The 57,671-nt window shown below is 53.1% G+C and carries 53 protein-coding genes and 1 tRNA gene (2 of these 54 running past the window's edge); 20 read left to right on the forward strand and 34 right to left on the reverse strand.

Annotated features, from left to right (window positions below):
• The 3 genes in view from fruA to fruB are tightly spaced (at most 16 nt apart) and all read right to left on the reverse strand, a layout consistent with a single transcriptional unit that may run on beyond the window.
• A protein-coding gene (gene fruA / locus OGX86_RS11135) for a PTS fructose transporter subunit IIBC (protein ID WP_048215908.1) crosses the window boundary here: on the reverse strand, positions 1-1,480 show its 5' portion. Its footprint begins 209 nt before the window's first position; only the first 1,480 of its 1,689 coding nucleotides appear in the window; the start codon lies at positions 1,478-1,480; its stop codon lies off the left edge, out of view.
• 16 nt (positions 1,481-1,496) lie between these two features.
• Positions 1,497-2,435, reverse strand: a complete 939-nt coding sequence (gene fruK / locus OGX86_RS11140) for a 1-phosphofructokinase (protein ID WP_003834544.1) — start codon at positions 2,433-2,435, stop codon at positions 1,497-1,499.
• Positions 2,435-3,565: a fused PTS fructose transporter subunit IIA/HPr protein gene (fruB, locus tag OGX86_RS11145; protein WP_125112606.1), complete on the reverse strand. Its 1,131-nt coding sequence runs from the start codon at positions 3,563-3,565 to the stop codon at positions 2,435-2,437. The genes fruK and fruB overlap by 1 nt, the downstream gene beginning before the upstream one ends.
• Positions 3,566-3,933: 368 nt before the next feature.
• Here fruB and setB point away from each other — a divergent pair, with 368 nt between their 5' ends.
• On the forward strand, positions 3,934-5,115 hold the full coding sequence (gene setB / locus OGX86_RS11150; RefSeq protein WP_003834548.1) for a sugar efflux transporter SetB: 1,182 nt from the start codon (positions 3,934-3,936) through the stop codon (positions 5,113-5,115).
• Here the strand turns inward: setB and OGX86_RS11155 are convergent.
• On the reverse strand, positions 5,112-5,366 hold the full coding sequence (locus tag OGX86_RS11155; RefSeq protein ID WP_008785278.1) for a YkgJ family cysteine cluster protein: 255 nt from the start codon (positions 5,364-5,366) through the stop codon (positions 5,112-5,114). The genes setB and OGX86_RS11155 overlap by 4 nt on opposite strands.
• Before the next feature lie 157 nt (positions 5,367-5,523).
• Here OGX86_RS11155 and yeiP point away from each other — a divergent pair, with 157 nt between their 5' ends.
• Positions 5,524-6,096: an elongation factor P-like protein YeiP gene (yeiP, locus tag OGX86_RS11160; protein WP_003027452.1), complete on the forward strand. Its 573-nt coding sequence runs from the start codon at positions 5,524-5,526 to the stop codon at positions 6,094-6,096.
• Positions 6,097-6,423: 327 nt separating this feature from the next.
• Here the strand turns inward: yeiP and torD are convergent, their stop codons facing one another.
• From torD to torC, 3 genes are read right to left on the reverse strand one after another with little or no spacing between them, the layout of a single operon-like run.
• Positions 6,424-7,056, reverse strand: a complete 633-nt coding sequence (gene torD / locus OGX86_RS11165) for a molecular chaperone TorD (protein WP_284878593.1) — start codon at positions 7,054-7,056, stop codon at positions 6,424-6,426.
• Entirely contained in the window at positions 7,046-9,544 is a 2,499-nt protein-coding gene (gene torA, locus OGX86_RS11170) for a trimethylamine-N-oxide reductase TorA (RefSeq protein ID WP_286640051.1), read from the reverse strand. The genes torD and torA overlap by 11 nt, the downstream gene beginning before the upstream one ends.
• A 9-nt stretch (positions 9,545-9,553) precedes the next feature.
• Positions 9,554-10,687 carry a pentaheme c-type cytochrome TorC gene (gene torC, locus OGX86_RS11175; protein ID WP_048224633.1) on the reverse strand — a complete coding sequence of 378 codons (1,134 nt, stop codon included), beginning with the start codon at positions 10,685-10,687 and terminating at the stop codon, positions 9,554-9,556.
• Positions 10,688-10,851: 164 nt separating this feature from the next.
• On the opposite strand from torC, the gene pdxR reads away from it, so the two are divergent.
• Positions 10,852-12,324, forward strand: coding sequence for a MocR-like pyridoxine biosynthesis transcription factor PdxR (pdxR, locus tag OGX86_RS11180; RefSeq protein WP_100272111.1), 1,473 nt, complete (start codon positions 10,852-10,854; stop codon positions 12,322-12,324).
• Positions 12,325-12,369: 45 nt separating this feature from the next.
• Here pdxR and uxuA read toward each other — a convergent pair whose 3' ends face one another.
• Positions 12,370-13,560 carry a mannonate dehydratase gene (uxuA, locus tag OGX86_RS11185; protein ID WP_048215901.1) on the reverse strand — a complete coding sequence of 397 codons (1,191 nt, stop codon included), beginning with the start codon at positions 13,558-13,560 and terminating at the stop codon, positions 12,370-12,372.
• Between the two features lie 202 nt (positions 13,561-13,762).
• On the opposite strand from uxuA, the gene OGX86_RS11190 reads away from it, so the two are divergent.
• From OGX86_RS11190 to yejF, 9 genes are all read left to right on the forward strand, one after another.
• A complete protein-coding gene (locus OGX86_RS11190; RefSeq protein ID WP_286640053.1) occupies positions 13,763-15,229 on the forward strand; it encodes a mannitol dehydrogenase family protein in 1,467 nt (488 codons plus the stop codon).
• Between the two features lie 119 nt (positions 15,230-15,348).
• Positions 15,349-16,335 carry a CobW family GTP-binding protein gene (locus OGX86_RS11195; protein ID WP_118262681.1) on the forward strand — a complete coding sequence of 329 codons (987 nt, stop codon included), beginning with the start codon at positions 15,349-15,351 and terminating at the stop codon, positions 16,333-16,335.
• A gap of 33 nt (positions 16,336-16,368) precedes the next feature.
• Positions 16,369-17,082, forward strand: coding sequence for a phosphatase PAP2 family protein (locus tag OGX86_RS11200; protein WP_286640055.1), 714 nt, complete (start codon positions 16,369-16,371; stop codon positions 17,080-17,082).
• 413 nt (positions 17,083-17,495) lie between these two features.
• Positions 17,496-18,065, forward strand: a complete 570-nt coding sequence (mepS, locus tag OGX86_RS11205; protein ID WP_003834567.1) for a bifunctional murein DD-endopeptidase/murein LD-carboxypeptidase — start codon at positions 17,496-17,498, stop codon at positions 18,063-18,065.
• A gap of 167 nt (positions 18,066-18,232) precedes the next feature.
• Positions 18,233-19,792: a cyclic di-GMP phosphodiesterase gene (locus tag OGX86_RS11210; RefSeq protein ID WP_136392149.1), complete on the forward strand. Its 1,560-nt coding sequence runs from the start codon at positions 18,233-18,235 to the stop codon at positions 19,790-19,792.
• A 100-nt stretch (positions 19,793-19,892) separates the two neighbouring features.
• The gene (locus OGX86_RS11215; RefSeq protein ID WP_286640058.1) at positions 19,893-21,707 is read left to right on the forward strand and encodes an extracellular solute-binding protein; all 1,815 of its coding nucleotides are present in this window, start codon (positions 19,893-19,895) and stop codon (positions 21,705-21,707) included.
• On the forward strand, positions 21,708-22,802 hold the full coding sequence (locus OGX86_RS11220; protein WP_048224647.1) for a microcin C ABC transporter permease YejB: 1,095 nt from the start codon (positions 21,708-21,710) through the stop codon (positions 22,800-22,802).
• On the forward strand, positions 22,802-23,827 hold the full coding sequence (locus tag OGX86_RS11225; RefSeq protein ID WP_003834577.1) for an ABC transporter permease: 1,026 nt from the start codon (positions 22,802-22,804) through the stop codon (positions 23,825-23,827). The genes OGX86_RS11220 and OGX86_RS11225 overlap by 1 nt, the downstream gene beginning before the upstream one ends.
• Before the next feature lies 1 nt (position 23,828).
• Positions 23,829-25,418: a microcin C ABC transporter ATP-binding protein YejF gene (gene yejF, locus OGX86_RS11230; protein ID WP_212025235.1), complete on the forward strand. Its 1,590-nt coding sequence runs from the start codon at positions 23,829-23,831 to the stop codon at positions 25,416-25,418.
• Between the two features lie 3 nt (positions 25,419-25,421).
• On the opposite strand, the gene OGX86_RS11235 is transcribed toward yejF, so the two are convergent.
• The 3 genes from OGX86_RS11235 to rsuA form a co-directional block, all read right to left on the reverse strand.
• Entirely contained in the window at positions 25,422-25,766 is a 345-nt protein-coding gene (locus OGX86_RS11235) for a YejG family protein (RefSeq protein ID WP_085951589.1), read from the reverse strand.
• Between the two features lie 333 nt (positions 25,767-26,099).
• A complete protein-coding gene (locus OGX86_RS11240) occupies positions 26,100-27,290 on the reverse strand; it encodes a Bcr/CflA family multidrug efflux MFS transporter (RefSeq protein ID WP_003834584.1) in 1,191 nt (396 codons plus the stop codon).
• Positions 27,291-27,305: 15 nt separating this feature from the next.
• Positions 27,306-28,013 carry a 16S rRNA pseudouridine(516) synthase RsuA gene (rsuA, locus tag OGX86_RS11245; protein ID WP_008785291.1) on the reverse strand — a complete coding sequence of 236 codons (708 nt, stop codon included), beginning with the start codon at positions 28,011-28,013 and terminating at the stop codon, positions 27,306-27,308.
• A gap of 151 nt (positions 28,014-28,164) precedes the next feature.
• Between rsuA and radD the strand changes: the two genes are divergently transcribed.
• Positions 28,165-29,925: a DNA repair helicase RadD gene (gene radD / locus OGX86_RS11250; RefSeq protein ID WP_008785292.1), complete on the forward strand. Its 1,761-nt coding sequence runs from the start codon at positions 28,165-28,167 to the stop codon at positions 29,923-29,925.
• Between the two features lie 124 nt (positions 29,926-30,049).
• Positions 30,050-30,334: a 50S ribosomal protein L25 gene (gene rplY / locus OGX86_RS11255; RefSeq protein WP_003027502.1), complete on the forward strand. Its 285-nt coding sequence runs from the start codon at positions 30,050-30,052 to the stop codon at positions 30,332-30,334.
• A 107-nt stretch (positions 30,335-30,441) separates the two neighbouring features.
• Here rplY and OGX86_RS11260 read toward each other — a convergent pair whose 3' ends face one another.
• The gene (locus OGX86_RS11260) at positions 30,442-31,062 is read right to left on the reverse strand and encodes a hypothetical protein (protein ID WP_048224653.1); all 621 of its coding nucleotides are present in this window, start codon (positions 31,060-31,062) and stop codon (positions 30,442-30,444) included.
• Between the two features lie 27 nt (positions 31,063-31,089).
• Positions 31,090-32,097: a nucleoid-associated protein YejK gene (gene yejK / locus OGX86_RS11265; protein ID WP_003027504.1), complete on the reverse strand. Its 1,008-nt coding sequence runs from the start codon at positions 32,095-32,097 to the stop codon at positions 31,090-31,092.
• A gap of 134 nt (positions 32,098-32,231) precedes the next feature.
• Between yejK and OGX86_RS11270 the strand changes: the two genes are divergently transcribed.
• The 4 genes from OGX86_RS11270 to narP all read left to right on the forward strand — a co-directional run bounded on the left by OGX86_RS11270 (position 32,232) and on the right by narP (position 35,258).
• Entirely contained in the window at positions 32,232-32,459 is a 228-nt protein-coding gene (locus OGX86_RS11270; protein ID WP_003027506.1) for a YejL family protein, read from the forward strand.
• Between the two features lie 31 nt (positions 32,460-32,490).
• Complete coding sequence (yejM, locus tag OGX86_RS11275) at positions 32,491-34,251, forward strand: LPS biosynthesis-modulating metalloenzyme YejM (RefSeq protein WP_286640062.1); 1,761 nt, start codon at positions 32,491-32,493, stop codon at positions 34,249-34,251.
• 74 nt (positions 34,252-34,325) lie between these two features.
• Positions 34,326-34,402: transfer RNA gene (locus OGX86_RS11280), tRNA-Pro, on the forward strand.
• Between the two features lie 208 nt (positions 34,403-34,610).
• A complete protein-coding gene (narP, locus tag OGX86_RS11285; RefSeq protein WP_003834605.1) occupies positions 34,611-35,258 on the forward strand; it encodes a nitrate/nitrite response regulator protein NarP in 648 nt (215 codons plus the stop codon).
• Positions 35,259-35,354: 96 nt separating this feature from the next.
• Here narP and OGX86_RS11290 read toward each other — a convergent pair whose 3' ends face one another.
• From OGX86_RS11290 to napF, 15 genes are all read right to left on the reverse strand, one after another.
• On the reverse strand, positions 35,355-36,404 hold the full coding sequence (locus OGX86_RS11290; protein ID WP_032944027.1) for a cytochrome c-type biogenesis protein CcmH: 1,050 nt from the start codon (positions 36,402-36,404) through the stop codon (positions 35,355-35,357).
• Complete coding sequence (gene dsbE / locus OGX86_RS11295) at positions 36,401-36,958, reverse strand: thiol:disulfide interchange protein DsbE (RefSeq protein ID WP_286640063.1); 558 nt, start codon at positions 36,956-36,958, stop codon at positions 36,401-36,403. Before dsbE ends, OGX86_RS11290 begins: the two co-directional genes overlap by 4 nt.
• Positions 36,955-38,910, reverse strand: coding sequence for a heme lyase CcmF/NrfE family subunit (locus tag OGX86_RS11300; RefSeq protein ID WP_048224655.1), 1,956 nt, complete (start codon positions 38,908-38,910; stop codon positions 36,955-36,957). Before OGX86_RS11300 ends, dsbE begins: the two co-directional genes overlap by 4 nt.
• Positions 38,907-39,386, reverse strand: coding sequence for a cytochrome c maturation protein CcmE (gene ccmE, locus OGX86_RS11305; protein WP_016150677.1), 480 nt, complete (start codon positions 39,384-39,386; stop codon positions 38,907-38,909). Before ccmE ends, OGX86_RS11300 begins: the two co-directional genes overlap by 4 nt.
• A complete protein-coding gene (gene ccmD, locus OGX86_RS11310; protein ID WP_048215892.1) occupies positions 39,383-39,595 on the reverse strand; it encodes a heme exporter protein CcmD in 213 nt (70 codons plus the stop codon). The genes ccmE and ccmD overlap by 4 nt, the downstream gene beginning before the upstream one ends.
• Positions 39,592-40,329 (reverse strand): heme ABC transporter permease, encoded by a 738-nt coding sequence (locus OGX86_RS11315; RefSeq protein WP_003027538.1) that lies wholly within the window; start codon positions 40,327-40,329, stop codon positions 39,592-39,594. Before OGX86_RS11315 ends, ccmD begins: the two co-directional genes overlap by 4 nt.
• 76 nt (positions 40,330-40,405) lie before the next feature.
• Positions 40,406-41,065, reverse strand: a complete 660-nt coding sequence (ccmB, locus tag OGX86_RS11320; RefSeq protein ID WP_048215891.1) for a heme exporter protein CcmB — start codon at positions 41,063-41,065, stop codon at positions 40,406-40,408.
• Complete coding sequence (gene ccmA / locus OGX86_RS11325) at positions 41,062-41,682, reverse strand: cytochrome c biogenesis heme-transporting ATPase CcmA (protein ID WP_048224658.1); 621 nt, start codon at positions 41,680-41,682, stop codon at positions 41,062-41,064. The genes ccmB and ccmA overlap by 4 nt, the downstream gene beginning before the upstream one ends.
• A gap of 20 nt (positions 41,683-41,702) precedes the next feature.
• Positions 41,703-42,305, reverse strand: a complete 603-nt coding sequence (gene napC, locus OGX86_RS11330; RefSeq protein WP_003027548.1) for a cytochrome c-type protein NapC — start codon at positions 42,303-42,305, stop codon at positions 41,703-41,705.
• Between the two features lie 9 nt (positions 42,306-42,314).
• On the reverse strand, positions 42,315-42,764 hold the full coding sequence (gene napB, locus OGX86_RS11335; RefSeq protein ID WP_048215889.1) for a nitrate reductase cytochrome c-type subunit: 450 nt from the start codon (positions 42,762-42,764) through the stop codon (positions 42,315-42,317).
• On the reverse strand, positions 42,761-43,624 hold the full coding sequence (gene napH / locus OGX86_RS11340; RefSeq protein ID WP_003027552.1) for a quinol dehydrogenase ferredoxin subunit NapH: 864 nt from the start codon (positions 43,622-43,624) through the stop codon (positions 42,761-42,763). Before napH ends, napB begins: the two co-directional genes overlap by 4 nt.
• Positions 43,611-44,306: a ferredoxin-type protein NapG gene (napG, locus tag OGX86_RS11345; protein ID WP_003834629.1), complete on the reverse strand. Its 696-nt coding sequence runs from the start codon at positions 44,304-44,306 to the stop codon at positions 43,611-43,613. Before napG ends, napH begins: the two co-directional genes overlap by 14 nt.
• 6 nt (positions 44,307-44,312) lie before the next feature.
• Positions 44,313-46,799 carry a nitrate reductase catalytic subunit NapA gene (gene napA / locus OGX86_RS11350; protein ID WP_008785300.1) on the reverse strand — a complete coding sequence of 829 codons (2,487 nt, stop codon included), beginning with the start codon at positions 46,797-46,799 and terminating at the stop codon, positions 44,313-44,315.
• The gene (gene napD, locus OGX86_RS11355; RefSeq protein WP_003027560.1) at positions 46,796-47,059 is read right to left on the reverse strand and encodes a chaperone NapD; all 264 of its coding nucleotides are present in this window, start codon (positions 47,057-47,059) and stop codon (positions 46,796-46,798) included. Before napD ends, napA begins: the two co-directional genes overlap by 4 nt.
• Positions 47,049-47,540 (reverse strand): ferredoxin-type protein NapF, encoded by a 492-nt coding sequence (napF, locus tag OGX86_RS11360; RefSeq protein ID WP_003027564.1) that lies wholly within the window; start codon positions 47,538-47,540, stop codon positions 47,049-47,051. The genes napD and napF overlap by 11 nt, the downstream gene beginning before the upstream one ends.
• A 413-nt stretch (positions 47,541-47,953) precedes the next feature.
• On the opposite strand from napF, the gene eco reads away from it, so the two are divergent.
• On the forward strand, positions 47,954-48,451 hold the full coding sequence (eco, locus tag OGX86_RS11365) for a serine protease inhibitor ecotin (RefSeq protein ID WP_048216405.1): 498 nt from the start codon (positions 47,954-47,956) through the stop codon (positions 48,449-48,451).
• A 96-nt stretch (positions 48,452-48,547) separates the two neighbouring features.
• On the opposite strand, the gene mqo is transcribed toward eco, so the two are convergent.
• Positions 48,548-50,209 (reverse strand): malate dehydrogenase (quinone), encoded by a 1,662-nt coding sequence (mqo, locus tag OGX86_RS11370; protein WP_003834639.1) that lies wholly within the window; start codon positions 50,207-50,209, stop codon positions 48,548-48,550.
• A 278-nt stretch (positions 50,210-50,487) separates the two neighbouring features.
• Between mqo and OGX86_RS11375 the strand changes: the two genes are divergently transcribed.
• Entirely contained in the window at positions 50,488-51,735 is a 1,248-nt protein-coding gene (locus tag OGX86_RS11375) for a SulP family inorganic anion transporter (protein WP_286640066.1), read from the forward strand.
• On the opposite strand, the gene mgtE is transcribed toward OGX86_RS11375, so the two are convergent.
• The 5 genes from mgtE to apbE form a co-directional block, all read right to left on the reverse strand.
• Positions 51,698-53,134: a magnesium transporter gene (gene mgtE, locus OGX86_RS11380; protein WP_008785304.1), complete on the reverse strand. Its 1,437-nt coding sequence runs from the start codon at positions 53,132-53,134 to the stop codon at positions 51,698-51,700. The two genes, OGX86_RS11375 and mgtE, sit on opposite strands and share 38 nt — an antisense overlap.
• 105 nt (positions 53,135-53,239) lie before the next feature.
• Entirely contained in the window at positions 53,240-54,883 is a 1,644-nt protein-coding gene (locus OGX86_RS11385; protein ID WP_286640068.1) for a multidrug ABC transporter permease/ATP-binding protein, read from the reverse strand.
• 75 nt (positions 54,884-54,958) lie between these two features.
• Positions 54,959-55,609: a DNA oxidative demethylase AlkB gene (gene alkB / locus OGX86_RS11390; RefSeq protein ID WP_410741936.1), complete on the reverse strand. Its 651-nt coding sequence runs from the start codon at positions 55,607-55,609 to the stop codon at positions 54,959-54,961.
• The gene (ada, locus tag OGX86_RS11395) at positions 55,609-56,673 is read right to left on the reverse strand and encodes a bifunctional DNA-binding transcriptional regulator/O6-methylguanine-DNA methyltransferase Ada (protein ID WP_286563424.1); all 1,065 of its coding nucleotides are present in this window, start codon (positions 56,671-56,673) and stop codon (positions 55,609-55,611) included. The genes alkB and ada overlap by 1 nt, the downstream gene beginning before the upstream one ends.
• Before the next feature lie 79 nt (positions 56,674-56,752).
• Positions 56,753-57,671, reverse strand: the 3' portion of a protein-coding gene (gene apbE / locus OGX86_RS11400) for an FAD:protein FMN transferase ApbE (RefSeq protein WP_048224669.1). The gene runs 134 nt beyond the window's last position; the window shows 919 of its 1,053 coding nt (coding positions 135-1,053); its start codon lies off the right edge, out of view; its stop codon occupies positions 56,753-56,755.

Below are 57,671 nucleotides of genomic sequence, written 5' to 3' on the forward strand. Positions count from 1 at the left end.
CGATACAGCAAGGCAGAACGCGCATTGGGTCACGGGCAGCGAACGGGATTGCCCCTTCGGTGATAAAGCACAGGCCCAGTACCAGGGCAGCTTTGCCGCCTTCCTGCTGCGCTTTGTCGAACTTACGACGCGCAACCAGCGTTGCCAGACCCAGAGCCAGCGGAGGTACCATACCCGCAGCCATGATGGCCGCCATCGGCGCATAAGTTTGCGTACTCAGCAGACCCACACCGAAAGCATACGCCGCCTTGTTAACCGGACCACCCATGTCGGTACACATCATGCCGCCAAGAATCGCGCCAAGCAGCACCGCATTGGCCGTACCCATGGTTTGCAGCCAGTGAGTCAAACCTTCCAGAATACCCGCCACCGGTTTGCCGATCAGGTAAATCATGGCCAGACCAACCACCAGGCTTGAGAACAGCGGAATGATCAGGATCGGTTTCAGCGCTTCCATACTCTGCGGGAGTTTCAGCTTCGTGCTGATAAGCTTCGCCACATAACCGGCAAGGAAACCAGCAATAATCCCGCCAATAAAGCCGGAACCGGTGCTTACCGCCAGCATACCGCCGATAAGACCCGGCGTCAGACCCGGACGGTCAGCGATGGAAAACGCGATATAACCTGCCAGTACCGGCACCATCAGCGCGAAGGCTGAACCACCGCCAATCTGCATCAGCGCCGCCGCCAGCGTCCCCTGCTCTTTAAACGCTTCGATACCAAAAGCGAACGAGAGTGCAATACACAGACCGCCAGCAACCACCATCGGCAGCATGTAAGAGACGCCCGTCAGCAGGTGACGATACGCCCCCGCGCTCTCTTTCTTACTTTCGGTTGCTGAAGTCTGCGCTTTACCGGTTGGCTGGTACGGTGTTGCTTCTTCCAGCGCTTTGTCCAGCTCCTGCTTGGTTTTCTTCAACGCAAGACCGGTAGAGGTGCGGTACATCGGTTTGCCGGCAAACTTCGCCAGATCAACTTCAATGTCAGCGGCCACAATCACCAGATCAGCCTGAGCCACTTCCTCCGGCGTAATGGCATTACCTGCGCCAACAGAACCTCGGGTCTCAACCTTCACCCACCAGCCACGTTTTTTCGCTTCAGTTTCAATCGCTTCAGCGGCCATAAACGTATGAGCAACACCGGTCGGACACGCCGTCACCGCCACCACGCGTTTTGGACCACTGCTGGCCACAGGTGCTGTTGCAACCGGGGCGCTGTAGGGCTTTGCATGGCCTTTAGCTTCGCTGAGGAAGAGTTCAGGATGCGCAACCGCACGACCAATGTCGCCCAGCCAGACTTTTTTGCCGTTCAGCGAACTGTCGGCAGGAAGCGTATCGCCCAGAACAATTGCCAGTTCGGCATCATTCGGATTATCAATAATTTCCAGATGTGCTTTCTGTGCCGCCGCTCCAAGCAGGGTTTTCGCCATGTAAGCGCGAGCCTGGCCGAGATTAGCGTCAATAATCAGCAGCGTTTTCATTATGCCTCTCCTGCTGTCAGTTAAACGGTTTTAAGTCGACACGCGCCATCATTGCGGCCAACTGAGGACGATCGGTAATGCCTACATTACTTTGGCTTACCGCCAGGGCGGCAACAGCCGTCGCCAGACGCAGGGTATGTTCGCTGGACTCACGCATCAGCAGACCGTAAATCAGACCGCCAACCATTGAATCACCCGCGCCGACGGTGCTGACCACCTCAACTGACGGCGGTTTAGCAATCCACTCACCTGAGGCGTTAACCCACAGCGCACCTTCTGCGCCGAGTGAAATCACCACATGAGCGATCCCCTGTTCACGCAGCGCATGCGCCGCTTCAATCACATCTTTCATTTCCGGCAGCTTACGACCGGCCCAGATTTCCAGTTCGCGACGGTTTGGCTTCACCAGCCATGGTGCCGCTTTCAGACCTGCTACCAACGCTTCACGACTACTATCAAAGATAATGCAAGGACACTGACTACGCAGGCGCGTCATCCAGTCGGTGAAGGCTTCCGGGCTCACGCCGGTTGGCAAACTGCCGCTGACGCACACCATGTCGAACTGGCCCAGCCAGCTCAGCGAATCATTCACAAAGCGTTCCCAGTCAGCCGGGGTGACTTCAAAGCCGGAGAAGTTGAAGTCAGATACTTCACCGTCTTTTTCGGTCAGCTTGACGTTAATACGGGTACGGCCCTGCACGACCTGAAAACGGTTGGCAATGCCCAGCTCGCTGAACAACTGCTGAAAACCATCCTGGTTGTCTTTGCCCAGGAAGCCGCCCACAGTGACATCGATACCTAAATCCTTCAAAACCTTAGCGACGTTGATCCCTTTCCCTGCCGCATGCAGACCGGTGGTTTTAACCAGGTTCACTTCACCGCGTTCAATTTCCGGGCAGAAGCCCACCAGGTCGTAGGCCGGGTTAAGGGTGATAGTAGCAACACGTCTGCTCATTACGCGCCCTCCCCAAGACCTGCCGCGATGGCTTCGCCAATCGCCTTCAGCGCCTGTTCAGCATCTTCGCCCTGTGCAGTAAAGCGCAGGTGATGTCCTTTCTTCACGCCTAACGCCACAACTTTCATCAGACTGCGTCCATTCGCCGGCTTGCCGGTTCCATCAAGATTTGTCACGGTAATTTCACTGTTAAATTGTTTAATCGTATTCACCAGCATGGTGCCCGGGCGGGCATGTAAACCATGCTCATTGCGCACGATAAATTCGGCGCTCAGTACATCATCAGTTAAGGCATCATCGCTGGTCAGCAGCGCCAGCACCGTTGCCGCATCAGCTTTCAACAAACGGTCAGCTTTATTATTCAGCAGCAGATCGCCAAGGCGCTTCAGCACCGCAACCGGTTGATCGTCATTCATGGCGACGGTCACCAACAGGGCGGCAACTTCACCTTGTACATCGAACGCTGTTGCTGCACGGCTGACCGCAACGGCGCTACGCACGTTACCTTCAGCACAGTCATTCAGCCAGATTCCCTGACCAAGATTCATCGGCTGCTCATTGATTGCTCTGGCCACAAAGGTGGCGTCAACCGCACCGACTTCTTTCAGCCGTGCCGCGTTGAGTGCCTGCAGCGTCACCAGCGAGTTGGCCACGACATCCAGCGACAGCGTTTCGTTATCAAGCTTCAGCTGTTCACTTTGCTTTTCACCCATCAGCAGCGCACGCAGTTCTTCCGCCGTGGTCGCAGATTTCAGCTGTTCAGCAACGGAGTCATCGCTCAGCACGTGTGTCAGCTGACGCAGTAAACCGAGGTGTTCATCAGAGCTTGCGGCTATACCGATTGCCACATAAGCAACCTGCCCTTCGCCCCAGGTCACGCCCTGTGGAAACTGAAATACCTGCACACCGGTTTTCAGTACCTGATCGCGCGTGTCCGTCGTACCGTGAGGAATCGCAATACCGTTGCCGAGGAACGTGGACGTCTGTTGTTCGCGCGCCAGCATGCCATCGACGTAGCCTTCCGCGACGTTACCCGCCTGCACTAAGGCAGCGGCAACCTGGCGAATAGCCTCTTCTTTATTCCCGGCCTGTTCGCCCGGGTGAATATCCTGAACAGATAACTGGAACATGATTCTCCTCTCCCGCTGAATTGAAACGATTCAGCCAACATGAGAAAAAAGGCGTCACCCGACTCCATCAGTTAAGGCAAGATGACGCTGAAACGTTTCAAGAAGTCTTGCTCTTTTTTCTTCAGCACACAAGTAAAGTTGACAAATTACTTGCTGAATTTAGAGATAACGCACATTTTCTCTGCGAAGGAGAAAAAAATGCTGACGCAAAAACGCCGTCAGCTTGTCAGATTCAGCAACGTCAGCAAACAGCATTCTTTGACTGAAATGCTATTTTGATTTTTGATGCCGATTTTGATTTGGCTCCCTGTTTATTTTCTGACAAGCGGCGTAAACTCCGCGTCTCTTCACATCATTGATATCAAAACATGCATAACACCCCCGTAGCCGCCACACCCAAGGCGTTTGATTTAACGTCTTCGGCGTTCCTGCTTGTCGCATTTCTGACGGGTATCGCCGGTGCGTTGCAGACGCCAACGCTCAGCCTTTTTCTGACGGATGAAGTCCACGCCCGTCCCGGCATGGTCGGGTTCTTTTTTACCGGTAGCGCTGTGATCGGTATTCTGGTAAGTCAGTTTCTGGCCGGACGTTCAGATAGAAAAGGCGATCGCAAGAACCTGATTGTGTTTTGCTGCGTGCTGGGGATGCTGGCCTGCGTGCTGTTCGCCTGGAACCGTAATTATTTTATCTTGCTGTTTGTCGGGGTATTCCTCAGCAGCTTTGGATCGACCGCCAACCCGCAAATGTTTGCTCTCGCCCGTGAACACGCCGACCGCACAGGTCGGGAAGCCGTCATGTTCAGCTCAATATTACGTGCGCAGGTTTCGCTAGCCTGGGTAATTGGCCCGCCGCTGGCCTACGCGCTGGCCATGGGATTCAGCTTTACGGTGATGTATCTCAGCGCGGCGGTGGCGTTTGTTGTCTGCGGCGTAATGGTCTGGCTGTTTTTACCCTCAATGAGTAAAAACGTGCCTCTCGCGACAGGCGCAGTTGAGGCCCCGCGCCGCAATCGACGCGACACGTTGCTGCTGTTTGTTATCTGCACATTAATGTGGGGAACCAATAGTCTCTATATCATTAATATGCCGCTGTTTATCATCAACGAACTGCATCTGCCGGAAAAACTGGCGGGCATCATGATGGGCACCGCAGCCGGACTGGAAATCCCAACCATGCTGATTGCTGGCTATTTTGCAAAGCGTCTGGGTAAACGTCTGTTGATGAGAATTGCCGTCGTTGCCGGATTCTTCTTTTATGCCGGTATGCTGCTGGCTCACTCTCCGGCAATATTGCTTGGCTTACAGCTGCTGAACGCGATTTACATCGGTATTCTCGGCGGGATTGGTATGCTCTATTTCCAGGACCTGATGCCGGGACAGGCGGGTTCAGCCACCACCCTCTATACGAATACCATTCGCGTGGGCTGGATTATTGCTGGATCGCTGGCGGGGATTGCCGCTGAAATTTGGAACTATCACGCGGTGTTCTGGTTTGCACTGGTGATGATCGTCGCCACCGTCGCGTGCCTGGCACGCATCAAGGACGTTTAAGGCGCGGTTAGCGCTTCAAGCTCGATGAGATAAACCATGGCCTGGTGCGTCGTCCGCCCACACATTTCCGCACTGGGCTGTAAACCGCCGCACACCTTTGGTCGTAGCGGCGACGCAAAAATTTTGCAACGCAGGGATTCATCCAACTGAACGCAGGGCGTATTAGCGGGCTTGCCATCAGGCATACCGGGGATGGGACTGGAGATTGAAGGCGCGGTGCAGCATGCACCACAATCCGGACGGCATTCCATACAGTACTCTCTTTATCGTAAACCATCGGATTGTGCGGGAAGGGCACAGTACCACCTTTTTTGCACCAGCAAAAGCATGAATTCCGCTTGCCTGAATGCCCCGGCGCGAGTAGTTTTACGCGATATTTTAGACACTCCTCACTACAGGATTTTTTCGATGCCAAGAGCGAACGAAATTAAAAAAGGTATGGTACTGAACTACAACGGCAAACTGCTGATTGTAAAAGATATCGATATTCAATCACCGTCTGCACGTGGTGCTGCCACGCTGTACAAAATGCGTTTTTCTGATGTGCGTACCGGTCTGAAAGTTGAAGAGCGCTTCAAAGGCGACGATATCGTGGATACCGTCACTCTGAGCCGTCGTGGCGTTGATTTTTCCTACGTCGATGGCAACGAATACATCTTTATGGATAAAGAAGACTATACCCCGTATACCTTCACCAAAGACCAGATTGAAGAAGAGCTGCTGTTCATGCCGGAAGGCGGTATGCCGGATATGCAGGTACTGACCTGGGACGGCCAACTGCTGGCGCTTGAACTGCCGCAGACCGTAGACCTGGAAATCGTTGAAACCTCACCGGGTATTAAAGGTGCTTCAGCGAGTGCGCGCAACAAGCCAGCTACCCTGAGCACTGGTCTGGTGATCCAGGTTCCTGAGTATCTGAGTGCGGGTGAAAAAATCCGTATTCATATCGAAGAACGTCGCTATATGGGCCGTGCAGATTAATTTTCTGCTGCGCAGTGACGGCAAGGGACAGCGCTGGCTGTAATGCTCGTCTTTTAAGCATGTATGGTGAACATGTGATTCCGGCTCAGGATTCCGTTCACCTCAGCGGTGTCATTTCTCTGAAGCACCGATTCCCGTGAACGTGTAAAGGGCGTGGCGGAGAACGCCCTTTACACGTTCACGGGAATCCGTGTTTCAGAGAAACGATGAACATGAGGTGAACGGAACTCTATCTCCGAGATAGCATGTTCTTAACCTCCGCCAGTTTACTGAAACTGAGGCGCTAACTGACTGGCATTACAACGCAGGCTGTCCCTTTTTTCATTTTCAGCGCTGGCTGCTGAAATAAAAATCATCCATCAGCAACGACTCCAGATACTGTTCATCCTCTTGCATAAAACGCACTATCAGATTCACCGTCTGAGGATAAAACCCCTCGTTATCCCGCACCAGACAAGCATCGCGAAATAACGGTGCCCAGCACAGAATATGATGATGCAAAAAGTAATATTGCGCCGATAGCCTCTCCTCTTTAGCAACCATCCTCGCCATTAATGCCAACTGCACAGCAATATGATCGGAGGGTTCATTCTCTCGCGCTGCCAGACCTTGCTCAATCAGCAGCACATTCATTTGCCGACGTTCTTCTGCCGCTGTCGTGTGTGGATAGTGCCCTGCATAGGGAGAAACACTAGCAGGCGGGGCCAGCAGAAACAGCGAGGCAAAATCTGCTGCCAGCTCCAGCTGTCGGGAGTCGCGCCGCAAAACCCGGCCCAGGCTGCGCTCAAAACGTTTAACCTCGGCAGACACTCCAGGAACCGCCGCCAGTGAGGCAATCCAAGCCTGGCTATCGCCGTTTTCCAGACTGGCGAGCTGTTTTTCATCCAGCTCACGAAATAACAGTTGCGAAAACCACTGGTACACAGCTGCCCGCTGCTGATGAATTTGCTTATGCTGCACTGGTCCCCTCCTCTTTCACAATCTGCGGACCACCGAAAGCCGTCACCTGCGGGGCTTTCTGCTGATAACGCTCGACCTCCACCAGCACGGTATGCGCTGAAGGCCCCTGGGCCAGCTGTGAAGTACCGATATCCGCGCTCAGCACGTTCGGGTCGCCATAAGTGCATAATGTCCCGGCTTCCCCCCCTTCCTGCGGGGAGTACCATGCACCTTCATGAATACGGACCACGCCAGGGGAAAAATCCGGGCTGACAACTACGCCAGCCAGTACCTGACCACGAGCGTTGAAGACGCGGGCGATATCACCGGCTTTTAAGCCACGAGCGGTGGCATCCTGTTCACTGATATAAAGCGGCTCTCTTCCGGCAACCGCATAGGTGTTGCGAAACGCCTCGCTAGAGCACAGTTGGGAATGCAGACGTTTATCCGGATGGCAGGATTGCAGATGCAGCGGGTATTTATCTTTTTTGCCGCTATGGGTACGCTCAAAGGGTTCCATCCACACCGGATGCCCCGGACAATCCTCATAGGCAAAGCCCGCGATGGTTTTGCTGTAGATTTCAATCAGACCTGACGGCGTTCCCAGCGGATTCAGGTCTGGCTGGTCGCGAAACTCACCGTGACGTACCCACGGCAGCCCCGGCGGATATTCAATATATCCGTCCCCCTGCCAGAACGTTGTGAAATCCGGTAATGAGACACCGAGCGACGCTCCCATCTTCACGCCTTCGTCATAAAGCGCCTGTATCCACTGCATTTCATCACGGTTTTCACGGTACACCGCTTCCTTGTCAAAGCGCTTACACAGCCCGGCAAATACATCAAAATCATGTCGCGCTTCATATTGCGGTTTGACGATCTGATGCAACGCCATCAGCCCTTTATTCGAATGCGTACCGAACTGCTCAATATCGTTACGTTCAAAGCGGGTAGTAACGGGCAGGACGATATCGGCAAATCGGCACGACGCGGTCCATTGGTGATCCAACACCACCACGGTTTCCAGCTTCTTCCACGCGTCGATCACGCGATTCCTGTCCTGCTGCGCATGAAATGGATTCGCCGCGCTGTAGATCGCCATTTTGATGTCAGGCCAGGTTAACGTCTCGCCGTTAAAGGCAACCTTCTTGCCCGGCTCAAGCAGGCAGTCAACGATACGCGAAGTGGGGATATGCTCCGATGCGCCGCGAAAATCCGCGTTGTACTTTGCCTGCGGGGGATTCGTGATCCCTCCCAGTCCAGAAAGCACAGGCCCGGCGGATGTTACCGTACCGCCACCGTTGTAGTGCCAGCCAAATCCTACCCCGCCGCCGGGCAAACCAATTTGACCGACCATGCTGGCCAGCACCACCAGCATCCACGGATACTGCTCACCATGGTGCATGCGTTGTACGCACCAACCGCCCATAAACTGTGTCCGCCCTTTCACCAACAGGCGGGCGAAGTCTCGGATCTGCTCTGCCGTCAGGCCGCAGATTTCAGCCGCCCATTCGGCATTTTTCGGCTGTTTATCGGTTTCGCCCAGCAGATACGGCAAAAACTGCTCAAAGCCGACGGTGTAATCGGTAATAAACGCCGTGTCGTACAGTTTTTCTTCGTACAAGGTATGCACCAGCGCCAGCATTAACGCCACATCGGTTTGTGGCCGCAACGCCAACTGCTCGCAGCCAAGATAGTTTTGCGACTTGCTCCGCACCGGATCAACACTGATAACGCGCATCTTACCCTGCGCTATCGCCTCTTTAATCTGCTGCCAGTAGCCAAACGCATCGTGATCGGGAACCAAAAACTCGATCTGCAAGTTCTTGATCGGATCGCAGCCCCACAGCACGATGGTATTGCTGTTTTGAATCACCAGCGGAAGCGACGTCTGCTGCTCATAAACTTCCAGCGAACCAATCACATGCGGTAAAATGACCTGTGCCGCTGCCGCAGAATAGTCGCCGACGGTTGTCACATAGCTACCATGCAGGCCAAGTCCCCGATCCATCGCCCCGCCCGCTTTATGGTATTTGCCCACCATTTGCCAGTCGGCAAGCCCGGTAAATACGCCTGATGAGCCATAGGTTTTTTGCACCCGCTCCAGCTCTTCGTAAAACAGATCCAGCGCCTGATCCCAACTGACCCGAACAAAACGGTTATCTCCGCGCTGACTGCGATCTGACTTCTCACGCTTACGCAGCCAGTCCAGACGCACCATCGGGTAGCGTACCCGCGACGGGTTGTAGACCACTTCACGCACCGCGTTCAGCATATCGCAGGGGTATTTGTCATGTTTGAACGGACGGGTTTCGGTCCACTCACCGTTGACCACTTTGGCTTCAAAAGCGCCATAGTGCGAACCAGATTGGATCCACTGCTCGGGATTTTCCCCCGCCGCCCACACTTTTGATATCAGCGGATTAGGCGCCAGTGCGCTGGCAGCCCCCACCGCCAGCATTCCGTTGAGAAAACGGCGGCGGGACGGATTAAAGTCATGAATATCCATACATTATCCTTACTTTTTGTTGGTTTCGGACACATCGCTGGCGTGGGTCTGGAGGTATTTCAACAACGTACGTTCCTCCACCGGATTAAGCCGGTAATAGGTCGACATGGCTTTCAGTCCGGCGATCCAGCCGTTAGCGGTATATCGGGTTGTAGGAGGAGTGCTATGACAGGCACTACAGGTGGATTGCAGCATTTGATCTGAGTATTCCCAGATTGGCGCAAGCGTGTTGATAAAGTCCTGATCGGTGGTCCAGGCGGTGACGCTCACATGCTGCCATTCCTGATGTGAGTCAGGATCGACCTGGGTTTGTAGCACTTTTACGTTCGCCATCAGGGGCTCATCGAGAACGGCGGAGAAAACGCGTTTCCCCATATACTGAGTGATCACCCGTCCACGCCCTTTGCTTTCTCGCCAGCCCGTGATTTCGAGCTGCACGTTACTGCCTTCTTTTTTCAGCACCTTGACCTCGGTAGCAGGAAATAACAGCGCCTTCCCGACCGGACTCCCTGCCGTTGCCGCCAGTGATTTTTCGCTTAATGAAAACAGTGTGGTCGCATCCGTTGGCGTATCTCCTTGACGCTGTAGCTGCTTATAGCGATCGCGAAAACCGCTGCTCATATCGGGTTTGTGATGGGCTATTCCTTTGTGACAATCGATACAGTTACTGTCTTTTGCTGCCGCTGCGGTCATTTGCGCAGCCGCGTTTGCCGATTGCTTGCCATGATCCATTGCCTCATAGCTATGGCAGGATTTACACGCCGCTGAATTATTCGCGCTCATGCGTGCCCACTCCCGCTGAGCCAGCTCCGGGCGTTTGGCAGCAAACTTTTCAGGAGTATCGATAGAAGGAGAAATAAAGGTGTGATAGAGGTCGTTTAAGGCTTCAGTTTTACGAACAAGCGTTGGAACAACGCCCGGGGGAATATGACAATCCTTACACTCAGCCCGCACGCCAGATGCGTTACGAAAATGCACGCTGGTTTTATATTCCTCTCCAGCCGTGCGCATCGAGTGACACGATAAACAAAATTCGGTGGTACTGGTGTAATGAACGCCTTGCCACGTTCCCCAAATAGCCAGGGCCATTGCCACCGCCCCAGCCAATACGCACCACAATGCGTTCTTTCTTATCCACGACATGCTTGCCTCCATTTTTTAATAGCGACACGCTAAGGGATAATAAAAATCAAAAATAGAGACAGCGATAGCAAGCTATAGGAACAGCTGCTACTCCATGAGGTGTATCAAATAGTAAAAACGAGAAATTCGTAATATAGTGGCCATATATTAATAAGGAATTCCTCATGCTTACATTAACGCTCAATAGAGAACTCCGCACTCCGCTGCAATTGCAAATTTTCCAATTTTATTTCCAGGCTATTCAGCGGGGAGATTTGCTTTGTGGCGATAAGCTTCCCTCTATTCGCGAGCAGGCTCAGGTATTGAACGTAGCCAAAATAACGGTAGTGATGGCCTATGATAAGCTTATGGCAGCAGGGTTAATCAAGAGCCGACACGGCATTGGCTATGAAGTGATATTCACCACGCCTGTACGTATAACACCAACGCATGTGCCCGTTACCCAGGGTTCTCCGCCGACAAAACCTAAAGCTGCCGGAGTCTCAACCGATGTTTACGCCGAGCCTGGACGAGAGTGCTACTGTCGGATGGGCGTCCCCGATCCCAACGCTTTTCCCTGGTCAAGCTGGCGGAAATGGAATAATGCTCCAAGCATACTTAAAGAACAATTATTTACCCGATACCATTCACCAAGTGGATTATTTTCACTGCGTGAGCAATTGGTCAGATACCTTAATTTATCCCGCGGAATTAATACCCGAGCAGAGAACATCATCATTACCAACGGGATTCAGGAAGGATTATCACTGCTCAGCCAAATATTTATTATTCATCATGCTGTCAGTCAGCAAAAAAAGTGCCATATTGTGACGGAATCCCCTTGTTATTCTGGCGCATGGCATCTTTTTAATTATTACGGTGCAGACATTACGTCAATTGCCGTAGATAACCACGGACTGCAAACAGATAATTTACCCGAGTATGAAACCCAGCTTTGTTATGTTACTCCAGCGCATCAGTATCCGATGGGAAGCGTGCTTTCACTGGAGCGCCGTCAGTCATTATTAACGTGGGCGCAACGCGTCGGCGCTTACATCATTGAAGATGATTACGATGCCGTTTTTACCTATGGGGAAAATCCCCTTCCCGCGCTGAAAGCCATGGATTATCACAACCGGGTTATCTACATGGGGACATTTTCTAAAACGCTGGGGCCAGGCGCACGGCTTGGCTATCTTATTTGCCCTGATGAATTGCTTCCGGCGGTACAGAATATGAAAGCGCTCAATAACAACGGCAGTCAGTGGTTGTTGCAGCAATTTTTGGCCGAACTGATGCAAAACCAGGTGTTCTATACGCATATCAGCAAGCTGGCCTGCAGCTATGCGACACGCCTCACCCTGTTACGCGATGGCCTTTCCACTCTGTTTCCCGAAGGGAAAATCGCTGGCGCAACGGCAGGTCTGCACCTCTCGTTACGCATTGACAGACACGCAGAATTCATCACCAGGTTGCAACAATGCTGCCTGTTGGCCGGGATCCGTTTCGACACTCTGCCGGATATAGAAAATGGATCAGAAGCCGCATGGCGCAAAGACAACAGCGATGCCGTTATGTTTTTTGGATTTGGTGGATTGCAGATACAGCAGATCAATAAAGTGCTGACAGTGCTGGAGCAGGCGCTCGCGCAGCCTTGATGAAAAACAGGGATCGCGCTTGTCGCGCAATCCCTGTTGTTAGACTTACAGTAGATCGCGGAACTGCGTTTGTTTCAGCGCCAGCTCAACGCCACGGACTTCTGCCAGGCCTTTCAGGCGACCAATCGCAGAGTAGCCCGGGTTGGTTTTCTTGTGCAGATCGTCAAGCATCTGGTGTCCATGATCCGGACGCATCGGGATAGGACGCAGGTCGCCCGCTTTTTTACGCCGCTGCTCTTCGCTCAAAATGGCAGCCACCACCGATACCATATCCACATCGCCCTGCAGGTGCGCACCTTCATGGAAGGTTTTCGGGTTATCTTCACGACAGGTTGAGCGCAGGTGCGTGAAGTGGATTCGATCGCCAAAGGTTTCGATCATTTTCACCAGATCGTTATCAGCGCGCACGCCGTAAGAACCGGTGCACATGGTGAAACCATTATTAATGCTATCGACCGTTTCTTTCAGCCATTGCATATCTTCAATAGTCGAAACAATACGCGGCAGGCCGAGGATCGGGCGCGGCGGATCGTCAGGATGCACGGCCAGACGTACGCCGACTTCTTCTGCCACTGGCACAATCGCCCGCAGGAATACCGCCATATTATCGCGCAGATCGTCCTTGCTGATGCCGTCGTATTCAGCGAGACGCGCACGGAACTGATCCAGCGTATAGCCCTCTTCTGCACCAGGCAGACCAGCAATGATATTGCGGGTCAGCTTTTCAATTTCTGCATCGCTCATGGCATTGAAGTAGTCCAGCGCCTGGCGTTGTTCTTCGGCGGTATAATCCGCTTCAGCTCCCGGGCGTTGCAGAATGTGAAGTTCGAAGGCCGCAAAAGCAATCTGGTCAAAACGCAGCGCTTTGGAACCATCCGGCAGCTGATATTCGAGGTCGGTACGCGTCCAGTCGAGGATCGGCATGAAGTTATAGCACACCGTATCGATACCACAGGTCGCCAGATTACGGATACTCTGCTGATAGTTGGCAATCCACGTTTGATATTGACCTGAACGCGTTTTGATATCTTCGTGGACAGGGATACTTTCCACTACCGACCAGGTCAGCCCTTTTTCAGCCAGAATGGCCTGACGCTGCTGAATTTCTTCTACCGGCCACACTTCACCGTTAGGAATATGGTGCAAGGCGGTCACAACACCCGTTGCGCCAGCCTGACGCACATCATCAAGCGATACCGGATCGTTAGGTCCGTACCAACGCCAGGTTTGTTCCATTGTTTCACCTCACAAGTTGTTATACCAAATTAAATCATCTTAATGACGACTACCATACAGGCATCCGTCAACTGATCAACACATTGCCGATGATTGGTTGATCAAGCTCACATTCCCCGGATAAATGAGGCACACCAATTCAATTTGTTGTCATATAACTTTATACTGCCATTGTTAATTTATGGTTAATCAGGTGTATTAAATGAAAACTATTGCCTCAGCGCCACTGGCGGAAAATGTCATGATGCCGCAATACGACCGCCAGCAATTAAAAACGCGGATTGTGCATTTTGGTTTCGGTGCTTTTCACCGCGCCCATCAGGCGTTACTAACCGACAGGGTGCTGAATGCGCAGGGTGGAGACTGGGGTATTTGTGAGATCAGTCTGTTCAGCGGCGATCGACTGATGAGCCAACTGCGCGAACAGGATCATTTATTTACCGTGCTGGAAAAAGGGGCCAACGGCAACCAGCCAATTGTTATCGGTGCCGTCAACGAATGTCTCAACGCCAGGCTGGATTCGCTGGCGGCCATTATCGAAAAATTCTGCGAACCTCAGGTGGTTATTGTCTCGCTAACCATCACAGAAAAAGGCTACTGCATCGATCCGGCGACAGGCTCGCTAGACCTCAGTAATCCACGTATTGCTCACGATCTGCAAACACCGACTGAACCGCACTCTGCCCCCGGAATTATTGTTGAAGCCCTACACCGTCGACGTGAACGCGGGCTACAGCCGTTTACCGTCCTCTCTTGCGATAACATCCCGGACAATGGTCATGTGGTAAAAAACGCCGTCCTTGGAATGGCGGAGAAACGTTCACCGGAACTGGCAACCTGGATTCAGGAGCATGTCAGTTTCCCTGGCACCATGGTCGACCGCATTGTCCCTGCCGCCACTGAAGAGTCACTGGCCGAAATTGCCCGCGAGCTGGGGGTTGCCGATCCTTGCGCAATCAGCTGCGAACCGTTTATCCAGTGGGTGATTGAAGATAATTTTGTGTGTGGCCGCCCACAATGGGAAACGGCGGGCGTCCAGATGGTCGAAAATGTGTTGCCGTGGGAACAAATGAAACTGCGGATGCTGAACGGCAGTCATTCGTTTCTCGCTTATCTCGGCTATCTGGCCGGGTTCCAGCACATCAGCGACTGTATGCAGGACAGCGCATTTCGTGAAGCCGCTTACCGCCTGATGCTCAACGAACAGGCACCTACGCTGCAAATTACCGATGTGGATTTAGACCAGTATGCCCTAAGCCTGTTGGAGCGTTTTGCCAACCCAGCGTTGAAACATAAAACCTGGCAAATCGCGATGGACGGTAGCCAGAAATTACCCCAGCGCATGTTGGAAGGGATCCGCGTACATTTAGCCCGCCAAAGTGAGTGGCCACTGCTGGCGCTCGGCGTCGCAGGCTGGATGCGTTATGTGAGCGGCGTGGATGATTCAGGCACCGCTATTGATGTTCGTGACCCGTTGAGTGAAAAAATTGCCGCTCTGGTTAAACAGAGCACAGAGTCAGAACGCGTCAACGCCCTGCTTTCGCTGCGCGAGATTTTCGCTACCGATCTCGTACAGAATCCGCAGTTTGTCGCGGCCATTCAGCAGGCCTGGCAACGCATTGCCCAATACGGTGCGCATCAGGCTGTCATTGAGACGTTAAAAAGTTAACGATTTCTGCCATTAAGCAGGACGAAGCGCCTCTTCGTCCTCTCACCCCTTCTCTTTTTCCCCGTTTTTCGCCAGGATTGTTAAATGCCATTACGGTAATTTATGATTCTGGAGTAAATGTGACTAAAACCAATCTCATCACCGGTTTTCTCGGCAGTGGCAAAACCACCTCTATTCTTCATTTGTTGGCAAACAAAGACCCTGCTGAGAAGTGGGCCGTGCTGGTTAATGAGTTTGGCGAAGTTGGCATTGATGGCGCGTTGCTGGCCGACAGCGGTGCGCTGCTAAAAGAGATCCCTGGCGGCTGTATGTGCTGTGTTAACGGTCTGCCAATGCAGGTTGGCCTCAATACGCTGCTGCGTCAGGGGAAACCCGACCGCCTGCTGATTGAACCCACCGGCCTCGGGCATCCCAAACAGATTCTGGATTTACTCACCGCACCGGTTTATGAGCCGTGGATCGATCTGCGCGCAACCCTTTGTATCCTTGATCCTCGCCTGTTACTGGATGAGAAAAGCGTCGCCAATGACAATTTCCGCGATCAGCTGGCCGCCGCTGATATCATTGTTGCCAACAAAACCGACCGTGCCACGACGGAAAGCGAAAACGCCCTGCAAAGCTGGTGGCAACACTACGGCGGTAATCGACAGTTGGTTCATGCCGACCATGGGCAAATTGACGGACAGCTACTGGATTTGCCCCGACTAAACCTGGCGGAGCTTCCTGTAAGCGCGGAGCACGCCCATAGCCATGCCAACAAAAAGGGGCTGGCAGCGTTGAGCTTACCCGCACAGCAGCGCTGGCGTCGTAGCCTGAACAGCGGTCAGGGCCATCAGGCCTGCGGTTGGATTTTTGACGCCGATACGGTGTTCGATACCATCGGTCTGCTGGAATGGTCGCGTCTTGCCCCGGTTGGGCGCGTGAAGGGGGTAATGCGTATTAAAGAAGGACTGGTACGCATTAACCGCCAGGGAGACGACTGGCATATAGAGACGCAAAACGTCGCACCACCGGATAGCCGTATTGAACTCATCGCCGATACCGAGACTGACTGGAATGCGTTACAGAGCGCGTTGTTGAGACTTCGTTTAGACGCTAGCGCGTAAGGTTGCCTTCGTTTTTAGCAATGGTAAACGACGATGAAAACCCGATACCCTTTAATCCTCCTGCTTAATATTGCTGGTCTGGCACTGTTTCTGTCCTGGTATATTCCAGCCGGGCATGGGTTCTGGTCTTCACTCGATACGGGCGTTTTCCGCTTCTTTAATCATAAACTGGCGGAAAGCCCACTGTTCTTATGGGTTGTTGCTATCACCAATAATCGGGCATTTGATGGCTGCTCATTGCTGGCTATGGGCGCATTGATGCTGCACTTTTGGCTCAAAGAGACGTCGGAAGGTCGCCGACGCATTGTGGCAATTGGTTTGGTTATGCTGCTCACTGCAGTGGTATTAAACCAGCTGGGCCAAGCGCTTATTCCCGTTAAACGCGCCAGTCCCACGCTTATGCTGGATAATATTTATCGCGTCAGCGAACTGCTGCATATTCCGACCAAAGATGCGTCGAAAGACAGTTTTCCTGGCGATCACGGCATGATGCTGCTTATTTTTTCCGCATTCATGCTGCGTTATTTCGGAAAAGTCGCAGGAATAATCGGCCTTATTATTGCTGTGGTTTTTGCCTTCCCGCGCGTAATGATTGGCGCCCACTGGCTCACCGATATCGTGGTTGGTTCCATGACGGTGGTCTTGATTGGCCTTCCCTGGTGGCTAATGACGCCATTAAGCGACCGATTAGTCACTCTGTTCGTGAATTATCTACCCGGCAAAAACAAACAATTTTTAAACAAATAACGCAGAGTAATTAACATCATCAGGGATACTTCTGATTCCCTGATGATGCCGGGCAATATTTCATCATTCTGATTGTCATTCTCCTGTCATCTTATTCATGTTTAAAATGAGTGGGTTGCGTATTTTTTACCCTGATTGTTCTTAATTTAGACAATGCCGTTTATTCACTTTCTGTATCAATTTTTCTTATAAGAAATCACGTAAAATCACTCGCATTGACCGGAACGATCGGGTAATCTCGAACTCGTTTTGCCTCGCGGGATAATTATTCCCTTTCAGAATAAATTTGTGCGTTCTGCCACAGATTTGACCTTAAGGAATTGTCTCATCGTGCGATGGTAATTAGTCTCGTCACGTTTGGCATTTTTTATAACGATATTTATCGTTAAGGACTTCAAGGGAAAACAAACAAAATGGTCAAATCTCAACCGATTTTGAGATATATCTTGCGGGGCATACCCGCGATAGCAGTTGCGGTTCTGCTTTCTGCATGTAGCACAACGAACACCGCCAAGAATATGCATTCTGAGACGCATGCTGTGGGCAATGGAGATAACTCTTCACTGCAAGCCTCTCAGGATGAATTTGAAAATATGGTACGTAATATCGATGTTAAATCACGTATTATGGACCAGTATGCTGACTGGAAAGGCGTGCGTTACCGCCTTGGCGGCAGCACCAAAAAAGGTATTGATTGCTCAAGCTTCGTGCAGCGTACATTCCGCGAGCAATTTGGTTTAGAGCTTCCGCGCTCAACCTATGAACAACAGGAAACGGGAAAATCCGTTTCGCGCACTAATCTGCGCACAGGCGATCTGGTTCTGTTCCGTGCTGGTTCTACTGGCCGTCACGTCGGTATTTATATCGGTAACAACCAGTTTGTACATGCCTCGACCAGCAGTGGCGTTATCATTTCCAGCATGAACGAGCCTTACTGGAAAAAACGTTACAACGAAGCTCGCCGGGTTCTGAGCCGCAGTTAGTTTCGTTTGGCAGCTATCCCTTGGCTATCCTGATGAGACATTCCAAAAGCACTGCTTCGGCGGTGCTTTTTTGTTTCCCCCTGCGACTAAGAAAAATCTCACAACATGAGTCATTTCAGGTTATATTCATACAGAGTAAGCGGTTAAATCAGGTAAAATAAGGATCTATGTTCAGACGCTCTTCTTCATCCGGTCGGAAAATCCTGCTTTCCTGTATGTTAACGGGGCTTATCGTCGCAATACTCGTGAGTACCCTGCAGTTTTTCGTCACCTGGCATAAACGAGAAGTTAAGTACGACACGCTCCTTGCCGATATCCAGAATTACGTCAGCAGCTACTTTACCGACCTCAAAACCACCACCGATGCCCTTCAGCCGCTGGTTGCCAACAGTTGCCAACAAGTTGGCGCTAAACTGACCTCCAGTGCAGCCTTTAGCCTGAACGTTCGCGCTTTCTTACTGGTAAAAGACGGTATCGCTTTCTGCTCTTCCGCAACAGGTTCCATGTTCACTCCGATTTTAGATTTGATCCCGAACCTCGATATCAGCAGAAATATTGATGTGGAATTACTTCCCGGTACGCCCATGATGCCGGACAAACCAGCGATCATGATTTGGCACCGAAACGCGTCGTTCAACGATAGCGGCGTATTTACCTCACTGAATATCAATCTGGCACCTTATCTGCTCTATACCGCCCGGCAGGATGATTTTGACGGTATTGCGATTATCGTCGGTAATACCGCAATTTCGACATTCTCATCGCGAATCATCGATGTTTCCGCTCTTCCTCATACCTCCTGGCGGCAGGCCACTCTTGAAGGGATCCCGCTTAAAATTCGCTTATACGCACAAGAGTGGAGCTATACCGACGTCTGGTATTCTATTTTGTTGGGATGTATGGCCGGGATTATTGCCGCCCTTCTCCTCTGGTACTACATCTACAGCATCCGTTTACGCCCAGGCAAAGATATCCTCAACGCCATCAAGCATAACCAGTTTTATGTGGTGTACCAGCCCGTCGTAGAGATGCAAACGCTGGAAGTGAAAGGCGTCGAGGTTCTGTTACGTTGGAATCACCCAACAACGGGCGAGATCCCACCGGATGCCTTTATTCATTACGCTGAATCACAGAAAATGATTGTCCCGCTGACTCAGCATCTCTTTAAGTTGATCGCCCAGGATGCCCCGGCGCTGCAAAAAGTGTTACCCGCTGGCGCAAAATTGGGGATCAATATCGCGCCATCGCATCTGCATGGCGAGACATTTAAAGACGACATCCGGCACCTGCACGCTTCACTTCCCGCAAACTATTTTCAGTTAGTGCTGGAAATCACTGAACGAGATATGCTCAATCAGCACGAGGCCACAAAGCTATTTGAATGGCTACATTCCGCAGGTTTTGAAATTGCGATTGATGATTTTGGCACCGGCCATAGCGCGCTTATTTATCTGGAACGCTTTACCGTTGACTACCTGAAAATCGATCGCGGATTTATTAACGCCATCGGGACGGAAACCCTGACCTCTCCGGTTCTGGACGCCGTGTTGACACTTTCTAAACGTCTTAATATGCTGACGGTTGCGGAAGGGGTAGAAACTCCTGAGCAAGCCCGTTGGCTGCGCGATCGTGGGGTGCATTTTTTCCAGGGATACTGGATTAGCCGACCATTAAAGCTTGCTGATTTTGTGCGTTGGATGGCACAGCCTAATAAGCCGACGTGGTGATCGCAGTATGCGATTCATATACTCTCACTCGCCGCTACATCCCTTATCTTTCAGGCATGATGCCCGTCGGGTTGTGGCAGGAAAAGGAAATCGCTTTTATATGATCCCTCGCGTACTGCTTCTGTTTATTACCCTCATCGGGTTTAGCGCCCAGGCGCAATCCATCAAAGAAAGCTATGCTTTTGCCGTACTGGGTGAACCGAAGTACGCATTTAACTTTAATCACTTCGATTATGTGAATCCCGCAGCCCCTAAAGGGGGTCAAATCACCCTGTCCGCCATTGGCACATTTGACAACTTTAACCGCTACGCGATGCGCGGTAACCCCGGTGCACGTACCGAAACGCTTTACGATACGTTGTTTACGACCTCTGACGATGAACCTGGTAGCTATTACCCGCTCATTGCCGACAGCGCGCGCTACGCTGACGACTATTCCTGGGTAGAAATTGCCATTAATCCACGAGCGCGTTTTCACGATGGCTCACCCATTACCGCCCGCGACGTCGCATTCACCTTCCACAAATTTATGACTGAAGGCGTGCCGCAGTTTCGTCTGGTCTACAAGGGAACAACGGTAAAAGCCATCGCGCCATTAACCGTACGCATTGAATTAGCCAAACCGGGTAAAGAGGACATGCTCAGCCTGTTTTCATTACCCGTAATGCCAGAGAAGTACTGGAAAGATCATAAGCTCAGCGATCCCTTATCATCGCCACCGCTCGCCAGCGGCCCTTATCGCATTACGAAATGGAAGATGGGCCAGTATATTGTCTATTCGCGCGTCAAAGATTATTGGGCCGCTAATCTGCCCGTCAATCGTGGACGCTGGAACTTTGATACCATCCGCTACGACTACTATCTGGATGATAACGTCGCCTTTGAAGCGTTTAAGGCCGGTGCGTTTGATCTGCGTCTTGAAAATGATGCCAAAAACTGGGCGACGCGTTATACCGGGAAAAATTTCGCGAATCACTACATCATCAAAGATGAACAAAAGAACGAATCCGCGCAGGATACCCGCTGGCTGGCATTTAATATTCAGCGTCCGGTATTCAGCGACCGACGGGTACGGGAAGCCATCACGCTGGCCTTTGATTTTGAATGGATGAATAAAGCGCTGTTCTATAATGCCTGGAGCCGGACCAACAGCTATTTTCAGAATACCGAATATGCCGCGACAAAATACCCCGACGCTGATGAACTGGTGATACTCGCGCCCTTGAAAAAAGATCTCCCCCCTGAGGTCTTTAGCCAAATCTATCAGCCGCCAAAATCAAAAGGCGATGGCTACGATCGCGACAACCTGTTGAAAGCCGATACCTTACTGGAGCAGGCCGGGTGGGCACTAAAGGGTCAGCAGCGCGTAAACAGCGCCAGCGGTAAACCTCTGAGCTTTGAACTGTTGCTCCCGGCGGGCAGCAACAGTCAATGGGTGCTGCCGTTCCAGCACAACCTGCAGCGCTTAGGTATTACCATGAATATCCGCCAGGTGGATAACTCACAAATCACGAACCGCCTGCGCAGTCGCGACTATGACATGATGCCGAGGTTGTATCGCGCGATGCCGTGGCCGAGTTCGGACCTGCAAATTCTGTGGGCCTCTCAATATATTGATTCCAGCTACAACGCCCCCGGCGTACAAAGCCCGGTGATTGATAAACTGATCGACCAAATCATCGCGGCGCAAGGTGATAAAGCCAAATTGATCCCACTGGGCCGGGCACTGGACAGGGTATTAACCTGGAACTACTACATGTTGCCAATGTGGTACATGGCCGAGGATCGTATCGCCTGGTGGGATAAATTTTCACATCCTGCTATTCGCCCAATTTACACCATCGGCCTCGATAACTGGTGGTATGACGTCAACAAATCGGCGAAGCTACCCGCAGCCAGACGGCAGGGAGAGTAAATGGGCGCTTATCTGATTCGACGTCTACTGCTGGTGATCCCAACGCTTTGGGCCATCATCACCATCAACTTTTTTATCGTGCAAATTGCCCCAGGCGGCCCGGTTGAACAGGCCGTCGCCGCCATTGAGTTCGGGCAAAGCGGGGCATTACCCGGCGCGGGTAGCGAAGGCGTTCGCGCCAGCCACGCGCAAACCGGCGTGGGTAACATCAGCGACAGTAATTATCGAGGTGGCCGGGGTCTGGACCCGGAAGTGATCGCCGAAATCACTCGCCGCTATGGGTTCGATAAGCCCATTCATGAGCGTTACTTCAAAATGCTCTGGGATTACATTCGTTTCGATTTCGGTGACAGCCTGTTTCGTAGCGCCTCGGTGCTGACGCTTATCAAAGACAGCCTGCCTGTTTCCATCACGCTGGGGCTGTGGAGTACGCTCATCATCTACATGGTGTCGATACCGCTTGGGATCCGCAAGGCGGTGCATAACGGCAGCCGGTTTGATGTCTGGAGCAGCGCATTTATTATTATCGGCTATGCCATCCCGGCATTTCTGTTTGCGATTTTGCTGATCGTCTTTTTTGCCGGGGGAAGCTATTACGATCTGTTCCCGCTACGCGGGCTGGTTTCCGCCAATTTTGACTCCCTGCCCTGGTATCAGAAAGTAACCGACTACCTTTGGCATATTACCCTGCCGGTGCTGGCGACGGTGGTTGGTGGGTTTGCCGCACTGACTATGCTGACCAAGAACTCATTTCTGGATGAGGTGCGCAAACAATATGTCGTCACCGCACGCGCTAAAGGGGTCAGCGAGAAAAATATTCTGTGGAAACATGTGTTTCGCAATGCCATGTTGCTGGTGATCGCCGGCTTCCCGGCAACGTTTATCAGCATGTTTTTTACCGGCTCACTGCTGATTGAAGTGATGTTCTCACTTAACGGCCTGGGATTGCTGGGTTATGAATCCACCGTATCACGCGACTACCCGGTAATGTTTGGCACGCTTTATATCTTCACCCTGATCGGTCTGCTGCTGAATATCCTCAGCGACATCAGCTATACGCTGGTCGATCCTCGTATTGATTTTGAGGGACGCTAATGTCGCGATTAAGCCCCGTCAATCAGGCCCGCTGGGCGCGCTTTCGCCACAATCGTCGCGGCTACTGGTCGCTGTGGATTTTTCTGGTGCTGTTCGGTCTTAGCCTGTGTTCAGAACTGATTGCCAATGATAAGCCGCTACTGGTGCGCTACGACAATAGCTGGTATTTCCCCCTGTTCAAAAACTACAGTGAAAGCGACTTCGGCGGACCGCTGGCGACTCAGGCTGATTATCAGGACCCGTGGCTACAACAGCGCCTGGAAAACCAGGGCTGGATCCTGTGGGCACCAATACGCTTTGGGGCCACCAGCATTAACTTTGCCACCGATAAGCCCTTCCCTTCCCCGCCTTCCGCACAAAACTGGCTGGGAACAGACGCCAACGGCGGTGATGTACTGGCGCGCATCCTCTACGGCACACGTATTTCTGTCTTGTTTGGTCTAATGCTCACCCTCTGTTCGAGCGTGATGGGCATTATGGCTGGCGCAATTCAGGGCTATTATGGCGGCAAGGTGGACCTGTGGGGGCAACGATTCATTGAAGTTTGGTCAGGAATGCCAACGCTGTTTCTCATCATCCTATTGTCGAGCGTGGTCCAGCCTAACTTCTGGTGGCTGCTGGGCATTACCGTACTGTTTGGCTGGATGAGTCTGGTTGGCGTGGTGCGCGCGGAATTTTTACGTACCCGAAACTTTGATTACATTCGAGCCGCTCAAGCGCTAGGCGTAAGCGATCGCAGTATTATTCTGCGTCATATGCTGCCCAACGCGATGGTCGCGGCCCTGACTTTTTTACCGTTTATTTTATGCGCCTCGATAACCACCCTGACCTCACTGGATTTTCTTGGGTTCGGTTTACCGCTTGGCTCGCCATCACTGGGAGAACTCCTGTTGCAGGGTAAAAACAACCTGCAGGCACCGTGGCTTGGCATCACCGCGTTCATCTCCGTTGCCCTGCTACTATCGCTACTGATCTTTATTGGTGAAGCGGTACGCGATGCGTTTGATCCCAACAAGGCGATTTAAAATGACACAACCTCTGTTAGCCATTGAAAATTTATCGGTAGGTTTTCGTCAACAAGAGACCGTGCGCACCGTAGTCAATGCCCTCTCACTACGGGTTGATGCCGGACAAACGCTAGCGCTGGTGGGCGAGTCTGGCTCGGGGAAAAGCGTGACCGCGCTTTCTATCCTACGGTTGTTACCGTCCCCTCCGGTAGTTTACCCTTCCGGGGACATCCGTTTTCATGGTGAATCATTACTTCACGCCAACGAGCAGACGCTTCGCGGCGTACGGGGGAATAAAATCGCCATGATTTTCCAGGAGCCGATGGTGTCACTGAACCCGCTCCACAATCTGGAAAAACAGCTTTATGAAGTGCTGTCGCTGCATAGGGGAATGCGTCGGGAGGCGGCGCGGGCAGAAATCCTGACCTGCCTGGATCGCGTAGGCATCCGTCAGGCAGCCAAACGTCTCGCAGATTACCCGCACCAACTGTCCGGCGGTGAACGCCAGCGCGTGATGATCGCCATGGCACTGCTGACACGACCTGAGCTGCTTATTGCCGATGAACCGACTACCGCGCTGGACGTTTCCGTCCAGGCACAGATCCTGCAACTGCTGAGGGAACTACAGCACGAACTGAACATGGGATTACTGTTCATCACCCACAACCTGAGCATTGTGAAAAAGCTTGCCGATACCGTGGCGGTCATGCAAAACGGCCAGTGCGTTGAGCAAAATAGAGCAGCACAGTTGCTCACTGCGCCAACGCATCCCTACACGAAGAAATTGTTAAACAGCGAACCTTCCGGCGACCCGGTACCTTTACCTGTCGGGCAAGCTCCGTTGCTGGAAGTGGAAAAACTCCGCGTCGCCTTTCCTATCCGCAAAGGTATCCTGAAACGCGTGGTGGACCACAACGTCGTCGTTAACGACGTCAGTTTTTCCCTCCGGCCCGGTGAAACGCTGGGGCTGGTGGGAGAGTCAGGCTCAGGAAAAAGCACCACCGGGCTGGCGCTTCTGCGGTTAATCACCTCGCAGGGAAGCATTGTGTTCGATGGGCTGGCACTGCATACCTTAAATCGACGCCAGCTGTTGCCGGTCCGTCACCGTATTCAGGTGGTATTTCAGGATCCCAACTCCTCGCTGAACCCACGCCTGAGCGTGCTACAGATTATCGAGGAGGGGTTGCGCGTTCATCAGCCTACCCTGTCAGCCGAACAACGCGAGGCACAGGTGAAAGCGGTAATGGCGGAAGTGGGATTGGATAGCGAAACGCGACATCGTTATCCTGCGGAGTTTTCTGGCGGACAACGCCAACGCATTGCTATTGCCAGAGCATTGATTCTCAAACCTTCCCTGATCATTCTGGATGAACCAACATCGTCGCTCGACAGGACCGTACAGGCGCAAATCCTGACGTTGTTAAAATCCTTACAGGAAAAGCATCGGCTGGCTTATATTTTTATCAGCCATGATTTGCACGTAGTACGCGCATTATGCCATCAGGTTATTGTGCTACGTCAGGGAGAGGTCGTGGAGCAAGGGCAATGCGAGCACGTCTTTAACGCACCACAGCAGGCCTATACGCGTCAGCTGCTCGCGCTAAGCTGACGCTCAAAAAGGATTGTTGTTTGAAAACGGTTCTGCGATAGCCACGCCGAAGTTTTTCAGTCTGCAGGTCGCGGCAAATTCGTCCTGACGATTCACAAACAGGCACGGCTCTCCTTCACATTCCAGTACGGAACAAGGAACCTCGATATCACTGAGGGCCTGGCTGAGCTTATGCATGACTGACCACGCGCTGTCACCATCAGGACTGAGCAATTTGAGTGCCACCAGGCTGTTCTCATTACTCTGACCGTTTTGCGGAATCGGTTCAACTTTCGAACCTGCGAAACCCACCGACCAACGATAGCTCTGCGGCAGACGATGAACGATTGAGAGTTGTAATGTCATCACTTTCTTTCCCTGGAAGCACAATCACTTCACAATTATTTTACATCAATATTAACACATCATTGACAATACGTCTTTAGACAGTTGGTAAACGTTTACATCCAGTACTTATGCTGCTTACAGAACCCAGTAATTAAATTTATTCAACGGTTCTGGCATATTTCCGGGCTATATGTACTAGTTTCTGCGATCTAACTCAACCTTTTTAACTACAATGATGTGACTTTTTACATAAATTGATTTTACATAAAATAAACATAAGCGGGGGAAATGATAGATTTGCGGTTGATGTACATCAACTCTGGAGACCTTATGGCCCCCAGGTTGTGTAATAGATCACCGTTTTTGAGCGCGACTGGCGTAAAGATAGAAGAGAATTGAGCAGGTAGCGCAAAATGCGATCGACCATATCATTGGCCAGGCCGAGTTAAAGGTCGCCAGAGACAACAGGGCCCCGACAATGGCGCCAATGCCAAAGCGGAATGTCCCAGCCAGCGATGACGCCGTTCCCGCCATATGCGGAAATTCATCCAGAATAACCGCCATGGCGTTTGATGACACCATCGATACACAGCCAACAAACGCCGCAACGCCCACGACCAGAGCCCAGAACCCCAGCCCAAACAGTGCGCTAAAGACCATCCATCCCGCCATCACGAACTGGATCCACAGACCGGTACGGAACATATTCAATGCCCCAACCCGACGCACAAAGCGGCTGTTGATGATAGTCATCACGAACAGGAATACGATGTTCAATGCGAAGTAATAACCGAAATGCTGCGGTGAAACGTGGTTGATCTCAATGTAAACAAAGGGTCCGGCGCTCAGAAACGAGAACATCCCGGCAAAGCTGAACCCACTGGCCAGCATATAGCTCAGCACTCGTTTATGACGAAACAGCGAGGCAAAGTTGCCAATAGTGGTACGCAGGCGAAACGGCTGGCGACGCTCTACAGGCAGGGTCTCTTTGATCAGCGTAAAGATCATCACCGACGCCAGAACAGCCGCCATGGCGAGGATCCAAAAGATATAGTGCCAGCTCAGCCATACCAGCACCCAACCACCCACGATAGGTGCCAGTAATGGCGCTATCGTGGTGACCAACATGACGAATGACATCATGCGCGAGAACTCTTCCTTTGGATAGATATCGCGCATCAGGGCGTTGATTACCACGCTCGCCGCCGCAGCAGCCAGACCGTGGAAGAAACGCATCACGATCAGTTGATCGATAGTTTGCGCCAGGGCGCAGGCCACTGCCGCCGCCGCAAACACCAGCGTTCCGCCCAGAATCACCGGCTTGCGCCCAATGCTGTCAGCCATTGGGCCATAGAGCAACTGCCCCACTGCAAACCCCAGAATATAGGTACTGAGGGTCATCTGCGCGCTACCCGCAGGCACACCAAACTGTTCTGAGATAACAGGTAGCGCCGGAAGATACATATCAATCGACAACGGCATTAGCATGGCTAACAAGCCAAGGATAAAGACTATGGCAATTGACGAGTTCTGCCGGGTGGTCACATTTAGCTCCTGAAATTAACGCGGGGTTAAGTTAACGCTGGCGATTTCTTCTTCGGTCAATGGACGGTATTCACCCGGCTCCAGATCGTCATCAAGCCTGATGTCACCAATTCGTTCACGGTGCAGTTCCACAACGTGGTTACCCACCGCGGCAAACATACGTTTTACTTGATGATAACGCCCTTCGCTGATGGTCAATCGCACCTGAGTTGGCGTAATGACCTCCAGAACAGCCGGTTTGGTCAGGTCTTTCTCATTATGCAACTGTACGCCATGGGCAAACTGCTCGGCGGTATCGTCTGCCACTGGCGACTCCAGCGTCACCAGATAGGTTTTCTCGCAATGGTGACGAGGAGAGGTGATACGATGTGACCACTGTCCGTCATCGGTCATCAGTACCAGTCCGGTGGTGTCGATATCCAGACGCCCTGCCGCATGCAATTTGTAGGCAACCGGTTCATCAAGGAAATAGAGCACCGTCGGATGATCCGGGTCATCCGTTGAGCAAACATAACCCTGAGGCTTATTCAGCATAAAATAGCGCGGGCCATTTTGTTGAACCAGGGAATTACCGTCATATTCGACGTCGTGTTCTGGTAGCAGCTTAAAGGCACTGTTTTTAACGATTTCACCGTCGACGGTAACGCGGTTAGCACGGATCTCACGCCCGGCAATAGCGCGGCTGACGCCGAGTTGCTGAGCGATAAATTTATCAAGTCGCATGAGTGTGATTTTTGCCTGTAAAAATACGAGAAGCGGGTTTACGCCCGAAAAGTGGGACTATTATCCGCCCAGTATAGCGGTGTTACACCATCCCTCAAGGGAAATGATTCATGGCATACTATACATTGTTGCTGTTTACCTTAATGAGCTCATGATTTTTACTCTTCGCCCGTACCAAAAAGAAGCCGTGGACGCCACGCTCAACCATTTTCGCCACCACCGCACCCCGGCGGTTATCGTCCTGCCAACCGGCGCGGGCAAAAGTCTGGTGATTGCTGAACTGGCCCGCGTGGCACGTGGTCGCGTACTGGTACTGGCGCACGTCAAAGAACTGGTCGCACAAAACCATGCCAAATATTGTGCGCTGGGGCTTGAAGCCGATATTTTTGCCGCAGGCCTGAAGCGTAAAGAGAGCCACGGGAAAGTAGTCTTTGGCAGCGTACAGTCGGTAGCGCGAAATCTGGAGGCCTTTCAGGGTGAATTCTCACTGCTGATCGTCGATGAATGCCACCGTATTGGCGATGATGAAGAGAGTCAGTATCAGCAAATCCTCACTCACCTGACTAAAGTAAATCCCCACTTACGTCTGCTCGGGCTTACCGCCACACCTTTTCGTTTGGGCAAGGGCTGGATTTATCATTTTCATTATCATGGTATGGTGCGCGGCGATGAAAAAGCGCTGTTTCGCGACTGCATTTATGAATTACCACTGCGCTACATGATTAAACACGGCTACCTGACGCCGCCAGAACGCCTCGACATGCCGGTCGTGCAGTATGACTTTAGTCGCCTGCAGGCGCAGAGTAACGGCCTGTTTAGCGAAGCAGATCTGAATCAGGAGCTGAAAAAGCAGCAGCGAATAACGCCACATATCATCAGCCAGATTATCGAGTTTGCCCAAACCCGCAAAGGGGTGATGATTTTCGCCGCCACCGTTGAGCACGCCAAAGAAATTCAGGGCCTGCTGCCCGCTGACGACGCCGCGCTAATCACTGGAGATACGCCAGGCGCTGAGCGCGACGTGCTGATTGAAGAGTTCAAAGCCCAGCGTTTTCGCTATCTGGTGAATGTATCGGTCCTGACCACCGGCTTCGATGCCCCGCACGTCGACCTTATCGCCATTCTGCGCCCAACAGAGTCTGTTAGCCTTTACCAACAAATTGTTGGTCGTGGGTTGCGCCTTGCACCGGGTAAAACCGACTGTCTGATCCTCGATTACGCCGGCAACCCGCACGATCTGTACGCACCGGAAGTGGGTGCTCCGAAAGGGAAAAGCGACAACGTTCCGGTACAGGTGTTCTGTCCTGCCTGCGGATTTGCAAACACCTTCTGGGGCAAAACCACGGCAGACGGCACGCTGATTGAACATTTTGGCCGCCGCTGCCAGGGATGGTTTGAAGATGATGACGGCCATCGCGAACAGTGCGATTTTCGTTTCCGTTTTAAAAACTGCCCACAGTGCAACGCGGAAAATGACATCGCCGCCCGCCGTTGTCGCGAGTGCGACACGGTGCTGGTTGACCCGGATGACATGCTGAAAGCCGCGCTCAGGCTCAAAGATGCGCTGGTCCTGCGCTGTAGCGGTATGGTGTTACAAAACGGGCAGGATGATAAAGGCGAATGGCTGAAAATCACCTATTACGATGAAGACGGCGCTGACGTCAGCGAACGCTTTCGCCTGCACACTCCCGCGCAGCGTACGGCCTTCGAACAACTGTTTATTCGCCCGCACACCCGAACACCCGGTATACCCTTACGCTGGATAACCGCCGCCGATATCCTCAATCAGCAGGCGTTGTTACGGCATCCTGATTTCGTGGTGGCGCGTATGAAAGGTCAGTACTGGCAGGTCCGTGAAAAGGTCTTCGATTATGAAGGTCGCTTTCGTCGGGCACATGAATTACGCGGTTAATCGTACTTTTGATTGATGTACCAGCCGTTTGAGTATAGAATCTCGCCCGCTTTTGCATACGCAAAGCAGATCACTTACCTGTTGCTGGGTCGCCTGTAGCAGGAATTATTAAAGAGAGATTTAAATGTTTACTATCAACGCTGAAGTACGTAAAGAGCAGGGTAAGGGTGCGAGCCGCCGCCTGCGTGCCGCTAACAAGTTCCCGGCAATCATCTACGGTGGCGCAGAAGCCCCGATTGCTATCGAACTGGATCACGATGCAGTTATGAACATGCAAGCTAAAGCTGAATTCTACAGCGAAGTTCTGACCATCGTTGTTGACGGTAAAGAAGTTAAAGTTAAAGCTCAGGCTGTACAGCGTCACCCGTTCAAGCCGAAGCTGTCCCACATCGACTTCGTTCGCGCGTAATCGCCTGGAAGTTGAAGAAAACCCCGCCTCGGCGGGGTTTTTTTATGCGTTTAATTTAGTTTGACGACATTAAGAGCAACGAGAACCCACTTTGCTTTTCCGCTTTCTTAAATCTCGTCAAATTCAATTAACGCCTCCCCTAATCGAGGATCTGTAGTTTCCGCTGCTGTAATCATACCTTTAAGCCGATTGAATAATGCCCGTTGACGAACGCTGGCACTTTCCGGTTTCCACGGCAAAATTCGTATTGGTATAGTTTGCCCTTCATTCAACGCATCAAATACCTTTTCATTGGTAAGTAAGTCGCCGCCGCTCCATCTCTTGCTATCAAACTGAAAATCAAAAAAGACATGGAGTTCCAGTTCATCTACACGCACTCGACGCTTTGCATTATCGATGCTTATTTCCACCTTCTCTTTACGTGTCAAAGTAGCATCAAGATTGAGTCCATACCGTTTCAACTGCCCCTTATCGTAATAGTAACTCATGCTGGAATAGGTTGATTTAAAAGCAAATCCAGTAATAAATAAACCAGTAAATAAGAACAGTGGGCATATGAACAAACTCAGTAACCAGTTGGCACCATGAGTATAAAACAGTACCAACGAGAGAACTGTGAACACAATACCAAGCATCAACATCATCAAAAATGTTACAATGTGCGCGTACAAAACCTGCCGAAATAAACTGAAATTAACAGACGGCTTCTGACGTATTCCTTTACTCACTACTGCGTCCTTTTATGTAGTATGCCCTTATTTCCCGCCCGACGTGCGACGCTGGAGCTGATCGCGCAGGTTCGGCGGCGTACCTTTGATGGTCAAGGTGTCTGTCGCCGGATCCCAGAAAATACGCTCACCCAGTAACATGGCGTCGAAGTTAATGGTTAACCCACCGCCGCTGCCGGCAAATTTGGTTAACTGACGCAGCGTACTGCGATCCGCAGGGAAGCTCTCTTCCAGCTCGTAGCCTTTATCAGCGGTAAATTCGCTGAAGCTGACTTCACTGACGCCGGAAAGCTCTTTAGACAGCGACTCTAGCTCGATCTCTTCACCAGCCTGCAACTGCTCGTTACAGTAGCTGTACACCTGCTGACGCACGTTCTGGCGTTCGGCTTTATCGAGTTGCGCCTCGGCGGTAAAGTCATCGACCGCCTGCAGCAGGCCACGGTTTTGCGCTTTGGCGTTCAGACCTTCGCTGGCACCGAGGAAATCCATAAAGAAATCGGCGACTTTACGCCCGACCCGCCCTTTCAGGAACGTCAGATAGCGCGTGGACTCCGGATTGGTTTCCCACTCGGTTAAATCAATACGCGCCACGATGTCCGCATGATTGATATCCAGATAGTGCGTCGGATTGATATCCAGATTTTCATTGACGCGCATGCTGCTTAAATTGTTCAGCACGGCGACCAGCAGATACTCTACCGCCAGATAGCGGTAATGGCAGAACAGGACAATACCGCCGTCGGCAAAAGGATATTTCGCCAGCTCGTCCCGCAAGCGTCCGGTCGCGGCACGACTAAATGCCAGAAAATCCTCTTCGCCCTGACGCTGTAAACGCAGCGTTTGCGCCAGTTCACTCTCTTCGCTAAACAGGCCATAGGCTTTATTCTTGGCGCTATACACCCGATGCAACTCAGCCATCATATCGACAACCGTCGCTGTCGGTTCCAGTAATGAATCGCGCAAGACCAGCTCAAGGTTCTGCTCGTCACGTTTGATAAGCTGGTGCAGGGCAATCTGGTTGATATCCAGACTCATGATAAACTCTCCTTTTAGACCGGGCGGTATTCAACCACCTGCCGGGCAGTGACGCAATAGAAGATAAAAAAGCAGAAAAAAAACTGTCCGTACGGTAATATGTTGCCCTTTCATGAACAGACTGATTTCGATTTATGCCACAAATTTCCCGCTATAGTGACGAACACGTTGAACAACTGCTGAATGAGATGCTCAACGTACTGGAAAAACATAAGGCGCCGACCGACCTTTCCCTGATGGTTCTGGGAAACATGGTGACTAACCTTATAAATACAAGCATCGCACCGGCCCAGCGCCAGGCGATTGCCAACTCTTTTGCCCGCGCATTGCAGTCTTCGGTAAACGACGACCAAGCGCATTAAGAGCCTGCTCCGGGGAAACGAACAACAGTTTATGGTAACTCATCGTCAGCGCTACCGTGAGAAAGTCTCCCAGATGGTTAGCTGGGGGCACTGGTTTGCCTTGTTCAACATTCTGTTGGCCATGGTTCTCGGTAGCCGTTACCTGTTTGTCGCCGACTGGCCGACAACCCTTGCAGGTCGTGTATATTCCTACCTGAGCGTTGTCGGGCATTTTAGCTTTCTGGTGTTTGCCACCTATCTGCTAATCCTGTTTCCCCTGACGTTTATCGTCATGTCCCAGAGGCTGATGCGATTCTTATCAGCTATTCTGGCGACGGCTGGCATGACGCTGTTGTTAATCGACAGCGAAGTTTTCACCCGCTTCCACCTGCACCTCAACCCGATCGTCTGGGAACTGGTCATTAACCCTGACCAGAATGAAGCGGCGCGTGACTGGCAACTGTTGTTTATCAGCGTGCCGGTTATCCTGTTAATAGAAATGTTGTTTGCGACCTGGAGCTGGCAAAAGCTGCGCAGCCTGACGCGTCGTCGCCATTTCGCCAAACCGTTAGCGGCATTCTTCTTCGTTTCTTTTATCGCCTCGCATGTGGTGTATATCTGGGCAGATGCCAATTTCTATCGCCCGATTACCATGCAGCGCGCAAACCTGCCACTCTCTTACCCGATGACGGCGCGTAAGTTTCTGGAAAAACATGGCCTGCTGGATGCGCAAGAGTATCAGCGTCGCCTGATCGAACAGGGCAATCCGGAAGCGGTTTCCGTGCAGTACCCGCTCAGCGAACTGCACTATCGCGATATGGGGACCGGCCAGAACGTTCTGCTGATCACCGTAGACGGCCTGAACTACTCACGCTTTGAAAAACAGATGCCTGCGCTGTCTGAGTTTGCCGGGCAGAATATCTCCTTTACGCGTCACATGAGCTCAGGCAACACCACGGATAACGGGATCTTTGGCCTGTTCTATGGCGTATCGCCAAGCTACATGGACGGTATTTTGTCGACCCGAACGCCTGCGGCGCTGATCTCTGCACTGAACCAGCAGGGTTATCAGTTAGGGCTATTCTCCTCGGATGGCTTTACCAGCCCGCTTTATCGTCAGGCGCTACTGTCAGATTTCTCCATGCCGAGCGTGCAAACGCAATCTGATGAGCAAACCGCAAGCCAATGGATTAACTGGCTGGGACGCTACGCGCAGGAAGATAATCGCTGGTTCTCCTGGGTCTCCTTTAACGGGACAAACCTTGATGACAGCAACCAGAAGAACTTTGCCAAACGCTACGCCAGCGCCGCTCAGGATGTGGATGCCAATATTAACCGTGTTCTTAGCGCCCTGCGCGACTCGGGTAAACTGGACAACACGGTGGTGATTATTACCGCGGGTCGCGGTGTGCCGCTGACTCAGGAAGAGAACAACTTTGCCTGGTCGCGCGGTCATCTGCAGGTTCCTCTGGTTATTCACTGGCCGGGAACACCTGCCCAGCGTATCAATAGCCTGACCGATCATACAGACCTGATGACGACGCTGATGCAGCGCCTGCTGCACGTCAGCACGCCGGCTAACGAATACTCGCAGGGGCAGGATTTGTTCAATGCTACACGTCGCCATTACTGGGTGACCGCCGCCGACGGCAGCACGATGGCAGTGACTACGCCAGAGATGACGCTGGTGCTGAACAACAACGGAAATTATCAGACCTATGATTTACGTGGCGAGAAAATAAAAGATCAGAAACCGCAGCTCAGCCTGCTGCTACAGGTTCTGACGGATGAGAAACGATTTATTGCTAACTGATTAATTATAAATCAGTTAGTGAGGCATCCTCTTGCATTCGTAGCGGAAAGCAGTAGTATTAGCAGCCATAGCGTCGGCACGTAGCGCAGCCTGGTAGCGCACCGTCATGGGGTGTCGGGGGTCGGAGGTTCAAATCCTCTCGTGCCGACCAAAAATCCCCAAAAAAACCAACCCTTGCGGTTGGTTTTTTTATGTCTGCGATTCCGCATTCCTGAGTTTTACAGCAGCCTTCAGCACAGGTTTTACTACTTACCCATGCACAAATTGGGGTAAAATTCATCCTCTCATCAGCGCGATGAATCTGGACGATTGATGCGCTGAAAACAATAATGATACTAATAAAAGCTCAGGAGAATAGTATGCCTGAAGTAACGCCTTTTCGGGTGCTGATTGTCGACGACCACCCACTCATGCGGCGGGGAATTAGTCAATTATTGCAACTGGATCCCGCATTTGACGTAGTCGCTGAAGCAGGCGACGGCGCAAGTGCTATCGATCTGGCAAACCGTCTGGACCTTGATGTGATCCTGCTGGATCTCAATATGAAAGGTATGAGCGGGCTGGACACCCTGAATGCGCTGCGTCGGGACGGCGTCACCGCGCAAATTATTATTCTTACCGTATCGGATGCCGCCAGCGATGTGTACGCCTTAATTGATGCCGGCGCGGATGGTTATTTACTGAAAGATAGCGATCCCGAAGTCTTGCTGGAAGCCATTCGTAACGGCGCCAAAGGTGGTAAAGCGTTTAGCGCTCGTGTTAGCGAATATCTGCGCGAACGTGACCTGTTTGGTGCGCAGGAAGATCCATTCAGCATTCTCACCGAACGCGAACTGGATGTGTTACACGAGCTGGCTCAGGGGCTGTCGAATAAACAGATTGCGTCGGTACTGAATATTTCCGAACAGACGGTGAAGGTGCATATTCGTAACCTGCTGCGCAAACTCAACGTGCGTTCTCGCGTTGCTGCCACCATCCTGTTTTTGCAAACACGCGGCATGCAGTAATCAATGAGATGCCGGATGGCGACGCAACAGCGTCTTATCCGGCCTACAAAGCTCGCACAGGCCCGAAAGCAGCACGCCTTCGGGCAATCTGGACTCTTACTTCTCCTGCGGCGTTAGCTGCTCCATCGCCTGCTTAATGCTGCGTTCTATCACCGCCCGACGGGTATCATTGGCCGGTAATAATTTCAGCATCATCTCCCATGCCGCAACCGCCTCACCAAAGCGCTGCTGTTCAAAAGCGTTAAACGCGTACATGCTGAGAACCCGCACGTTGGCATGCTCGCCGCGCACCAGCTGGCGTAACAGCTCCCCTCCCCTGCGATTATCGTCAGGATCGGATGAACGGGTCAGTGCTTCCGCATAACCCAGCGCCGCATCGCTGTTTTTAGGATCCAGTCGATAGGCATTGGCATAGGCTTCAGTGGCCGTACTGGCGTTACCGAGTACCATGCCAATACGCCCAAGCATGATCCAACCTTCAACGTTTGTAGGATCGGCTTGTAAACGCGTGCGCAGCCCCAGCGCCAGACGTGTCATATCTTCTTCATTGAGCGGGTCAGCTTTCGGATCCAACGCGCGTTCCAGCAGCGCCGGAGCCTGAGCGGTGGCCTGCTGCCAGACCTGAACCTGCTTATAGCTGCCGGTTTCATAATAGCTCACCGCGCCAACGATCAGCGCCACCACGATGCCGGGCACAAACAACCCAAATCCACCGCGCTTGCCATCCGGGATAACGTCGTCAGGAAACTCTTCAAGCTTCACCCGGACGCGTCGGCGAGTACGGGCAAAAATAATCCAGCCGCCCAAACCAATCGCTACCACCGGCATCACCCACAAAAGCACAGTAAGCGGCGTCAACGGCGGATCGTAAGTGACAAAGTTGCCGTAGCGCGCCACCATGTAGTCGACAATCTCTTTCTGGCTTTTCCCTTCCTGCATCAGTTCGTACACTTTCTGGCGCAGGTCAGTGGCAATCATTGAGTTAGAATCGGCGATACTGTTGTTCTGACATTTAGGACAGCGCAGCTGTTCGGTAAGCTGACGGAACTGCTGCTCCTGCGCTTCATCCTTAAACTGCATCACATCGATGGTCGCCAGCGCAGATCCCGAGATAACCAGCATCAGCAGGCCCAGTAAAAATCTCATTGCGCAGCCTCCTTACTGTACTTATCCAACAACGGTTTGATCTCGCTCTCCCACACCCTGGCATTCAAATCACCAGCATGGCGATAGCGAATAATACCTTTACCGTCGATCAGGAACGTTTCCGGCGCGCCGTACACGCCAAGATCCAGACCGAGCATACCGTCGCCGTCAAACAGGCTTAATGAGTAAGGATTGCCCAGCTCTTTCAGCCAGACAATGGCTTTCTGACGATCGTCTTTATAGTTCAGACCCACCACCCGCACGCCTTGTGCAGATAGCTGGTTCAGATACTGATGTTCGGCGCGACAGGTCGGACACCAGGTCGCCCAGACGTTCAGCAGTACCGGTTTGCCCTGGGTCAGCACATCGGCCTGATAATGCTGACCCGGATTCTCCAGCGACTCCAGGCGGAATGTCGGAACGGGTTTGCCGATCAGCGCCGATTCCAGATTCGTGGGATCGTCTCCCTGAGCGTTACGCGCCAGCTGCCACAGCAGCGCCGCCGCAATGATCAGAAAAATAATAAACGGAATTAACAGTGCGTTGCGCTTCATACAGCCTCCGACGCATTTTTTTGCACCGCGGCGCGAGGACGCGCGCGCTGACGATAGCGTGGATCAAACAGGCAGAACAATCCGCCCAGCGCCATCAGCAATCCTCCGGCCCAAATCCAGCGAATAAACGGTTTGTAGTACAGACGCACAGCCCATGCGCCGTTATCCAGTTCTTCACCCAGCGCGGCGTACAGATCGCGCGTGAATCCGCCGTCAATTGCCGCTTCGGTCATCATCGAACTGGTGCTGTTATAGAAGCGTTTTTCCGCATGCAGCGTGGCTTCCGGTTTACCATCTCGGGTAACGCCAATAATGGCGACACCGCCCCGGTAGTTAGGTCCGGTAATATCTTTCACTTCGCGGAACGTGAACTGATAGTTATGGATACTGACGCTATCACCTGCTTTCATGCGCACATCGCGTTCAACGCTGTAGTTCTGGCTGAAGGCAATACCGACAATAGTAATCGCCAGCCCAACGTGGCCCGACACCATGCCCCAATAGCTTGGTGTTAATTTCGTTCCGCGGGAAACACGCAGGAATGCTTCGGACATCGCCAGCACGAATATCCAGCATGCCATCGCCAGCCCTACCACCGTCATAGCGGCAACTCGATCCTCAAACAACCACGGCAGCAGCAGCGACAGAACAAGCGTGGTGACAAACGCGATAATCAGTAACGTTTTCAGTTTACGCGGTCGGTCACGGCCCCAGCGCACTAATGGCCCAATACCCAGCAACAGCGCGAACGGTGCCATCAGCCAGGTAAACATGGTGTTGAAGAACGGTTCGCCAATCGAAATACTGCCCAGACCCAGTTGTTTGTGCACCAGCGGCAGCAGCGTGCCCAAAAGCACCACCAGCATGGCGGCAATCAGCAGAACGTTGTTGCCCAACAGCAGAGATTCACGCGACCACAGCGCGTTGTTCACCCGTGAGCGGACCTTGTGACCGCGCACCGCAAACAGCAACAGGGAGCCGCCAATCACCAATACCATAAAGGCCAGAATAAACATCCCGCGCGACGGATCGGAGGCGAAGGCATGCACCGATACCAGAACGCCGGAGCGCACCAGGAAAGTACCTAACAGGCAAAGCGAGAATGCGCAGATTGACAGCAGCAGCGTCCAGGCTTTAAAGCTGGCACGCTGTTCGGTTACCGACAGCGAGTGCATCAGCGCCGTTCCCACCAGCCATGGCATAAACGAGGCGTTCTCAACCGGATCCCAGAACCACCAGCCGCCCCAGCCCAGCTCGTAATAGGCCCAGGCCGAACCGAGTACAATACCCAGCGTCAGGAACACCCATGCCGCCAGCGTCCACGGACGCGAAAAACGGGCGAAGGTACTGTCCAGTCGTCCGCTCATCAGCGCGGCAATCGCAAACGCGAAGGCCACGGAGAAGCCGACATACCCCATGTACAGCAACGGCGGATGGAAAATCAGTCCCGGATCCTGCAACAGCGGGTTCAGGTCGCGCCCTTCAATAGGGAAGTTGGGCAACGTACGGGCAAACGGGTTGGAGGTAAACAGAATAAACAGCAGAAAGCCAACGCTTACCATCCCCATCACCGCCAGCACGCGAGCAACGATGTCCAGCGGCATACGCTGGCTGAACGCCGCAACGGCGAACGTCCAGCCGCTCATCAGCAGCACCCATAGCAACAGCGAGCCTTCATGAGCCCCCCAGGTTGCCGCGACCCGATACCAGACCGGAAGCTGGGTATTGGAGTTGCTGGCAACGTAGGTGACAGTAAAGTCATTAACCACGAAGGCGTTGACCAGAATCAGGAACGCCCCCATCACGCAGATAAAAAGAACCCAGGCAAAAGGCCGCGCGGAGGCCATCATTCGCACGTCGCCGCGCGCTACGCCCCACAGCGGATAGACTGACAGTAGTAACGCCACGCCGAGCGCAAGGCACAACAGCGCATTGCCAATTTCAGGCATCATGACGTTTTATCCTTATAAACACTTTCCGGGCGACGATGGTTTTCCTGCATCGCTTTTTCGACTTCCGGCGGGGTGTAATTCTCATCATGTTTGGCAAGAACCTCTTTGGCCTGCACATGATTTCCTTCGTTCAATTCGCCCTGAACAACAACACCCTGCCCTTCGCGGAACAGATCCGGCAGAATGCCTTCGTAGGTGACATCCACCACACCTTCGGCGTCATAGATGCTGAAATTTACTTTTAGCGATTGCGGATCGCGCTTTACGCTACCGGGCATCACCATTCCGCCCACGCGCAGGCGCTGACCGACTTCGGGCATCTGCTGCGTTTCGCGCTTACCGTAGAGTATCTCTCCCGGCGTATAGAACAGGTCAATATTAGAACGCAGCGCATAAAGCACCAGCGTAATGGTCAACGCCAGACCCGCCAGTACCGCACAGGCTATCCATAACCGATTTTTACGTCGAATATTCACGCCGCCTCCCGTTGCACTTGCGCCGCACGCATACGCGCTTCTCTCGCCCGCTGCTGCGCTACACCGCGTAAAATTGCGCGATGTTGTAACGTGGAATGTAGTACCAGCACCACCAGCGGGATAACGCTCATCGCTACGGCAAGCCAGACATACAAGGCGTAGCCGCCCATCGCGAAAAAATCACTCCATGATGCAAATGCAGGGGTCATTGGCGGCCTCTTTTTAAGATCAGTTCGCTCACCCACGGGCGGCGTTTTTCCATCATCAAAATCAGGTTACGCATGCGCATCAGCGCCAGCGTGACAAACAGTAACAGATAGCCGACGATTGCCAGACGCAGCGGCGTACGCATCGCCGGATCGATGCTTTGCTGCATGCGGGTAGAACCCTGATGCAGCGTATTCCACCACTCAACCGAGTAGTGGATAATCGGTAAGTTGACCACGCCAATCAGCACCAGAATACCGGCGGCACGACCTGCCAGACGGCGGTCGTCAAAGGCATGCCACAGCGCAATGGCACCCACGTAGAGAAACAACAGTACCAGTTCAGAGGTGAGTCGAGCATCCCAGACCCACCAGGTTCCCCACATCGGTTTGCCCCATGCGGAGCCGGTCACCAGCGCAATAAAGGTAAACACTGCACCAATCGGCGCCATCGCAGCCAGCGCCAGATTGGCCATTTTCATCTGCCAGACCAGGCCGATAAACGCGGCAACAGCCATCGAGGCATAAATGCCCATCGACCAGATTGCCGCCGGAACGTGCAGATAAATAATGCGATAGCTCTGCCCCTGCTGATAATCCGCAGGCGCAAAACCAAAGCCCCAGACCCATCCCGTTATGAGTACCACCGCGCTGGCAATCGCCAGCCACGGGATAAACCAGCCACAGATCTGATAGAGCCGAGGGGGCATCGCCAATTGATGAAGTGTTTTCCACATAGTTCAGTCACCAGACTCCATAAATTAAAATCCGTTGTGCCAGAGCGCCTTGCCCGGCCTACACATCTAATTCTCGTTACTGCACGCTTATCCGTAACGCCGCGGCTGTGGCAAACGGGCTTAACGTGGCGCTGCCGACCAGCAACGCGCCCAGAATTGCCATGTACCCTTCAACCGGTAAGTGCATAGAAGCCGCATCCATCGCGGCGGTTGCAAAAATCAGTAAGGGTATGGTGAGCGGGAGCACCAGCACGCTTAGCAACACGCCGCCGCGCTTTAAGCCCACCGTCAGCCCCACACCCGGCGCACCGAGGAAGCCCAGCGTCGGCGTTCCGAGTAACAACGTCAGCGCCATAATTTTCCAGCTGTACATATCCATGCCCAGCAGCAGCGCCACTAGCGGCGAGAGGATCAACAGCGGCAGGCCGGTCACGACCCAGTGCGCCATCACTTTCGCCAGCACCACGGCCGGTAGCGGTAACGGCAGCAGCATCAGTTGCTCAAGGCTGCCGTCCTGCAGATCATCACGAAACAGGCGTTCCAGCGCCAGCAATGACGCCAGCAGCGCCGCAACCCAAATGATGCCCGGCGCAATGCGCGCCAGAAGCTGCGGCTCCGGCCCAATGCTCAGCGGGAACAGCGTAATAACAATCAGGAAGAACCATAAAGGATTGGCGATTTCCGCACTATGACGAAACGCAACTCGCAGTTCTAAACGGAAGATTCGCCACATCATTGCGTTGCCCTCTCGCTGGTCAGCGCAATACGTCGCACTTTATCGGTTTCGACATTGAGCGGTTGGTGGGTGGTGAGAATAACAATACCGCCCTGCTCCGTATGCTGCGCCATACGCTGAGTCAGTCGCTCAACGCCGTTCACATCAATGGCGGTAAAGGGTTCATCGAGGATCCACAGCCGGGCGCGGGTCAGCCACAAACGGGCCAGCGCCACACGCCGCTGTTGTCCGGCGGAGAGCTGGTTCACCGGGATATCTTCATATCCGGCAAGTCCCGCCTGCGCCAGCGCAGCCAGACACAGTGCAATGTCGCCGTCATGATGGAAGAAACGCAGGTTCTCCAACGCCGAAAGCCGGGTTTTTATCCCCGGCTGATGTCCGATCCACAGCAGTTGCTGATGGTAGCTGTCCCGCACGTAATGCAGCGGCTGCTCTTGCCAGCAAACCTCCCCTGCATCGGGACGCGCCAGCCCGGTAAGCAACCGCAGCAGAGTGGTTTTCCCTGCGCCGTTGCTGCCGGTAATTTGTACCCATTCCCCTGCGTTGACGCGAAATGACAGATTGCTGAACAGTATTCTGTCATCTCGCTCGCAAAGTAATTCTCTGGCTTCAAGCATACCTGGTTATCTACATCCTGTTAAAAGCCCGGTTTGACTTCGCGCATATCAGGCAGTTTGTGCGCTATCCCTTTATGACAGTCAATACAGGTTTGCCCGTCTTTCACGGCCTGGTCGTGCATTTTGGCCGCAACGCCTTTCTGGGCGGTTAAATCCATAAACTCGAAGTTGTGACAGTTTCGGCACTCTTGCGAATTATTATCTTTCATACGCCGCCACTCATTTTGCGCCATCGTCAGACGATGGTCTTCAAATTTCTGCGGTGTATCTATCAGCCCCAGTGCTTTCGCGTACAGCTCTTTACTGGCCTTGATCTTACGGATCATTTTCGGGCCCCACTCATGGGGGACGTGGCAATCAGGGCAAGTCGCTCGCACACCACTGCGGTTGTTGTAGTGTACGGTTTCCATGTATTCCTGGTATACCGTATTGCGCATTTCGTGACAGCTAATGCAGAACTCTTCTGTATTGGCCTTTTCCATACCGGTATTAAAGCCGCCCCAGAAAATAATGCCGCCCACAAAGCCGATTAACAACAGCGTGCCGAGTGCCAGACGGCTGGGGCGACGCCACCATTGCCAGACGCGCTTAATCCAGCCTGGTTTACGGTTAGAATTTTCCATAATGACCTCTTATTTCCCGTAACCTTTCGAGGGGGTGAAGGTATTTTCAACAATCGGCGCGGCGTCAGCCTGCGGAACGTGACATTGCAGGCAGAAATAACGACGCGGCGCAACTTCAGCCAATACCTTGCCGTCGCTGTCCATAAAGTGCGTCGGACTGATGCGCGGCGCACCGGTGGTGCGATAGCTTTCCACACCGTGGCATTGCAGGCAGCGGTTAGTGTTAGTCGTCACCTGATACCCTTCAACGCTATGCGGAATCATCGGCGGCTGATTCACATAGTTCAGCGGCATGCGCTCTTGCTCTTTCGGCATGCGAATCGCCCCTTCTTGTGTTCCTGAGACTTCCGGTGACTGGCTCAGATCCACTCCATTTGCAGCCCAAACGGCCCCACTGACGACCAGGGCAAGCAGGGCCGTCCATTGACACAGCGTCTTAATCAGGTCATGGCTTTTCATGATTTCGCTCCCGAACTCCATCGTGTTGTTATTGTAAAAACATCCTCAGAACAGACATCCACGCAGCGACCGCAGGCCATGCAATCGCGGCTGGTTACCTGCACCGGACTTTGCTCATCCAGCACCGGCGCACGTAGCACATGCGGTTCCGGGCAAACATGAAAACAATCCATACAGCGGTTACATCTGTTACGTTCTTTTGCCGAAACGGTTAATGCCCCTTTGCTTCCCACCACGCTATACAGCGCACCCAGTGGGCAAAGATGCCCGCACCAGCCATGCTCAACGACCAGTAAATCAAATAAAAACAGCGCGAGGATCAGCAACGCTCCGCTACCGAATCCCATTACCAGGCTCCGTCCAAGCAGAGAGACTGGATTTATCCACTCCCACAACAGCGTACCGGTCAGGGCGGAACCGACCAGGATAACCACCAGCAGGACGTACCGTATATGGCGCGGCAGGGTTGCGGACTGATTCAGGTCAAACCTTCTGCGCAACCAACTGGCTAAATCGGTAACCGGGTTCATGGGACAAACCCAGCTACAAAACAGCCGCTTACCGGCCAGGGCATACAGCACCGTGATGATAGCTGCTCCCGTTAACGCCACCGTCGCCGGCAGATGCCCGCTGGCCAGGCTTTGCAGAGTAATCAGCGGATCGGTGAATGGGATAGCGTCCAGCAACAGGCTGCTACTGTAGTTGCCATGCAGGATCCACACGCCAAGCCACGGGCCGCTGAGGAACATCGCCAGTATCAGAAACTGACTCAAACGACGCAGCAGCAGCCAGCGATGACTCTTCCACCACCCTTTTTTTGCCTGCGCTTCACGCCCAGCGTCACGTTTACGATTTGCCATTGTTCCCCTCCAGCCAACCGAAGCGGTAATGGTGTCCTAACTCCCCTTTTGCCAGCGACAGCGGCAGCACTTTTATTGCTGGCTGCTCCAGTACGCAGACTTTTTCGCATTTCCCGCAGCCGGTACAGGCATCGCTATGGACGGTTGGAATAAACCGCGCATGCTTGCCGGTTCGCATGTTGCGGTCCAGCTCAAGGGTGATAGCCTCATCGATTTTCGGGCACTCGCGGTAACACACATCGCAGCGTAACCCTTGGTAGTTGAGGCAGTTTTCGTGATCCAGCAGTACCGCCAGCCCCATACGCGAATCGTCAATGGATTCAATTTCCCTGTCCAACGCGCCGCTCGGGCAGACTTTGGCACACGGAATGTCCTCACACATTTCGCAGGGAATATCACGGGCGACAAAATATGGCGTACCGGCCGCCAGCCCGGAGGCCAGCGTTGCCAGCTTCAGCGTGTCATACGGGCATGCCTGAACGCACTGACCGCAACGTACGCAGGCGCTGGCGAATGCCTCCTCGCTCAGTGCACCTGGCGGGCGCAACCGCACGCCGGTTGCGCGTGCGGTTTGTTGTTGCAACCCCAGCGCCACGCCAACGACGGCCAGCCCGCCCGCTGCGCGAACCATATCGCGCAGAAAGCGGCGGCGGCCATTTTGGGGTTTTGCTGACCGGGACATAACGCGTTACACCTTCGCCAGTTTCACGGCGCACTTCTTGAAATCCGTCTCTTTGGAGAGCGGATCCGTCGCATCCAGCGTCAGGTTGTTCACCAACTGTGCGGCATCGAAGAACGGCATGTACACCAGCCCCTGCGGCGGACGGTTACGACCGCGTGTTTCAACAATCGAAATCACTTCGCCACGACGGGAAATCACTTTGACCTTATCGCCACGGCGCAGATCGCGTGCTTTTGCATCCAGCGGGTGGATAAACAGCACGGCTTCTGGGAAAGCACGGTGCAGTTCAGGCACACGACGCGTCATACTGCCAGTATGCCAGTGTTCCAGCACACGTCCGGTAGACAGCCACAGGTCATATTCTTTATCCGGCGCTTCAGCAGCAGGCTCAAATGGCAGCGCGAAGATAACCGCTTTACCGTCCGGTTTACCGTAGAACTTGTAGCTTTCACCTGCTTTCACGTAAGGGTCGTTGCCTTCGCTGTAGCGCCACTGGGTCTCTTTACCCTCAACGACCGGCCAGCGTAAACCGCGCGCTTTGTGGTAATCGTCAAATGGCGCAAGATCGTGCCCGTGACCGCGGCCAAACCAGGCGTACTCTTCGAACAAGCCTTTTTGCAGATAGAAGCCCAGCTCGCGGGATTCATCGTTTAGTTGATCTTCAGCCAGTTCAGTCACTGGGAATTTCGTTACTGCTGGCGTAGCAAACAGCACGTCATACAGCGTTTTACCGCGCAGTTCCGGTTTTTGTGCCAGCAGCTCTTCCGGCCATACTTCTTCTGTTTTGAAGCGACGAGAGAATTGCACCAGTTGCCACAGATCCGATTTCGATTCGCCCGGCGCTTTAATTTGCTGACGCCAGAACTGTGTACGGCGTTCCGCATTACCGTAGGCGCCTTCTTTCTCTACCCACATCGCGGTCGGCAGGATCAGGTCAGCCGACAGGGCGCTGATCGTCGGGTACGGATCGGAGACGATGATGAAGTTACGCGGATCGCGCCAGCCCGGCATACGCTCTTCGTTGATGTTCGGACCGGCCTGCATGTTGTTAGTACACATCGCCCAGTAGACGTTGAGCTTGCCATCTTTCAGCGCGCGATCTTGCGCCACGGCGTGCAGACCAACTTTTGCCGGAATGGTCCCTGACGGAATATTCCAGTGCTTCTCACAGATATCGCGGTGTTTTTCGTTCGTTACCACCATGTCCGCAGGCAGACGGTGGGAGAACGTACCGACTTCACGCGCGGTGCCGCACGCTGAAGGCTGGCCGGTCAGAGAGAACGGGCCGCAGCCTGGCTGGGAGATTTTGCCAGTCAGCAAGTGCAGGTTATAGACCAGGTTGTTGGCCCACACGCCGCGGGTGTGCTGGTTAAAGCCCATCGTCCAGTAGGAGATGACTTTTTTCTTCGGATCGGCATACAGCTGCGCCAGCTGTTCCAGCTGATCTTTCGGCACACCGGTCATTTCGGCGGTTTTATCCAGCGTGTACTCAGCAACGAAGGCTTTGTAATCCTCAAAGCTCATCGGTTCAGAAGCATCGGATCCCGGGTTTTTCGCCGCTTTTTCCAGCGGATGGGTTGGACGCAGACCGTAGCCGATGTCCGTCACGCCTTTACGCAGGTTAACGTGCTTGCTAAAGAAATCCTGGTTAATCGCATTGTTTTGAATAATGTAGTTCGCGATGTAGTTGAGGATCACCAGATCGGTTTGCGGCGTGAAGACCATACCGTTATCCGCCAGCTCAAAGCTGCGGTGCTGGAAGGTGGAAAGAACCGCGACGTTAACATTAGGATCGGACAGACGACGGTTGGTGATGCGCGACCACAGGATCGGGTGCATCTCTGCCATATTCGCGCCCCACAGGACGAAGGCATCCGCATGTTCGATATCGTCATAGCAGCCCATCGGTTCATCCATACCGAAGGTACGCATAAAACCGACTACCGCTGAGGCCATGCAGTGACGTGCGTTCGGGTCGATGTTATTGGAACGGAAACCCGCTTTAAACAATTTGGCAGCGGCATAACCTTCCCAAATCGTCCACTGGCCAGAGCCGAACATACCGATAGACTCCGGGCCTTTCTCTTTCATCGACGTTTTGAATTTCTCTTCCATCACGTCAAAGGCCTGGTCCCAGCTAATCGGGGTGAACTCGCCTTCTTTGTGATACTTGCCGTCTTTCATGCGCAGCATCGGCTGCGTTAAACGGTCTTTTCCGTACATGATTTTCGGCAGGAAGTAACCTTTGATGCAGTTAAGCCCACGGTTAACCGGCGCATCCGGATCGCCCTGGCATGCCACAACACGCCCTTGCTGCGTTCCGACCAATACGCCACAGCCCGTCCCGCAAAAACGGCACGGGGCTTTGTCCCATTTGATGGCTTCTTGCTGACCGACTACTGCGCGGGCAACGCCCGGCACGCTTAACCCGGCAGCCGCCGCAGCGGCCGCAACGGCGTTAGCTTTCATAAAGCTACGACGACTGAGTTTCATGGTGTTTCCTCACCTTGCTCATCCTGCTGGTGATAAACCAGCGACACCGCCAGTACGCCCGCAACGTTGCGTACTGACTCAATTGTTTTCATTAGCGTTTCACTTTGCTCAGCTTCCACCACCACAATCAACTGACCACTTTCCACATCGCTGAGTGCAACTTCGCAACCGGGAAAGGAACGCAACTGCGTGGCGATATCGTTGATATGCTGGCTTTTGGCCTGAACGACCAGGCTGCAGACCTGCCAGTTATTGTCCATGGTTGTACTCCGCGTTAATGGCTGATACCGGGCAGATAGCGACACAGGCGCCACATCCGTTACAGTCCTGATTGTCGAGCTGCGGCTGATAAATGCCGGAAAGCGTGGGGCGAAAGGTTATTGCCATGGGCTCACAGCTATCCTGACAGCGGTGACATTCAACGGACTGATGTGCGAGACAGTTTTCCCCAATCGTAAAATTCAGATCCCATGCCCTGGTGTGGCGCGGAAGAAAAAGTGATTCGGGACAGGCTTCTGCGCAGGCATAGCAAAAGCTGCACTCGCCGTGTTTGAAATTTACGCTCGGGTAACCACCCTGGCCTCGCTGCAGGATGTCGGTTTCGCACGCCTGGATGCAGGCGTCACAACGGAGGCAATGGGCCAGAAAGTGAGAGTCTTCCTTGCTCCACGGCGGACGAATCCCTGCGCTGGCGTTTCGCCAACTGCCTGTCAACATGCCTCGACGGGATAAATCAACCATGACATTGTCCTTCCATAATGACGCCCTCCCTCGGCGGGTTGAACGACATAAAAAACTGCACTATTTATGAGTAGTTATTTTTAGCCGTAAGATATTTCAGGATGTGTTAGAGGTGCATACCCCAATTGGGGTAAATGCTGTTGCCGGATCAAAGGAGTGTTGAGTTGGCGGGAAAAAATGCGCTTTTGCTCACATTTCAATGAGTTATATAACAATGTATATAACGAATTACTCAAAAAGACAAAGATATCAATATTAGGATAATTCCTAGGATATATCGCTACCATGGCAACGAAATTCTACCCAATACACTTTAAATATAAGTAAATCCAGATTAATAGATTATCCAAATATGTTAACCTGCTACAGACTCGTTCATAAGACAGAAGAAAGGAAACACTGTGAACAATAAGATGAAGACAATTGTCCCTGCCGTACTTTTCGCCGCCTTTGCCAGCACCTCTGCATGGGCTGCCAGTAACGATACCGCCGCTCAGCCGCTGGAAAAAGTCGCCCCTTATCCCAAGGCGGAAAAGGGTATGAAGCGCCAGGTTATCCAGCTTACCCCTGAGAAAGATGAATCTACTCTGAAAGTAGAACTGCTGATCGGACAAACGCTGGAAGTTGACTGTAACCAACACCGCCTGGGCGGAGAACTGGACAGCAAAACGCTGGAGGGTTGGGGATATGACTACTATGTCTTTGACAAAGTTACGTCTCCGGTTTCAACCATGATGGCCTGCCCGGACGGTAAGAAAGAGAAGAAATTCATTACTGCACATCTGGGTGATGACGGCATGCTGCGTTACAACAGCAAGTTGCCGATTGTGGTCTATACCCCGGAAAACGTGGACGTTAAATACCGTATCTGGAAAGCGGAAGACAAAATTCAGGACGCAGTCGCGCGCTAAGTGAGAATGTGCCGGATGGCAGCGTACCGCCTTATCCGGCCTACAGACGCATAAACAATGCCGGATAAGCGCAGCAGCGCCATCCGGCATTTTATTTTACAGCGCGATATCCGCGACGGCTTTCTGTTCAGGCTGCGGTTGTGCCTGAGGTTTCAGCTGTGGTTTCGGCGCTTCATCAGCAACCTGCGGCTTGTCATATTTCAGACCCAGAACCTCACTGGTGTACTGCAGCTCTTGTTCCGTAGCCTCAACGTTACCGTTCAGCTTAGTACCATAAGACGGAATAATGGTTTTCAGCTTCGCCTGCCACTCGGGGCTGGCTACTTTATCTTTAAACACTTTTTCCATCAGATGCAGCATGATCGGTGCCGCGGTTGATGCGCCCGGAGAAGCTCCCAGCAGCGCTGCAATCGTGCCTTCTTTATCGCTGACGACTTCAGTGCCCAGACGCAGCACGCCGCCCTTCTCCGCATCGCTTTTGATGATCTGCACACGCTGGCCAGCCTGCCATAAACGCCAGTCTTCTTTTTTCGCCTGCGGATAGTACTCTTGCAGCGCAGCAAAACGGTCGTCGTCGCTGAGCATCACCTGGCTCACCAGATATTTCACCAGATCGAAGTTATCCAGACCCACGTTGACCATCGGCATAAAGTTTGAGGTGGTGGTCGAGCTGAGCAGATCCCACAATGAACCATTCTTCAGGAACTTGGTGGAGAATGTCGCGAATGGCCCAAACAGCACAACGCGCTTGCCATCAAGGATACGGGTGTCGATATGCGGTACAGACATCGGCGGCGCGCCAACGGAGGCCTGACCGTACACTTTCGCCAGGTGGCGATTGACCACATCCGGGTTTTCCGCAACCAGGAACTGCCCGCCCACCGGGAATCCGGCATAGCCTTTCGCTTCCGGAATGTCGGTTTCCTGCAACAGCTTCAGCGCAGCGCCACCGGCACCGATAAAGACAAACTTCGCCTTGATATCGTGTTCCGCTTCGTTATTTTTCAGATCGGCGACTGTGACAGTCCAGCTATTATCGGCATTACGCTTAAAGCCACGCACTTCGGTGCTCAACTGCAGCGCAAAGTTGGGCTTTTTCTGCAATGAGGTAATCAGTTGGCGGGTGATTTCGCCGTAATTCACGTCAGTACCAATCTCGGTACGCGTTGCCGCGACTTTCTGCTGCGGATCGCGACCTTCCATGACCAGCGGCGCCCACTCTTTGATCTGCGCGTGGTCTTCTGAATAGCGCATACCACGGAACAGCGTGCTCTGCTGCAGTGCGGTGTAACGGGCACGCAGGAAGTTCACGTTCTCGTCACCCCAGACAAAACTCATGTGCGGAACGGTGGTGATAAACGAGCGTGGTTCATGCATTACGCCATTATTGACCTGATAGGCCCAAAACTGGCGGGAAATCTGGAAGGCTTCGTTAATTTCGACTGCCTTTTCAATGCTGATGCTACCGTCGGCCTTTTTAGGCGTGTAGTTCAGCTCCATCAGTGCGGAGTGGCCGGTTCCGGCGTTATTCCAGCCGTTTGAGCTTTCCTGCGCTACACCATCCAGTCGCTCAACCATGGTCATTGACCATTGCGGCTCCAGCTCCTGTAAATAGGTTCCCAGCGTGGCGCTCATGATGCCGCCGCCAATCAACAGTACATCCGTTTCCTGCTCTTCCGCCGCTTTCGCTTTTGCCGCCATCGAGACAACATTCAGCCCAACGGCCATGGTGAAGAGCATGGCAGTCACTTTTTTCATAATGTTAATGCCTTACTTTTAGTATCGCTTTTTTGCTTTTAATGCAGGTGAAAATCGAGCGGCACCAACGGTAACACTTAAGTAAAAATAATTAAATAAAGTTTATAAATTATATTTAATTTTTAAAAATGTTATTAATACGTTGATAGCTTATGCGGTTATTGACAATCATTTCTGGAAACCGGTCCATCTGACGGGTACTATGCTGCGCTTTGCTATTCACCGCACGGATGCCTGTCGGTCTGCTGTATCAGGCCATTTTTGACCTGAGTGTAACTATGTCTGCAACTCAACATTCCTCTGCCACAGTCTCAGAACACACGACCCGCGCCGTGCTCCGCCAACCCCGTCTGCTGGTGCGCGAAACGCTGGCCGGTGTGGTAACCGCCCTGGCGCTGATCCCGGAAGTAATCTCGTTTTCCGTGATCGCAGGCGTTGATCCTAAAGTCAGTCTGGTAGCCTCCGTCGTACTGTGCCTGGCGATGTCTTTTTTAGGCGGTCGTCCCGCAATGGTTACCGCCGCTGCAGGATCGGTCGCGCTGGTGATTGGTCCGATGGTGCATCAACACGGCGTGCAATACATCCTGCCTGCAGTGGTGCTGGCCGGGATGATTCAGATCCTGTTTGGTGTATTGGGAATGGCACGTCTGATGCGATTCATCCCTACGGCCGTGATGACCGGCTTTGTTAACGCGCTGGGGATATTGATTTTCTTTGCCCAGGTCCCGCATTTCTGGGGCAAAAGCCCGCTCATCTGGGGGCTGTTTGTCCTGACGCTGCTGATTGTGCTGTGGGTTCCGCGGTTTATTAAAGCAATCCCCGCACCGCTTATCGCCATCGTGCTGCTAACCGTGTTCACTGTCACCAGCGGGCAACTGTTACCGACCGTCGGTGACGAAGGTTCAATGAGCGGCGGACTGCCGGGTTTCACCCAGTTGTTGGCTCCGCTCAACCTGCACACGCTGGCGATTATCTGGCCCTGCGCGCTGAGTATCGCTTTTGTTGGTTTGATGGAGTCGTTGTTAACCGCCCGTCTGGTGGATGACCTGACGGTGACGCCGTCGAATAAAAATCGCGAGAGTGCCGGGCTGGGGATAGCCAATATTCTGGCCGGATTTTATGGCGGCATCGCCGGGTGCGCGATGATTGGTCAAACCATCGTTAACGTCGAGATGGGCAAAGGACGCAGCCGCGTCTCGACGGTTGCCGCCGGACTGGTATTACTCCTGTTAGTCACAGGGTTAAGCGAAGTTATGGCAGAAATACCCATGTCGGTGCTGGCAGGTATTATGGTGATTGTGGCGGTGAAAACCTTCAGTTGGCACAGCATCCAGCCCGCCACGCTGACGAAACTACCCGTCACTGAAACGCTGGTGATGCTGGTGACCGTCGCTGCCACGGTTTCTACCGGCAACCTGGCGATTGGCGTGGTTGCCGGGGTGATGACGATGCTTATTCTACCGCGTATCGTCAGACGCAAACGGGCGACTACATCAGAAACAGCGTTGCCAGACCGAGAAAAATAAAGAAACCACCAGTATCAGTGATAGCGGTTATCATGACGCTCGAGCCGACCGCCGGGTCGCGCCCGAGCTTCACCATCGTCATCGGAATGATAACCCCCATCAACGCCGCCATCAGCAGATTGAGCATCATCGCCAGAGTCATCACACCACCGAGCGCCATATCATCGTACAGCCACCAGGTAATGCCGCCCATAATCCCGCCCCACACGAGGCCGTTGATTAGCGCCACGCCCATCTCGCGCAGGATGAGAAACGTCAGGTTCCCCGGCTGAATATTTTGCAGCGCCAGCGCGCGGACGATCATAGTGATAGTTTGATTCCCGGTATTGCCGCCGATACCCGCCACAATCGGCATCAACGAGGCCAGCGCCACCAGTTGCGAAATCGTATGTTCAAAACCGTCGATCACCCGCGAGGCGATAAAGGCGGTACAGAGGTTAACGGCCAACCACGCCCAGCGGGTTTTTACCGCTTTGGTAACAGGCGCAAACACGTCCTCTTCGGCGCTTAAGCCCCCCATTCGACGCAGATCGGTATCGGTTTCTTCATAGACAACGTCGACGATCTCATCGATGGTTAAACGGCCCATCAGTTTACCGGAAGGGTCAACCACCGCGGCGCTGACCAGGTTGTCGCGTTCGAAGGTACGCGCAGCGTTTTCGGCGATATCTTCAGGAGAAAAGGTGAGCGGGTCATCTTCCATCACCTCGCTGACTTTTCGCTGCACATCATTGAGTAAAATGCAGGTTAGCGTCAGTTCGCCAACCAGCACTTTATTGCGATCGGTCACGAAAAGTTTATCGGTATTCTCCGGCATTTTCCCCAGCCGCCGCAGGTAGCGTTGCACCACTTCCAGCGTCACGTCCGGACGCACGGTGATGACCTCGAACTCCATGATCGCGCCGACGCTATTTTTCTCGTAGTGCAGCACCTGGCGGACGCGCGTCCGCTCCTCTGCCGGTAACGTCGCCAGCAGACGACCGGTAAGGTTACGAGGCAAATGCTGCACCAGGTAAATCTGTTCATCGATATCGAGATATTGCAGCGCATCCAGCAGCTCGCGGTCGCTCATCTCATCGATCAGGTCGTCCCAGACGTTTTCAGACGCCTCAAGCAAGACGTTACCGCGCTTTTCATTTTCGACCAGTCGCCACAGGGCGTGGCGCTCTTCAGAGGGCAAAGCTTCGAGGGTATCGGCCAGGTCTGGCGGTGGCAGGTGGGCCACCAGCGCCCCTACCTCAGCAATATCGTCGGCTAACGTACCGACGTCATATTGCTCAGCCAGGGTAAGCTTGCCCAACAGCGTTGATATAATGGCTTTATCAGTGGTCAGCAGCCAGATGAGGCGCGCACGCTCTTCATCACGCAGTCTGGCGCTGTTTTTGTTTATTACAGACATTAATCATAAATCCATGATATGAAATATCATTAATCATGATGCCGATTTATGTAAATAACAATAAACAGTGCCGTCGGGTGGCTAAAAAACCGGCGGCACGAAGGATCAGGCTGTGCGAGCCACCGCGTCGCGCGAGGCGGCGTCACGTTCATCGCCCAACAGTTCACTCAACTGTCCGTTACGCATTTCCAGTAGACGATCGGCGTGAATAAAATAGTGATCGTCGTGGCTGATGGCGAAAATGGTTTTCCCCATTTCCTGCATCAAAGGCAATAGCACCTGATAGAACTCCCGGCGGAAATGGGGATCCTGATCGGCAGCCCATTCATCCAGCAGAATGATGTCGCGCTCCTCCGCCAGGGCCAGCAGCAGCGCCACGCGTTTCTTCTGCCCTTTCGACAGCTTCAGATTGAGGATACGACCATCGCTCAGCTCCAGCTTATGACCCATCTTCAGATGTTCCAGCCACTTCGCGACCAGTTGCGGATTAGCCTCTTTACCTTCCGGCCCCAGCAGTTTGTCGAACAGCCAGACGTCGGTAAACACGGCGGAGAATAGCTTGCGGTAGTCTTCTGGTTTTTCAACGGCAACGGCCTTACCATCAAGCAATATTTCGCCTGACTGCGGCTGGTATAGACCGGTCAGTAACATCGCCAGCGTAGATTTTCCGCTACCGTTACCGCCAATCAGAAAGATCAGTTCACCGCGATGAATCGTCAGATTCACCGGCCCTACGGAAAACGCATTATCCTGATAGTGGAAAACCACGTTGCGCAGCTCCAGCGTTTGCCAGTTGGGAAACGCGGCTGGGCGTGGGAATTCGGCCTTAAAAGGTGCCAGTGCGAATTTATTCAGCTTGTTGAACGCCACCTGCGCGGTAAGCAGCGTCGGCAGCGCGCCAACGGCAGAGAGCAACGGTGTTCGCAGGAATAACAGCGTCAGAGAATAGGTCGCTGCCACGGCGGTATCAGCCCATCCCAGACTGTTAGCCATCCAGAACACCAGGCCAATGGCACCCAGCATCATAATGTTCGACCAGTTAACCGCGCTCAGGTGGAAGGTATCGGCACGGATAATATGGTGGCGATACTCTTTGGCATCCGGGACGTACATCTGATTAAAGATATGCTCGGCGCGCTCGCGGTTAAGCGTCAGCTCTTTGCGCCCTTCCAGCACCGTCTGATAATCGTTGTACAACTTGTCTTCAGTTTCGCGCAAGGTGGCCATGTGTTTATACACCCGCGCCACCAGCACAAATCCGCCCCAGATGGTGATTGCCATCCAGATTGCCGTTACCAGTAGCATTTTGGTCGACAGCATCGCCAGATACGCCGCCGATCCTATGGTCAGGATAATCCCCTGCACCAGCTCAGGCAGACGAACAAAGGCGATGGTGATGTTGCGGATATCACTGGTTAAACCGGCCAGCAACGAGGCGCTGCCAAGCTGTTCAATACGCTCGACGTGAGTATCCAGAATTCGTTTGATAAATTCGCTACGCAGGCGGTAGACAAAGTGGTGACCCAGCGTGGTCAACGCCAGCTGAGAACCGAGGGTGACAACCATCAACAACAGCAGCAGGCCAAGAAACTCCGGTAGCACCATCAGCGTGGTGTCGACCGTTTCGATCAAGCGCTGGTTGATAAACGCAATCAGCCCAATCCCCAACGCGGCGCTGGCGAGGCTGAGCGCCATCACGCTGATAAATGGCCAGCGATACTGCCGCCAGACAAGAAGTAAAAGTTCCATGCACACAACCCGGACAAGTAATAACAGCCCGCAGTTTAAACATCTCTTCGCTGACAGCAATAATAATTCTTATTTTTATTCTTTTTTACCTGCCTGGCGAAAAGTCAGATTGTAACGACAGTCTCCGGTCAACGGATGATAGCCCGTCTTAAGCGGCTGGATCCCATGATAAAACAGCCGCGAATTACCGCCCCACACCACGACATCGCCGTGTTCCAGCAGTAAACGCTTTAAAGGGTCATTACGGCGCAAGCCGCCAAATTGAAAGATGGCTGGTAGCCCCAGCGATACAGAGACAATTGGCGCCCGCAGGTCGGGCTCGTCTTTATCCTGATGTAAGGACAGTTTTGCCCCTGGCGTGTAGCGGTTAATCAGGCAGGCATTGGGTTGAAAATCAGCATAGCCCGCCGCCGTCGCCGCCTGTTGGCACAAATCAGCGAACGCATCCGGCAGCGGCGGCCAGTGCGTGCCGGTGAGTGGATCAAACGGAGAATAAAGATAGCCATGCTGATCCGTCGTCCAGCCCAGATGGCCGCAGTTGGTCATCGCCACCGACATCGTATAGCCGCCGGGCGTCACCATCTGGCGAAACGGCGACTGTCTGGCGACAGCCGCTATCGCCTGCAGTAAAGAGGGCGCAGAGTCAAAAGCGAAACGTCGCAGAATAACCGCACCTGACGCCAGCGGCTCCTGCCAGGGTTTCGCATCCGCAAAGAGATCGAGCATTATGTTTCCTCGCCAGTAGCTTCCCGATGCAGTAGCTGCGCCTTGCGCGCAATACCCCATCGGTAGCCCGAAAGTGCGCCATCGCCACGGATCACCCGGTGACACGGGATAACAATCGCCAGTTTGTTGGCCCCACAGGCACTGGCCACCGCGCGCACCGCCTTCGGTTTGCCGATGGCGCTGGCCAGCTGTTGGTAGCTCACTGTTTCGCCGCACGGAATTGTGCGCAGCGCCTGCCACACCTGCTGCTGAAATGCGGTGCCCCGGATATCCAGGGGTAGCGATAGCGGCGCGTCACGCGAATTGATCGCTACGATCACTTCGCGCACGCGCTGCTGAAAATTGGCATCTGCAGGAACATCCTGCGCGGCGGGAAACAGCGCATGAAGATCCGCAACCAACGTAGCGTCATCATCGCCAAGCAAGATCGCGCAGATACCCCGCTCGCTTTCCGCCACCAGACAGCGACCCAGAGCGCAATCTGCGAGGGTATAGCGTACAGAAACGTTGTCGCCACCTTTACGAAATTGCTTTGCCGTCATGCCTAATGCTTGATCGGCTTTGCGATAGTAGCTGCTGCTGTCGGGGAATCCGGCGTTGAGAATCGCCTGTGTAACCGGAACACCTTTCGCCAGGGCATCACGCAGACGGCGAGCACGCCATGATTGTTGCCACACTTTCGGGGTCATGCCCGTCGTGGCTTTGAACAGACGATGCAAGTGATACGGGCTCATTGCCACCTGCTGTGCCAGCTCGTCCAGCGTAAGAGGTGACTCTTGCTCCAACAACTGACAGGCGCGGGCAATTTTGTCCAGCCGATGCTGTTGCGCGCTGTCTTTATCCGGCTGGCAGCGCTTACAGGGGCGAAACCCGGCATCCTGAGCCTGCTGGGCATCGGCGAAAAAACGGACATTTTTGCGCAGCGCATGTTTTGCCCGACAGGACGGACGGCAGAAAATACCGGTGGTCTGGACGGCAAAAACAAACTGACCGTCGGCGTTAACGTCGCGATCCACAACGGACTGCCAACGGTCATCGTCAGTGATGCGTAAACGATTTTTCATTTCGGACTCCTTTGTTAAGCATAGCGCTTAGCCTCAGTGTGTCCCCATCGTCGGGCATAAAAACCCGCAATCTTGCTTTTTAATTTTTTTCGCTGACCAGAAAGCTATTAAACTGCGGCGACATCCAGGTTTTAAACCCCTCGCCCTCTTTCACAATCATATAGACCGCCAACCCTTCACGACGCACGACTTCTTTGGCCTTTTCCGGGCCGAGCACCATCAATCCGGTATCCCAGCCATCGGCCTCCAGCGCCGTTGGGGCAATCACCGTTACGGACACCAAATTATGTTCGATCGGGCGACCGGTTTGCGGGTCGATAACATGGGAAAGGCGCTTACCGTCCAGCTCATAATAGTTCCGGTAGCTGCCGGAGGTGCTAATGCCGTGCCCGTTAATGTCGACAATCGCCTGCACAGCGTTTTCGCGATCGGTCGGTTTCTGGATCGCCACTCGCCACGGATGCCCTTCAGCATTCATTCCTCTGCTGTTCAGTGCACCACCAACGGAAACCAGATAACGGGCGATCCCTTCTTGCTCCATCAATCGAGCCAGATGATCGGCGGCGTACCCTTCACCAACGGTAGAGAGATCCACATACAGATCCGGCAAGTCTTTTTGCAGGTAGTTCTGATGCGCTTCATTCACGACTTTCAGATGAGAAAGCCCGGTTTGCGCTTTTGCAGCGTCAATTTGCCCTTGGGTGGGAATATGCAACGGTTGCTGATCCGGGCCAAATCCCCACAGGTTGACTAACGGCCCCACGGTGATATCCATGGCCCCATCGGTTTTTGCACCAATGCGTAGCGCCGAAGTCACGATATCCGCCATGGCGTCGTTAACCGGCCACGGCGACAGACTTTTCGACAGGTTAAAGCGCATTAACGCAGAATCGTTTTTATAGGTGGAGAGCAGTTGATCATCGGCATCAAGCTGGGTCTGGATCTTGGCCTGCAGTTCCCTGGCGCGTTTGGCATCTACGCCTACCGCGCTGACCCGC

This window comes from Citrobacter sp. Cpo040 (assembly GCF_030332915.1).
GTDB classification, from domain to species: Bacteria; Pseudomonadota; Gammaproteobacteria; order Enterobacterales; family Enterobacteriaceae; genus Citrobacter; species Citrobacter portucalensis.

Excerpts from the sequence above, each read along its gene's own strand:
- fruK (WP_003834544.1), bottom strand. The coding sequence starts at position 2,435 with ATGAGCAGACGTGTTGCTACTATCACCCTTAACCCGGCCTACGACCTG.
- fruB (WP_125112606.1), bottom strand. The coding sequence starts at position 3,565 with ATGTTCCAGTTATCTGTTCAGGATATTCACCCGGGCGAACAGGCCGGG.
- setB (WP_003834548.1), top strand. The coding sequence starts at position 3,934 with ATGCATAACACCCCCGTAGCCGCCACACCCAAGGCGTTTGATTTAACG.
- OGX86_RS11155 (WP_008785278.1), bottom strand. The coding sequence starts at position 5,366 with ATGGAATGCCGTCCGGATTGTGGTGCATGCTGCACCGCGCCTTCAATC.
- yeiP (WP_003027452.1), top strand. The coding sequence starts at position 5,524 with ATGCCAAGAGCGAACGAAATTAAAAAAGGTATGGTACTGAACTACAAC.
- torA (WP_286640051.1), bottom strand. The coding sequence starts at position 9,544 with ATGGATATTCATGACTTTAATCCGTCCCGCCGCCGTTTTCTCAACGGA.
- torC (WP_048224633.1), bottom strand. The coding sequence starts at position 10,687 with ATGTCGTGGATAAGAAAGAACGCATTGTGGTGCGTATTGGCTGGGGCG.
- pdxR (WP_100272111.1), top strand. The coding sequence starts at position 10,852 with ATGCTTACATTAACGCTCAATAGAGAACTCCGCACTCCGCTGCAATTG.
- uxuA (WP_048215901.1), bottom strand. The coding sequence starts at position 13,560 with ATGGAACAAACCTGGCGTTGGTACGGACCTAACGATCCGGTATCGCTT.
- OGX86_RS11190 (WP_286640053.1), top strand. The coding sequence starts at position 13,763 with ATGAAAACTATTGCCTCAGCGCCACTGGCGGAAAATGTCATGATGCCG.
- OGX86_RS11200 (WP_286640055.1), top strand. The coding sequence starts at position 16,369 with ATGAAAACCCGATACCCTTTAATCCTCCTGCTTAATATTGCTGGTCTG.
- mepS (WP_003834567.1), top strand. The coding sequence starts at position 17,496 with ATGGTCAAATCTCAACCGATTTTGAGATATATCTTGCGGGGCATACCC.
- OGX86_RS11210 (WP_136392149.1), top strand. The coding sequence starts at position 18,233 with ATGTTCAGACGCTCTTCTTCATCCGGTCGGAAAATCCTGCTTTCCTGT.
- OGX86_RS11215 (WP_286640058.1), top strand. The coding sequence starts at position 19,893 with ATGATCCCTCGCGTACTGCTTCTGTTTATTACCCTCATCGGGTTTAGC.
- OGX86_RS11220 (WP_048224647.1), top strand. The coding sequence starts at position 21,708 with ATGGGCGCTTATCTGATTCGACGTCTACTGCTGGTGATCCCAACGCTT.
- OGX86_RS11225 (WP_003834577.1), top strand. The coding sequence starts at position 22,802 with ATGTCGCGATTAAGCCCCGTCAATCAGGCCCGCTGGGCGCGCTTTCGC.
- yejF (WP_212025235.1), top strand. The coding sequence starts at position 23,829 with ATGACACAACCTCTGTTAGCCATTGAAAATTTATCGGTAGGTTTTCGT.
- rsuA (WP_008785291.1), bottom strand. The coding sequence starts at position 28,013 with ATGCGACTTGATAAATTTATCGCTCAGCAACTCGGCGTCAGCCGCGCT.
- radD (WP_008785292.1), top strand. The coding sequence starts at position 28,165 with ATGATTTTTACTCTTCGCCCGTACCAAAAAGAAGCCGTGGACGCCACG.
- rplY (WP_003027502.1), top strand. The coding sequence starts at position 30,050 with ATGTTTACTATCAACGCTGAAGTACGTAAAGAGCAGGGTAAGGGTGCG.
- yejK (WP_003027504.1), bottom strand. The coding sequence starts at position 32,097 with ATGAGTCTGGATATCAACCAGATTGCCCTGCACCAGCTTATCAAACGT.
- OGX86_RS11270 (WP_003027506.1), top strand. The coding sequence starts at position 32,232 with ATGCCACAAATTTCCCGCTATAGTGACGAACACGTTGAACAACTGCTG.
- yejM (WP_286640062.1), top strand. The coding sequence starts at position 32,491 with ATGGTAACTCATCGTCAGCGCTACCGTGAGAAAGTCTCCCAGATGGTT.
- narP (WP_003834605.1), top strand. The coding sequence starts at position 34,611 with ATGCCTGAAGTAACGCCTTTTCGGGTGCTGATTGTCGACGACCACCCA.
- OGX86_RS11290 (WP_032944027.1), bottom strand. The coding sequence starts at position 36,404 with ATGAGATTTTTACTGGGCCTGCTGATGCTGGTTATCTCGGGATCTGCG.
- dsbE (WP_286640063.1), bottom strand. The coding sequence starts at position 36,958 with ATGAAGCGCAACGCACTGTTAATTCCGTTTATTATTTTTCTGATCATT.
- OGX86_RS11300 (WP_048224655.1), bottom strand. The coding sequence starts at position 38,910 with ATGATGCCTGAAATTGGCAATGCGCTGTTGTGCCTTGCGCTCGGCGTG.
- ccmD (WP_048215892.1), bottom strand. The coding sequence starts at position 39,595 with ATGACCCCTGCATTTGCATCATGGAGTGATTTTTTCGCGATGGGCGGC.
- OGX86_RS11315 (WP_003027538.1), bottom strand. The coding sequence starts at position 40,329 with ATGTGGAAAACACTTCATCAATTGGCGATGCCCCCTCGGCTCTATCAG.
- ccmB (WP_048215891.1), bottom strand. The coding sequence starts at position 41,065 with ATGATGTGGCGAATCTTCCGTTTAGAACTGCGAGTTGCGTTTCGTCAT.
- ccmA (WP_048224658.1), bottom strand. The coding sequence starts at position 41,682 with ATGCTTGAAGCCAGAGAATTACTTTGCGAGCGAGATGACAGAATACTG.
- napC (WP_003027548.1), bottom strand. The coding sequence starts at position 42,305 with ATGGAAAATTCTAACCGTAAACCAGGCTGGATTAAGCGCGTCTGGCAA.
- napB (WP_048215889.1), bottom strand. The coding sequence starts at position 42,764 with ATGAAAAGCCATGACCTGATTAAGACGCTGTGTCAATGGACGGCCCTG.
- napH (WP_003027552.1), bottom strand. The coding sequence starts at position 43,624 with ATGGCAAATCGTAAACGTGACGCTGGGCGTGAAGCGCAGGCAAAAAAA.
- napG (WP_003834629.1), bottom strand. The coding sequence starts at position 44,306 with ATGTCCCGGTCAGCAAAACCCCAAAATGGCCGCCGCCGCTTTCTGCGC.
- napA (WP_008785300.1), bottom strand. The coding sequence starts at position 46,799 with ATGAAACTCAGTCGTCGTAGCTTTATGAAAGCTAACGCCGTTGCGGCC.
- napD (WP_003027560.1), bottom strand. The coding sequence starts at position 47,059 with ATGGACAATAACTGGCAGGTCTGCAGCCTGGTCGTTCAGGCCAAAAGC.
- napF (WP_003027564.1), bottom strand. The coding sequence starts at position 47,540 with ATGGTTGATTTATCCCGTCGAGGCATGTTGACAGGCAGTTGGCGAAAC.
- eco (WP_048216405.1), top strand. The coding sequence starts at position 47,954 with ATGAAGACAATTGTCCCTGCCGTACTTTTCGCCGCCTTTGCCAGCACC.
- mqo (WP_003834639.1), bottom strand. The coding sequence starts at position 50,209 with ATGAAAAAAGTGACTGCCATGCTCTTCACCATGGCCGTTGGGCTGAAT.
- OGX86_RS11375 (WP_286640066.1), top strand. The coding sequence starts at position 50,488 with ATGTCTGCAACTCAACATTCCTCTGCCACAGTCTCAGAACACACGACC.
- mgtE (WP_008785304.1), bottom strand. The coding sequence starts at position 53,134 with ATGTCTGTAATAAACAAAAACAGCGCCAGACTGCGTGATGAAGAGCGT.
- OGX86_RS11385 (WP_286640068.1), bottom strand. The coding sequence starts at position 54,883 with ATGGAACTTTTACTTCTTGTCTGGCGGCAGTATCGCTGGCCATTTATC.
- alkB (WP_410741936.1), bottom strand. The coding sequence starts at position 55,609 with ATGCTCGATCTCTTTGCGGATGCGAAACCCTGGCAGGAGCCGCTGGCG.
- ada (WP_286563424.1), bottom strand. The coding sequence starts at position 56,673 with ATGAAAAATCGTTTACGCATCACTGACGATGACCGTTGGCAGTCCGTT.